Source organism: Oligoflexus sp. (genome assembly GCF_035638955.1).
Lineage (GTDB): Bacteria > Bdellovibrionota_B > Oligoflexia > Oligoflexales > Oligoflexaceae > Oligoflexus.
Genome location: NZ_DASQYZ010000105.1, coordinates 1 through 56,020, shown reverse-complemented (window position 1 = coordinate 56,020; position 56,020 = coordinate 1). Strand labels below are relative to the sequence as shown.

At 52.3% G+C, this 56,020-nt stretch carries 50 protein-coding genes, 1 tRNA gene and 1 pseudogene; 26 read left to right on the top strand and 26 right to left on the bottom strand.

What is annotated here, in order from left to right; genetic code table 11:
* The 4 genes and pseudogenes from VE954_RS10200 to VE954_RS10185 all read left to right on the top strand — a co-directional run.
* Positions 1 to 242: pseudogene (locus VE954_RS10200) on the top strand (flotillin family protein); the annotation flags it as partial.
* Between the two features lie 118 nt (positions 243 to 360).
* Positions 361 to 3,069, top strand: a complete 2,709-nt coding sequence (locus tag VE954_RS10195; protein ID WP_324952297.1) for an ATP-binding protein — start codon at positions 361 to 363, stop codon at positions 3,067 to 3,069.
* 120 nt (positions 3,070 to 3,189) lie between these two features.
* Complete coding sequence (locus VE954_RS10190) at positions 3,190 to 4,761, top strand: DUF6345 domain-containing protein (RefSeq protein ID WP_324952295.1); 1,572 nt, start codon at positions 3,190 to 3,192, stop codon at positions 4,759 to 4,761.
* Between the two features lie 152 nt (positions 4,762 to 4,913).
* Positions 4,914 to 6,755 (top strand): serine/threonine protein kinase, encoded by a 1,842-nt coding sequence (locus tag VE954_RS10185; protein WP_324952293.1) that lies wholly within the window; start codon positions 4,914 to 4,916, stop codon positions 6,753 to 6,755.
* Here the strand turns inward: VE954_RS10185 and VE954_RS10180 are convergent.
* Positions 6,730 to 7,491: a class I SAM-dependent methyltransferase gene (locus tag VE954_RS10180; protein WP_324952291.1), complete on the bottom strand. Its 762-nt coding sequence runs from the start codon at positions 7,489 to 7,491 to the stop codon at positions 6,730 to 6,732. The two genes, VE954_RS10185 and VE954_RS10180, sit on opposite strands and share 26 nt — an antisense overlap.
* Before the next feature lie 290 nt (positions 7,492 to 7,781).
* Here VE954_RS10180 and VE954_RS10175 point away from each other — a divergent pair, with 290 nt between their 5' ends.
* Positions 7,782 to 8,819 carry an alkaline phosphatase D family protein gene (locus tag VE954_RS10175; protein WP_324952289.1) on the top strand — a complete coding sequence of 346 codons (1,038 nt, stop codon included), beginning with the start codon at positions 7,782 to 7,784 and terminating at the stop codon, positions 8,817 to 8,819.
* Positions 8,820 to 8,837: 18 nt separating this feature from the next.
* Here VE954_RS10175 and VE954_RS10170 read toward each other — a convergent pair whose 3' ends face one another.
* Positions 8,838 to 10,577, bottom strand: a complete 1,740-nt coding sequence (locus tag VE954_RS10170) for a phosphatidylserine/phosphatidylglycerophosphate/cardiolipin synthase family protein (protein ID WP_324952287.1) — start codon at positions 10,575 to 10,577, stop codon at positions 8,838 to 8,840.
* Positions 10,578 to 10,703: 126 nt separating this feature from the next.
* Here VE954_RS10170 and VE954_RS10165 point away from each other — a divergent pair, with 126 nt between their 5' ends.
* On the top strand, positions 10,704 to 11,267 hold the full coding sequence (locus VE954_RS10165) for a DUF4142 domain-containing protein (RefSeq protein WP_324952285.1): 564 nt from the start codon (positions 10,704 to 10,706) through the stop codon (positions 11,265 to 11,267).
* Positions 11,268 to 11,460: 193 nt separating this feature from the next.
* A complete protein-coding gene (locus VE954_RS10160) occupies positions 11,461 to 13,188 on the top strand; it encodes a hypothetical protein (RefSeq protein WP_324952282.1) in 1,728 nt (575 codons plus the stop codon).
* Here VE954_RS10160 and VE954_RS10155 read toward each other — a convergent pair.
* Positions 13,177 to 14,043, bottom strand: coding sequence for a hypothetical protein (locus VE954_RS10155; protein ID WP_324952280.1), 867 nt, complete (start codon positions 14,041 to 14,043; stop codon positions 13,177 to 13,179). The two genes, VE954_RS10160 and VE954_RS10155, sit on opposite strands and share 12 nt — an antisense overlap.
* Before the next feature lie 72 nt (positions 14,044 to 14,115).
* Here VE954_RS10155 and VE954_RS10150 point away from each other — a divergent pair, with 72 nt between their 5' ends.
* Together VE954_RS10150 and VE954_RS10145 are read left to right on the top strand one after the other, a co-directional pair.
* Positions 14,116 to 14,817: a hypothetical protein gene (locus tag VE954_RS10150; RefSeq protein WP_324952279.1), complete on the top strand. Its 702-nt coding sequence runs from the start codon at positions 14,116 to 14,118 to the stop codon at positions 14,815 to 14,817.
* Entirely contained in the window at positions 14,804 to 15,535 is a 732-nt protein-coding gene (locus VE954_RS10145) for a prepilin-type N-terminal cleavage/methylation domain-containing protein (protein WP_324952277.1), read from the top strand. The genes VE954_RS10150 and VE954_RS10145 overlap by 14 nt, the downstream gene beginning before the upstream one ends.
* A gap of 208 nt (positions 15,536 to 15,743) precedes the next feature.
* Here VE954_RS10145 and VE954_RS10140 read toward each other — a convergent pair whose 3' ends face one another.
* Positions 15,744 to 17,375 carry a hypothetical protein gene (locus tag VE954_RS10140; protein WP_324952275.1) on the bottom strand — a complete coding sequence of 544 codons (1,632 nt, stop codon included), beginning with the start codon at positions 17,373 to 17,375 and terminating at the stop codon, positions 15,744 to 15,746.
* A gap of 377 nt (positions 17,376 to 17,752) precedes the next feature.
* On the opposite strand from VE954_RS10140, the gene VE954_RS10135 reads away from it, so the two are divergent.
* A complete protein-coding gene (locus tag VE954_RS10135; protein WP_324952273.1) occupies positions 17,753 to 19,546 on the top strand; it encodes a serine protease in 1,794 nt (597 codons plus the stop codon).
* Between the two features lie 133 nt (positions 19,547 to 19,679).
* Complete coding sequence (locus VE954_RS10130; RefSeq protein WP_324952271.1) at positions 19,680 to 20,036, top strand: hypothetical protein; 357 nt, start codon at positions 19,680 to 19,682, stop codon at positions 20,034 to 20,036.
* 80 nt (positions 20,037 to 20,116) lie between these two features.
* Here VE954_RS10130 and VE954_RS10125 read toward each other — a convergent pair whose 3' ends face one another.
* Positions 20,117 to 20,506, bottom strand: a complete 390-nt coding sequence (locus VE954_RS10125; protein ID WP_324952270.1) for an Hsp20/alpha crystallin family protein — start codon at positions 20,504 to 20,506, stop codon at positions 20,117 to 20,119.
* Positions 20,507 to 20,953: 447 nt separating this feature from the next.
* Here VE954_RS10125 and VE954_RS10120 point away from each other — a divergent pair, with 447 nt between their 5' ends.
* Positions 20,954 to 21,436 carry a PAN domain-containing protein gene (locus VE954_RS10120; protein ID WP_324952269.1) on the top strand — a complete coding sequence of 161 codons (483 nt, stop codon included), beginning with the start codon at positions 20,954 to 20,956 and terminating at the stop codon, positions 21,434 to 21,436.
* Between the two features lie 16 nt (positions 21,437 to 21,452).
* On the opposite strand, the gene VE954_RS10115 is transcribed toward VE954_RS10120, so the two are convergent.
* The 4 genes from VE954_RS10115 to VE954_RS10100 all read right to left on the bottom strand — a co-directional run bounded on the left by VE954_RS10115 (position 21,453) and on the right by VE954_RS10100 (position 27,803).
* Positions 21,453 to 22,388 (bottom strand): MaoC/PaaZ C-terminal domain-containing protein, encoded by a 936-nt coding sequence (locus VE954_RS10115; protein WP_324952268.1) that lies wholly within the window; start codon positions 22,386 to 22,388, stop codon positions 21,453 to 21,455.
* A 224-nt stretch (positions 22,389 to 22,612) separates the two neighbouring features.
* On the bottom strand, positions 22,613 to 25,828 hold the full coding sequence (locus VE954_RS10110; RefSeq protein WP_324952267.1) for a WD40 repeat domain-containing protein: 3,216 nt from the start codon (positions 25,826 to 25,828) through the stop codon (positions 22,613 to 22,615).
* 330 nt (positions 25,829 to 26,158) lie between these two features.
* A complete protein-coding gene (locus tag VE954_RS10105; RefSeq protein ID WP_324952266.1) occupies positions 26,159 to 27,307 on the bottom strand; it encodes a hypothetical protein in 1,149 nt (382 codons plus the stop codon).
* A gap of 190 nt (positions 27,308 to 27,497) precedes the next feature.
* Positions 27,498 to 27,803: an RNA-binding protein gene (locus VE954_RS10100; RefSeq protein WP_324952265.1), complete on the bottom strand. Its 306-nt coding sequence runs from the start codon at positions 27,801 to 27,803 to the stop codon at positions 27,498 to 27,500.
* A gap of 445 nt (positions 27,804 to 28,248) precedes the next feature.
* On the opposite strand from VE954_RS10100, the gene VE954_RS10095 reads away from it, so the two are divergent.
* A complete protein-coding gene (locus VE954_RS10095; RefSeq protein ID WP_324952264.1) occupies positions 28,249 to 29,094 on the top strand; it encodes an SDR family NAD(P)-dependent oxidoreductase in 846 nt (281 codons plus the stop codon).
* A gap of 105 nt (positions 29,095 to 29,199) precedes the next feature.
* Here the strand turns inward: VE954_RS10095 and VE954_RS10090 are convergent, their stop codons facing one another.
* The 3 genes from VE954_RS10090 to VE954_RS10080 all read right to left on the bottom strand — a co-directional run bounded on the left by VE954_RS10090 (position 29,200) and on the right by VE954_RS10080 (position 31,831).
* Positions 29,200 to 29,832, bottom strand: a complete 633-nt coding sequence (locus VE954_RS10090) for a DUF4142 domain-containing protein (protein ID WP_349263811.1) — start codon at positions 29,830 to 29,832, stop codon at positions 29,200 to 29,202.
* Positions 29,717 to 30,907: a class II glutamine amidotransferase gene (locus VE954_RS43765; RefSeq protein WP_349263810.1), complete on the bottom strand. Its 1,191-nt coding sequence runs from the start codon at positions 30,905 to 30,907 to the stop codon at positions 29,717 to 29,719. Before VE954_RS43765 ends, VE954_RS10090 begins: the two co-directional genes overlap by 116 nt.
* A gap of 351 nt (positions 30,908 to 31,258) precedes the next feature.
* A complete protein-coding gene (locus tag VE954_RS10080; RefSeq protein ID WP_324952259.1) occupies positions 31,259 to 31,831 on the bottom strand; it encodes a hemerythrin domain-containing protein in 573 nt (190 codons plus the stop codon).
* 287 nt (positions 31,832 to 32,118) lie between these two features.
* Between VE954_RS10080 and VE954_RS10075 the strand changes: the two genes are divergently transcribed.
* On the top strand, positions 32,119 to 34,920 hold the full coding sequence (locus VE954_RS10075; protein ID WP_324952257.1) for an ATP-binding protein: 2,802 nt from the start codon (positions 32,119 to 32,121) through the stop codon (positions 34,918 to 34,920).
* A 25-nt stretch (positions 34,921 to 34,945) separates the two neighbouring features.
* On the opposite strand, the gene VE954_RS10070 is transcribed toward VE954_RS10075, so the two are convergent.
* Together VE954_RS10070 and VE954_RS10065 are read right to left on the bottom strand one after the other, a co-directional pair.
* Positions 34,946 to 35,071, bottom strand: a complete 126-nt coding sequence (locus tag VE954_RS10070) for a hypothetical protein (RefSeq protein WP_324952255.1) — start codon at positions 35,069 to 35,071, stop codon at positions 34,946 to 34,948.
* A gap of 20 nt (positions 35,072 to 35,091) precedes the next feature.
* Positions 35,092 to 35,682, bottom strand: a complete 591-nt coding sequence (locus tag VE954_RS10065) for a succinylglutamate desuccinylase/aspartoacylase family protein (RefSeq protein WP_324952253.1) — start codon at positions 35,680 to 35,682, stop codon at positions 35,092 to 35,094.
* Between the two features lie 400 nt (positions 35,683 to 36,082).
* Here VE954_RS10065 and VE954_RS44185 point away from each other — a divergent pair, with 400 nt between their 5' ends.
* A complete protein-coding gene (locus tag VE954_RS44185) occupies positions 36,083 to 36,334 on the top strand; it encodes a DUF3750 domain-containing protein (RefSeq protein WP_414698991.1) in 252 nt (83 codons plus the stop codon).
* On the opposite strand, the gene VE954_RS10060 is transcribed toward VE954_RS44185, so the two are convergent.
* The gene (locus tag VE954_RS10060; protein WP_324952251.1) at positions 36,293 to 36,934 is read right to left on the bottom strand and encodes a M12 family metallopeptidase; all 642 of its coding nucleotides are present in this window, start codon (positions 36,932 to 36,934) and stop codon (positions 36,293 to 36,295) included. The two genes, VE954_RS44185 and VE954_RS10060, sit on opposite strands and share 42 nt — an antisense overlap.
* Before the next feature lie 301 nt (positions 36,935 to 37,235).
* Between VE954_RS10060 and VE954_RS10055 the strand changes: the two genes are divergently transcribed.
* The 3 genes from VE954_RS10055 (at position 37,236) to VE954_RS10045 (ending at position 39,159) form a co-directional block, all read left to right on the top strand.
* A complete protein-coding gene (locus tag VE954_RS10055) occupies positions 37,236 to 37,682 on the top strand; it encodes a hypothetical protein (protein WP_324952249.1) in 447 nt (148 codons plus the stop codon).
* 189 nt (positions 37,683 to 37,871) lie between these two features.
* Complete coding sequence (locus VE954_RS10050) at positions 37,872 to 38,126, top strand: hypothetical protein (protein WP_324952247.1); 255 nt, start codon at positions 37,872 to 37,874, stop codon at positions 38,124 to 38,126.
* A gap of 124 nt (positions 38,127 to 38,250) precedes the next feature.
* The gene (locus tag VE954_RS10045) at positions 38,251 to 39,159 is read left to right on the top strand and encodes an alpha/beta hydrolase (RefSeq protein WP_324952245.1); all 909 of its coding nucleotides are present in this window, start codon (positions 38,251 to 38,253) and stop codon (positions 39,157 to 39,159) included.
* Between the two features lie 170 nt (positions 39,160 to 39,329).
* Here the strand turns inward: VE954_RS10045 and VE954_RS10040 are convergent.
* Positions 39,330 to 39,404, bottom strand: a tRNA-Arg gene (locus VE954_RS10040).
* 139 nt (positions 39,405 to 39,543) lie between these two features.
* On the opposite strand from VE954_RS10040, the gene VE954_RS10035 reads away from it, so the two are divergent.
* The 4 genes from VE954_RS10035 to VE954_RS10020 all read left to right on the top strand — a co-directional run bounded on the left by VE954_RS10035 (position 39,544) and on the right by VE954_RS10020 (position 42,716).
* Positions 39,544 to 40,212, top strand: coding sequence for a TetR/AcrR family transcriptional regulator (locus VE954_RS10035; RefSeq protein WP_324952243.1), 669 nt, complete (start codon positions 39,544 to 39,546; stop codon positions 40,210 to 40,212).
* A 71-nt stretch (positions 40,213 to 40,283) separates the two neighbouring features.
* Positions 40,284 to 41,078, top strand: coding sequence for a thymidylate synthase (locus VE954_RS10030; RefSeq protein ID WP_324952241.1), 795 nt, complete (start codon positions 40,284 to 40,286; stop codon positions 41,076 to 41,078).
* Complete coding sequence (locus tag VE954_RS10025) at positions 41,075 to 41,575, top strand: dihydrofolate reductase (protein WP_324952239.1); 501 nt, start codon at positions 41,075 to 41,077, stop codon at positions 41,573 to 41,575. Before VE954_RS10030 ends, VE954_RS10025 begins: the two co-directional genes overlap by 4 nt.
* Positions 41,520 to 42,716 (top strand): endonuclease/exonuclease/phosphatase family protein, encoded by a 1,197-nt coding sequence (locus tag VE954_RS10020; RefSeq protein WP_324952237.1) that lies wholly within the window; start codon positions 41,520 to 41,522, stop codon positions 42,714 to 42,716. The genes VE954_RS10025 and VE954_RS10020 overlap by 56 nt, the downstream gene beginning before the upstream one ends.
* Here VE954_RS10020 and VE954_RS10015 read toward each other — a convergent pair whose 3' ends face one another.
* The 3 genes from VE954_RS10015 to VE954_RS10005 form a co-directional block, all read right to left on the bottom strand.
* Positions 42,717 to 42,965 (bottom strand): hypothetical protein, encoded by a 249-nt coding sequence (locus VE954_RS10015; protein WP_324952236.1) that lies wholly within the window; start codon positions 42,963 to 42,965, stop codon positions 42,717 to 42,719.
* A gap of 167 nt (positions 42,966 to 43,132) precedes the next feature.
* Positions 43,133 to 43,900 (bottom strand): hypothetical protein, encoded by a 768-nt coding sequence (locus VE954_RS10010; RefSeq protein ID WP_324952235.1) that lies wholly within the window; start codon positions 43,898 to 43,900, stop codon positions 43,133 to 43,135.
* The gene (locus VE954_RS10005) at positions 43,897 to 44,925 is read right to left on the bottom strand and encodes a hypothetical protein (protein WP_324952233.1); all 1,029 of its coding nucleotides are present in this window, start codon (positions 44,923 to 44,925) and stop codon (positions 43,897 to 43,899) included. The genes VE954_RS10010 and VE954_RS10005 overlap by 4 nt, the downstream gene beginning before the upstream one ends.
* A gap of 267 nt (positions 44,926 to 45,192) precedes the next feature.
* On the opposite strand from VE954_RS10005, the gene msrP reads away from it, so the two are divergent.
* Positions 45,193 to 46,176, top strand: a complete 984-nt coding sequence (msrP, locus tag VE954_RS10000; RefSeq protein WP_324952231.1) for a protein-methionine-sulfoxide reductase catalytic subunit MsrP — start codon at positions 45,193 to 45,195, stop codon at positions 46,174 to 46,176.
* Between the two features lie 12 nt (positions 46,177 to 46,188).
* Positions 46,189 to 47,208 carry an FAD:protein FMN transferase gene (locus VE954_RS09995; protein WP_324952229.1) on the top strand — a complete coding sequence of 340 codons (1,020 nt, stop codon included), beginning with the start codon at positions 46,189 to 46,191 and terminating at the stop codon, positions 47,206 to 47,208.
* Here the strand turns inward: VE954_RS09995 and VE954_RS09990 are convergent.
* On the bottom strand, positions 47,186 to 48,214 hold the full coding sequence (locus VE954_RS09990) for an endonuclease/exonuclease/phosphatase family protein (RefSeq protein ID WP_324952227.1): 1,029 nt from the start codon (positions 48,212 to 48,214) through the stop codon (positions 47,186 to 47,188). The two genes, VE954_RS09995 and VE954_RS09990, sit on opposite strands and share 23 nt — an antisense overlap.
* A 105-nt stretch (positions 48,215 to 48,319) precedes the next feature.
* Between VE954_RS09990 and VE954_RS09985 the strand changes: the two genes are divergently transcribed.
* On the top strand, positions 48,320 to 48,985 hold the full coding sequence (locus VE954_RS09985; RefSeq protein WP_324952225.1) for a type II CAAX prenyl endopeptidase Rce1 family protein: 666 nt from the start codon (positions 48,320 to 48,322) through the stop codon (positions 48,983 to 48,985).
* Here the strand turns inward: VE954_RS09985 and VE954_RS09980 are convergent.
* From VE954_RS09980 to VE954_RS09960, 5 genes are all read right to left on the bottom strand, one after another.
* Positions 48,947 to 49,819: a lysophospholipid acyltransferase family protein gene (locus VE954_RS09980; RefSeq protein ID WP_324952223.1), complete on the bottom strand. Its 873-nt coding sequence runs from the start codon at positions 49,817 to 49,819 to the stop codon at positions 48,947 to 48,949. The genes VE954_RS09985 and VE954_RS09980 overlap by 39 nt on opposite strands.
* A gap of 101 nt (positions 49,820 to 49,920) precedes the next feature.
* Positions 49,921 to 50,616: a hypothetical protein gene (locus VE954_RS09975; RefSeq protein WP_324952221.1), complete on the bottom strand. Its 696-nt coding sequence runs from the start codon at positions 50,614 to 50,616 to the stop codon at positions 49,921 to 49,923.
* A 191-nt stretch (positions 50,617 to 50,807) separates the two neighbouring features.
* Complete coding sequence (locus tag VE954_RS09970) at positions 50,808 to 51,554, bottom strand: NYN domain-containing protein (RefSeq protein WP_324952219.1); 747 nt, start codon at positions 51,552 to 51,554, stop codon at positions 50,808 to 50,810.
* 242 nt (positions 51,555 to 51,796) lie between these two features.
* Positions 51,797 to 53,527 carry a cation:proton antiporter gene (locus tag VE954_RS09965; protein ID WP_324952217.1) on the bottom strand — a complete coding sequence of 577 codons (1,731 nt, stop codon included), beginning with the start codon at positions 53,525 to 53,527 and terminating at the stop codon, positions 51,797 to 51,799.
* Positions 53,528 to 53,533: 6 nt separating this feature from the next.
* On the bottom strand, positions 53,534 to 54,583 hold the full coding sequence (locus VE954_RS09960; RefSeq protein WP_324952215.1) for a DUF3089 domain-containing protein: 1,050 nt from the start codon (positions 54,581 to 54,583) through the stop codon (positions 53,534 to 53,536).
* Between the two features lie 254 nt (positions 54,584 to 54,837).
* Here VE954_RS09960 and VE954_RS09955 point away from each other — a divergent pair, with 254 nt between their 5' ends.
* Positions 54,838 to 55,704 (top strand): S1 family peptidase, encoded by an 867-nt coding sequence (locus tag VE954_RS09955; RefSeq protein WP_324952213.1) that lies wholly within the window; start codon positions 54,838 to 54,840, stop codon positions 55,702 to 55,704.
* A gap of 57 nt (positions 55,705 to 55,761) precedes the next feature.
* Here the strand turns inward: VE954_RS09955 and VE954_RS09950 are convergent.
* Positions 55,762 to 56,020 (bottom strand): hypothetical protein (locus VE954_RS09950; protein ID WP_324952211.1); only part of this gene is annotated, 259 nt, incomplete at its 5' end.

The window sequence follows — 56,020 nt, the reverse complement described above, 5'->3', positions numbered from 1 at the left end:
TGATCGAGAAGATCGAGCAGATCGTAGCGACCCAGGTCGAGGCCATCAAGAATGTGAAGATTGATAAGGTGACCGTTTGGGACTCCGGCAGCGGTGACTCGTCATCGACAGCAAATTTTCTGTCGAACATGATCAAGAGCCTGCCGCCGCTGCATGAAGTGGCGAAGATGGCTGGCGTTCAGTTGCCTGAGTACCTGGGACGTATGCAGGACAGCACCGATTCAGCCCCTCATAAGCACTAAAATCCTAGGCCGCAGCGCTAACATCCCGCTCTGTCAGGCATAAACTCCTGGTTTTGTGATTTGCCAAGATATCCACGCAAGGTATAATAGGCGAAACATTCCCAGGAGCACATTCAGGATGCCTAGAATCACTGCATGGATCCTTGCTCTATTCATAACCACGACAGCGTGGTCGGGTCCCAAGGACCACGACCTCAGTCTTTCCTATGAACAATTTTTTGTCAAAATCATGGATGATCCGACGGGCATTTCCCAGTGGTCACGCGGTCTCCTTGAAAACCCTCAGGCGAGCCTCAGCGCCTTTGAAAAAGCCAAATTGGTCGGTATTTACGGCGGAACATGTTATGAGCTTCGCTGCATCAACGATCCCTGGTTTAACGAGAAAGCTGTGCGCAATGCGATCTCTCTTGCCGAGGGTGGATCCGATAAAGCACTCATCATGCGTCTCCACTTGATGCTGGATTATATCACCAGTGGGGATCTTGACTTGGCCGAATCTCTGCGAAATCTCGACAAGTTGAAACTCAAGGCCGAGTCCATGGGCGGCGGGCGCATTCTCGGTGACGTCTATCGGGAATACTCAGGCGTATTCGATTCTTTCGATGACAAACCAAAGGCACTGCTTTATCTCCAAAAAGCTTTGGAAGAGGTGAAAAAGGATACATTTCCAGGCGATCTCATGCCTTTTATGCTGCAATACGATGCCGGGGTTTTAACGGCCGGCTCGGGCGATCCGAACAAGGCCCAGAATTTTTATCGGGAACCCTTGGAGTTCTGTCGTCGCGAAAACATACGGCACTATGGGGCTCTTATGCTGACCAGCCTGGGGAGGAGCTTTGTCAAAAACGAAGAGTCCCGCAACATAACCCAGGGTTTGGCCCATCTGGACGAGGCGGAAGCCATGATTCGCGGCATGGAAGAAACCATGGTGCGCTCTTATATAGCCATCGTGCGGGGCGAGGCCTTTTTTCGCCGGGATGACTTCGAGACAGCTTCCCAACACTATAAGACCGCTCATAAGCTCTTCACGCAGGCACAGTCGGACAAATGGATCGGTGAGTCCGCATTCTGGGTGGCGCAGTCTGAGACGAAGCGCAAGCGTTACAAAGAAGCCATGGAATGGTTGACGATCGCGGAAAAGCATTTCCGTGCCACCAACAATTCAGACATCGTGCTCTACGAAAATTTGCGAGCGGCTATTTATAAAGGCATGGAACGCTATCCCGAAGCGTTGGAGGCGCTGGAAAAATCCCTCAAGGCACGTGATCAGATCGATAAGGATACGCAAAAGGGGGAAATCAGTAAGCTGCGTTCGCAGCTGGAATTTACAGTCCAGGAAAATCAAAATGAGCTCCTGAAGAAGGACAATGCCTTAAAGAGCCAGCAGCTTCAGGAAGCTGCCTTGATTCAAAAGATCGCGGTCCTGCTGGCTGGAGCCAGCCTCCTCATCCTGATTCTCTTTGCACTGTCGGTTCGTCAGACGAAAAAACTCAAATCGGCCCAGGCGAGAATTCACGACATCCTGCACTATATCGAGGAAGGGATCATCACGATCGGTCGAGGATTTCGAGTGGAAGCCAGTCTATCGCCTTATATCGATCACTTGATAGGGAGGCAGCCCAATCCCGACAATCATGATGATGTGTTTCATACCCTGATGCAGAAAGTGGATCTGAGCGCCCATGAAAAACAACTCATCCACGACACGCTGGAAGCCTGTATGGACGCAACATTCCTGACCTGGGAGCTCAATCATTCGCATCTGCCTATGGAAATGACCATGGACCAGGGCCAAAAAATTCTGACTCTGGATTGGCAGCCCATTATCGGCCGAGGCCAGTCTATCGATCGCATTCTGCTCGTCCTGCGGGATCATACCGTCAGGCGCCAGCTGGAACGGCAGCTGTCGATCGAGCAGACGCGGGTATCGCAAACCACGTCCCAGATCCATGAAATCATTCATGCCGGTTCCCAGAAAGTCCGACGTTTCCTGGACCGCTTTCTGCGGCAGCAAAATGAAGTCACCTCGTTCCGTGAAGCCGGCAATGCCGCTGCATTAGCCCGAATCCTGCATACTTTAAAAGGCGATGCTCGCACGCTGGGCCTGGATTCACTGGTCGCGCGGACCCACGCTTTGGAATCCGAGCTGGGTTCCAACATGAAAAATGATTTTGTTTGGCAGCAATGGCATCAGCATCTTCTGCAGTATCAGTCCTTGCTTCAAAATTTTGACGAGCAGACGCAAGGCCAACGCCCGTTAGGCGGTAGTTCTTTGCATGAAATCACAGTGGAAATCTGCGAGGGCTTGCGCAGCTATATGGATCAGCAGGGTTTGATCTTGCAGCGGCTGTGTGTGGATGATGGCTGGGGACTCAGCATGCCGGGGGACCATGACAGCGTACGACTCATGCTTTTACATAGCCTCACCAATGCCGTTGACCACGGCTTCGTCATCCCTCTTAAGTCACGCAGGTCTTCGCGGGTTCATATGGATCTCACGGTCAAGACCGCACTGACTCCTACTGATTTTCACCTTACAATTATTGATAACGGAGCGGGAATTGATCGCGAAGCTCTAGCGGAAAAATACGGGAGAGCCTCGCCCTTAAGCGATCAAGACGTCAATGAACTCATCCTGAAAGCAGGCGTGACGTCGGCTCCAAACCTTACCGAGACCAGTGGCCGCGGCATTGGATTGAACGCCATTCACAGCCTTTTACAAAGTTGGAATGGTACAGTGCGCCTAGGTTCTGAAGCATCCGGAGGCACGCAGCTGGACATTCAGTGGCCGCGTTCGGCTTGGGCCAAAACCGTTTCCGCCTCATAAACCTGCCGCTGGTGTCAGCGGCTGACCCTCCTGCCAGTTCAAAAAATTTAAACCTGCAGCAATATGATCCTGCTTCCGTTTTCCTAAGTAGGGAAACTCAAACAACATGAGGAAGCGATCATGCAAAGGACTGCATTCATAGCCTTCCAGACGTCAACTCTTGGCCTGGCTGGTCTAGGCCTGGCATCTATCGTCCACGCCGCGGAAATCGGCGCGCACGCCATTCAGAATTTCGGAACCTGTGCTTCGAATCTTTCTCACACGCTGGGGGATGCGGCTGGGTTCCGCGACCATCGTCCTGGCGACCTGGTAGCCAACTTTTTCTTCGCTGACGACAACGTCTGGCAACAGGACTGGACCACGGCCGATTTCTCCAGCAGCGGCGACACTGCCAATGGTTTTGCCGGTGCCGACTCCAGCATGCTCACCTACCTTTCTTCACACGGCGACAGCAGCGGTGGGGTCTTCTACGGATCACTTTCTGAGGCCCAGGGTTGCAGCTTCGGCAACAATAGTATGCAGCTGGGCGATGCCAGGAACCGTTATCTCTTCCTTTCCACATGCTATGGCCTGATGCTGGGCACGGGCAAGTACCTACCCGAACATCCCGATCACTCAGCCGAGGATTTGCAACAAGTCTGGAGCAAGGGTCTCGCCGGGACGCGTTGCATCTACAGCTATGGCACCGTCTCCGTTGACAATCCGAATTATGGAAAATTCTTTTGGGAACGTTGGAAACAGTCCGGAGTCACGAATGCCAATGCTTTCCTGGACGCCAGCTGGGCCATTTCCATAAGGCAACAGCCCGTCGTGATGTGCTTTGGACGCGACAACCAGGATGCCAATGCCAAACTTGACGAGACCGTGTTCAGTTACGATGCCAGTGCCTATGGCTACAGCGCATGGACCTGGTATGATCCTGTGAATGTTCGCACCATGCCGAACCCTTCACAGCGTGCAGCAGCCGTACCGCGACGCATTGTTTTCTCACGATCCACAGGACCTGATCAGAGCACGGCCCTGCCGGCTGCCAACCTTCGTGGGACCTGGAAGATTTCATCCGTGGCTTTGGAGCGAAGCCCGGCCGGCCTCACCCAAGAGAATTTGGTCACGACATCCAAGGGCTGGCGTTATAGTAAGCCTGGGTATGGCTCCGCTGTTCTCCGCACGCGGACGGCTCGGCAAACCGACCAGGACGCCATACGTCTGGCCCGACAAAGTCTGACCAACCTTCGATTGAAAGCGCCGGACGAGAACCTCACGGTTGCCTATGTCCGCCAGCAAAAAACAGCCAGTACCGATCAGCCAGAGCCCATTGTTGTCAATCGGATGGTTGCTTTCCAGCAGGCTGTGATCGGCGGCTATGGGATGCTGGGTGAAGATGGAAAACTCTTTGTATCTGTGGATGCTACGGGTGACGTGAGAATGATTGAAGACACGCGCGTCAAGGCCGTAGCAACCGCTGAATTACCTCGAGATGTCGGTGCTGCCGTGAGCATGGACGATGCCGCCGAGGCTCTTCTGGCCATGGCTCAAAAGCGCTGGCCGCAGTCTCAGATTCAAACAGCGCCAATCGAAATAGGCTACGTCGCCGATGGGAAAAATACAGCGCGCCTCATGGCTCGCATGTCCTTCACAGCAACTCAAGGCGACTTCGCCAAAGCTGACGAAGTGTCCGTGTCCCTGCAGTGATGATCAAACCGTGCTCCCGTTCGGGCCTGGAAAAAACCACCAATGCCCGTTCGGGACAGCATCAACCGGAATTCCAGAGATAGCTTTCACTGTGAAAATTGACTACACTTCACACAACCTGGCTGCGAAGCGAACTCACCCGGTAAAGCCCTATGACCCTGGATCCGGAATCCTACGCAAAAGCCAAGACTGTCTTTCACGAAGCGCTTCGTTTGGATCCCAAGCAGCGAAGTATTTTTCTCAGTAAAAAATGTGAAGGATGTGAAGAGATACGCGCCGAAGTCGAGTCTCTGCTCATGCATCACGAAAGCGCTTACTCCTTCGTCGGCTCGACACCAAAAGCAGTCGATATCGCTTTTGAACCAACTCGATCCACCTCAATCCAACACAATATAAAGCGGGTTGTTCAAAATCGAGGTTTTCGCTGGGTTATTCTGCTCGCAGTGGTCATGCTGCTCGCTTTCCTTGCAAAATTGGCCCGGGATAAGTTGGATGCGGCCCTTCGTGCTGACGTCTCCGCACACTTGGAAAATATTTTGAGCCCAAACTGCTTGACCATGGATCTATGGGCCGGTCAGCTCTTTGACGAGTCGGAAAAGTGGGCTAAAGCGCTGGCCGATGATGCTGCCCTGAGAGAACTGATTCAGATCTCAAGAAACAGCGGGAATCCTGAAGAAGCCCTCAAGAACGCACAAGCGCAGCGGCATATTCAACGCCTGATGGAACCCACCTTACAATCCGGTCCTTTCACACACTATGTCATCATCGATGATACTTATCGGAATATCAGCACGGACACACGCTATTCCCTGGGAAGGAAACTCGATGTGTCGACCGATGTCATGCTCGTAGTCGATAGGCAGCTGAACGGTGAGCAGGTGTTTGTACCTCGATGGCAGATGGGGACAGCATTCAGGGACCCCGAACTGATGAAGCGTCCGGAATTAGTGTCCTGGTTCGGGTCCCCGATTCGAGACGCATCAGGGCGCGTCATTGCAGTTCTGGGCCTTGCCGTCGATGTCACCCGAACATTCGACGTTATCTTCAGAATTGGGCGCTGGGGCAACTCGGGGGAGACTTATGGTTTCAACAAACGGGGGCAGATGCTGTCTGAAAGTCGCTTCTCCAGGCAACTGGTTGACATCGGCCTCTTAAAAGAAGGTCAATCCTCAGGGTTGAATGTCTATTTGAAAGACCCGGGCGGTGATATGACAAAGGGTTTTCGGCCCGAGAGGCCGGGAGAGGAATTGCCTTTTACGCGACTCGTCTCAAAGGCGTTAACAAGTCTGCGTCTTAACCCGCAAGTGACACATGGCTATGTGCTGGAGCCTTATCGGGACTATCGAGGCGTCGAGGTTATCGGAGCATGGCAATGGCATCCGAAACTTGAGCTCGGCATGATCACCGAAGTGAACGCCGATGAGGCTCTTTTAACCAAACGCTTTATCGATCGAGCCTACCTGACTCTTATTATCCTCTTTATCAGCGTGACAGCATTAGCTTCGATCGCCTATTTCAATCTGATCCGCATCCGACCTGCCGCTCTTTTAGGATCCCGCATGGGACAATACAGGCTGCTTCGCAAGATTAGTGAGGGGGGAATAGGCGAAATTTATCTCGCCAAACATGAATTCCTCAAAAGACCGACCGCGATTAAAATCCTGAAGTGTGACAGCAGCGATCCTGACTCCCTCAAACGCTTTGAGGCTGAAGTGCGAGCGACGAGTCAGCTGACTCACCACAATACCGTGGCTATTTATGATTTCGGCATGCTGAAGACTAGACGCTTTTACTATGCGATGGAGTATCTGCCTGGAATCAGCCTTGCCAAACTTATTGAACTTGAGCAGTGGCTACCTTATTCCAGGGTGATTTATCTCCTCTTGCAGGTCTGCGGATCACTTCAGGAAGCTCACCGTCTGGGTCTGATTCATCGTGACATCAAGCCGCTGAATTTTCGAGCCCGGATCACGACAAACCCTTCCGGGCTATAAACGTGAACACATCGGTGTCGGATGATAAGGACTCATCGGCACTGTAATCGCCGAAGATTTTGATGTCGCAGAAGCCAATTTTTTCCAGCAAGCTCCGAAACTCTTCAATGCCGTACCAGCGCAAGGCAAACCTTTGCAGCTCGGTCGCAAGCAGCCGTCCATCGTTCCACTTTTCATACTTGAGATAGGTCACAGCCTTTTGCTGAAGAAAGTCCACATTCACCAGCTTGGATTCCATGGTGATAATATGAGAGTCCTCTGTTTGCCATGTCTTGGTGGACACGCGCCCCAGGTCAAATTCCGTCTGAAGGAAGATGTCCACGATGAAGCGCCCGCCAGGTTTGAGGCACTCGTGAAATCGTTGCAGCGCCTGTATGGATTCCGCCCGTTCATCCACAAGAAGGAAAGATCCAGTCGGCAGGATCACGGCGTCGTATGGCCTATCGAACTTAAAATTCGCCATGCTGTCGAGCCAGACTTGCGAGGCCAGCCCAGCCTCGTGCAGACGCTTTTTGCAGGAATCCAGCATCTCGGGTGAAATATCGAATCCTTCGACCTGATAACCGGCTTTCAGCAACGGAATCAGGACACGCCCTGAACCCACCGCAGGTTCAAGTATGGGTCCACTCAGTCCCGTGAGATGACGGCTATAAAACTCAATTTCACCGAACGATCGACCCACCGGTTTATCAATGTCATAGACCTGGGTTGAAAGTTCACCATAGCAGCTGAACATGCCTGGGCTCCTTGATGTCAAGAGAAAGCTGCAAAACAGCTGCTGGAGCCTACGCGATCTCAGGAGACTTGAATACGGCTGATTCCGGCCCGCCTCGCGGAAAGCGTCCTCATTTAGAAATCTTCACATGCCTTCCTCGCATTCCTGATTGTACGCCCTTTGCACCAAAGTCCTTCTGACCTTCACATTTTCTTCATTTTCCTGGCGAACGGCTGTGCTTTAATGGCGAAAATTTCCAGCGGAATTTTAGGAAGCAACTCATATTTATGTGATCAGCTAAAGGATCGTGCATGGATCGTCGAGAATTCTTGCGTTGTGGCCTCTCAGCCGCAGCGACCACCCCCTTTTTTTCAAAAAATCTATGGGCCCAAACGTCACCGATTCCGGGCAACGTGGAAAAACTTCAGGCTCTGGAAGCCGAGCCCTTGCGTCGTTTGGCCTTTGGGTCCTGTAACAAGCAGACCCACGATCAAAGCTATTGGCAATGGATCGCACGCGAACAACCGCAGCTGTGGATCTGGCTTGGCGACTGCATCTACGCAGATCGAGCCAGCCTGGACACGAGGCGTCAATGGTATGATGCTTTGAAGACAAACAGTTTCTATAAAGCTTTCACTGACCAGGTGCCCATCATTGGCACCTGGGATGATCATGATTATTTTAATGGCAATGCGGATGGCCGTTATGAGGACAAGGATGCCAGCAAACTCCTGATGCTCGACTTTATGGGTGTCTCTCCGGAAGATCCCGTGCATGCGAGGCTAGGCGTTTTCCAGAAATACACGTTTGGTCCTGCAGGTCAGCGCACCGAAATCATACTCCTGGATCTACGCTATTTCATGGATCGTAAGAAGAACGAAAAATCCCTCCTGGGTGAATTGCAGTGGGCCTTCCTTGAGGAGGCGATACGGAACAGCACAGCCGACCTTCTCATCATCGGTTCGAGTTTGAATGTGAGCTCCCGAATCACATTCTTTGGCCTCGAAGGCTGGAATGCCTTCGGCGGCGAGCGCCAGAGGCTCTATGATCTCCTGGCTTCCACCCCAACCCCGACGGTCCTGTTAAGCGGGGACAGGCATATGGGCGAAATCTACCGCATTGTGTTAGGCAACGGAAAACCCATTTATGAGCTGATGTCCAGCGGTCTCACGCATGCCTTGGGGGTAAAACTCCCGAGCAAGGAACGCCAGGGAGAAACGGTGGGCAAGAGGCACTATGGCTGCCTTGACATCGATTGGGGAGCCACGGGCCCACAGGTGCAGCTGCAGCTTCGTTCCAACGAGCAGTCCAGGATTTACCAGAATCATCTCGCTCAATTCTCTTACTAGCAGGCGACTCGAACGCATTCAGTTGTCACCGCCCAGCTTGCTGCAGATCGGGCGGGCCAGATAACCTTTGATGCCACGGCTGTTCGCATCCTTCTGGAGTGTGTCCGGGGTCATTTTCCTCGTCATGGGATTTTCCATGTCGAGGTCCCAGACCCGCTTCATGGAGTCCATCGCGGTTGCGCCACGAATAACCGCCAAGGATTCCATGTTGCTTTTGAAACTGGCATTGTCAAAATTAAACGAACTCACGATCGCGATGGTGTCATCGAAGAGTGCTGACTTTGCATGCAGCATCCCTGCTTGACTCATCCACTCGTAAATCTCCGCACCAAGGTCCAGAAAATTCTTGAAATCGGGAACCGAGCAATCCCATAGGATGGCCTCATCATTGGATTGATACGAATTGGTGAAAATCTCCAATTTCACGCCACGTTCAACCGCCTCACGAAGGGCTTTTCTCATGGGTTGGCTTAAAGCAAAGTAGGAATTGGTCAAGCGGATGCTTTTCTGAGCGTTATGAATCAAGGTCAAATAAACCCGTTCGCCATTCGTAAGTCCCCGGTAGGGATCGAGCTCAGCATCGGATACACGCGGCCTATGCAAAGCATTCTCCTGCAACTTCCGGAGGTACGGGCGATCGGGTATGTGACCGGCACGGACAGCGTCCGAGTCCAGGTAACGAACCAGGCTCCCCCCCGTGGTGGGCAACGCCGGGAAAAGCTCAGCATCGGCTGCAATCTCATCAGGTGTATGAATATCGCGCAAGCGCTGGTCATTTTTCTTGCAGTAGTAGCGGACTCCGTAATAGACCTGTTGAAGGCAATCCCCTTTGTTCACCCAGGTTCCAGGATTCAGGCTGGGCCAAACTCCAGCACTGTCCGTGATCGTCTGTTCCCAATCACCAAATTCCAGCCAGTTTTTCATAAAGCTTCGTTGCATGGTACCTACGGCAGGGCCTGTCACCAAAATATCCGTATCGCGGTACTTGTAATCCGAGGACAGACCATAAACCCGAGGCCCCCAATCGGGCGGCGGATGGTCGGGAGCCGGTTTCATATAATTGCGACCGATATTCCTTCCGCCTGTCAGCGCCGACCGACCATCGACGATGAGAACTTTGCTATGCAGGCGATTCTGGGGCCATAACCATACGCCGTAGGGCTCCCACAGCGAATCCCGGGCCAGATTATAGGCCATAACCGGGTTGTAATTCATGATATCGATCTTCGGATGCCTGGCGAGCTGCTGCAGGATCGTAGCGCCACCTACGATGACATCGGTATTGCCCAGGCTGTCCGCCATAAACCTGATATGAACCCCACGTTCCGCAGCCTGCCACAGCATGCATGCAATGTAGTTCCGCTCCAGGACTTCGGGGCCCTGCTCGCAGGGAACCGGATCTTCGTCATGGTACTCGACATCATCCACGATGAAGTAGGTCTGGATGTGAATATGGTGCTGGGCCTCGCGAATCAGGCTGACCCAAAGTTCACTGGCTCGCTCGGCCGTGTCTACAATTTCCACGGCGTTGCCATGGATTTCAGGTGCGCTTTCAGCCACCGGCGTAAGCGGATGAGAACGGGTGATTTGACTCAGAAAATCCTGCAAGCGCGCATCATCATAAGACATCCGTCCTTCAGCTAGAAAAAATCTGTCGATCTCGCTGTCAGGCAGGTAGGGTTCGGCAGCTTCAAGATGGAAAGCGCAAAAAATCAGCAGAGCAAGACCTGGGATTTTTGAGCAAGAAAAGATGGTCATGATCACCGCCTCCCGGAAAAAGATGCGCATGAGAATTCAAGCCGATTTATTTTTTCGAAAAATACTTTTAAACAGGAGCAGAGAGCAAAGCTCTCATGAACCTTCTTTATCAGGGAGAATGAATCTATGTCCATATACCTAAAAATTTGCACAGGCCTCATCGTCTCGCTCTTAAGCCTGGGGGCCCAGGCGGACGACAACAACCTGCAAACTCGGGATCAACCGCCTGCGACAGAATCCTTGGATGTAAAAAACACCACAGAGGTCATTCAGGCTTTGTATGTGAGCAGCTTAACCCAAATGAAAGTCGCCGACCTCGTCCGTGAAAAAAGTCCCGATGAGTCGCTCAGGGATTATGCTGATAAGCTCACTCGCGACCACCGCTGGATCAATCGGTCTTTGGATTGGCTCGCCAACATAAAAAGTGTCAGCCTCGAACCGGAAGATTTGGGAGAAAGCGCGCAGCTGGTCAACACGCAAACGAATTCGGAGCTGCAAACCCTGGCCCAAACTTCACCGGATGAATTCCGCAGCGCCTTCATTACGGCAAGCATCCGCTCCCATCAGGAGACTTTGCAGTTCTACAACCGGATAGACCAAAACAATACCGACGACGCCCTGAAAGTTTTGATCCGAGTGTTCCGTCAAGTCGAAGAAATGCATCTTGTGAATGCGCAAAAGCTGCAGTAACCCCCCCCGGTCCTATCCAGCCCCATCTCACGAAGATGGGACTGGCAGGCATACCGACTGCTAGAAATCACCGCTCAAGGGTTCTTTAAGTGGATCCAACTGCTCAATAAAAACAAGCTATTATACCACCATTTCAAGCTCAATCCTGACCCAGGCCGATAGGACCATAAGGCTTCTGCAGGAGAAAAATGCAATGAAATGGAATCAGAATGGAAATGCTACGCTGACTGTGGTCATTGGCGTCGTTGGCGTCCTGGCGGCAGCGACTCAATTCAAAGGTGTTTCCAATTCCGTTCGCGAAGCTGATCGTCATCGCCTGAGCACGGAAATGGAATCCCAGGCTTTGTCGAGTTTGAACCTCTATAAAGGCCTCTTGAGTGCCACGGGACCAAACGCCTATGGTCTTTATCCGGAGCCCTATCTGAGCGCCAACCCCAAACTCAACAAGTTTGCTCCTCAGATTCCATCCAACACAAGCTTTCAGGCGCAAGCCCAGACCGTGTCTGTGGCCCAACCTCAAACGCGTAATCTCGACGAAGCCAAGCTTACTCGCATCATGACCGGAGCCGCCCGAACCGCGGACTTCTGTCAAGGTCAGCCTTGTGCACGGCAGGATATAAAGCTTCTCGGCTTCAATCGTGACGTTGGAGGTGCCATACCCGAACGGATCGTTTCCGCTGATGTTGAGATCACAACTCAGGTCCGTGACGACAAGACCGGCATGGATATCAATAAAAAAATTCTCGCTCAAGTTCCCATTGAGCCACCCAAAGTAACGTCAGCAGTTCTGCGTTTGACTGAGGTCTCGACCAGCACTGGGACCGAGAAATTTGTGGCTTCGGCTGACACGACTTCCACACGCACATCCGTGACCGTCGGTGCGCCTGATCTGGCTGTTGAGCTTATTGTTGGTGGTGTGGCGGTTGCCGGTGAAATCACGATCGTGGAATTGAATCAGACCTTCAGCAGCGATGATGCAGGCCAGTGGGGATTGAACGCAGATGGCTATCCCAAGCATCCGGCCATTTCCATCAAGAACACAGGGGCCCGACTGGTCAAGACACCGGTTTTCACAGTCGAGAACGGCAAGAGTTATACCGTGGTGGGCCAGATTCAAGGCGTCGATGAGTCCATCCCGGCTCCGGTCCTTAAACTCGTCATTGAAGCCGCTCTGCCGCAACCTCCGGATGCTTCCATGTGTGCATCCAAATGCTCGAATACCTCCATATGGTACGACGGCCCCTACAAAGGTGGAGCCAAAGGCACTTATGCGTCGATGGTGCCAGGCAAGTGGTCGTGCATGAAGCACGAAGGCAAGTCTGATCCGATCGGAGCCCCCATCTTTTCTTTCGATCCTGCGAATAACTGTGAGCAGGAAGGACCCGTCGGCTTTCGGGACAAGGCCAAAGGCTGCTTTGCCGCGGACACTCTGATCAGGATGGGCGATGGCCGGCTGCAAAAGATTCAGGACATCATGCCGGGTGATCGCATCTGGAATCCTCTTTTGCAAAAGGCTTTCCGCGTGAAGCAAGTCAAGGCTGGTCCGGAAACTCAGGAGCTCTTGCGCCTCAGTTTTGCAGGTCGTCGCCAGATGATTGTGACACCGGATCATCCGTTTCTGGATCAGTGGGGAACGGTCGTCCAGGCGAAAGATCTCGCGAGTATGCTGACACCGGAAGGCATGCATTCTGTTGTTTCCGCAGAGGTGCTGACAAGTGGCAGCCCCGTGCCCGTGTTTAATCTTGAGATAGACGCTCCGGCTGACAACCCTCGCGCGCACTTTCTGGAAGCGAATGGAGCCGTGGCTGGTGATCTGTTCCTGCAGAATTCATTGAAGGGCCAGCATGCCTTGACACTCTTTGATGAGCCTGGTGACTTGAGCTCCGAGGCCATCTTTTTCGCAAGGGCCTCAGAATTTTAATTGAGGCAAGGGGCAGGCTGGGTCGTTCTGAGGCAAATCGATAATTAGTTTTTTGCTTTCCCTTTCCACTCGCGCGGCCATGGACCCGATTTCAAGATGGGTCCTGGCTACGTTTTCAGCCAACTTTGAAGCGGCCTGAGTCCCCATACCTTCATCCTTAAAAACCTGGCCGAGAGTCTTGGGATTTTTAGACTGCGAACGGGACGCGTCCAGAAGCGAGATTTGCGATGCTTCCTGCAGAAACTGGAAATAGTAGACCTTATCGTTGTTTTGTGGAGGTTTCGCTCTCTCCAAAGGACGATTGACGTCCGTGACGGATGCCGTGACGCATGATCGGGAATCTTTGACATCACTGCAGATGTAAAGGCCAATGGGCCGTGGTTCGTCGCTGGCCTTCCAGCGCACTGTGAGCGAGAGATTGGCCAAGCTTGCAGGATCCAGCTTCTTATAAAAAATATTCTTCTGGCTCGTCATGTCATCGAGCACAAGGATAAGACTGTTGATATCGCGTCGCTTCTGGTCAATGCGGATGAGGTCCAGATCGCCCATTTCGCAGTGCTTAAGGGTGGACACAAACTGCAAGGGCAGCTCCCAATAGCCGTCCACCTTCTTGAAGGGCAGACTTCGGAAACCCGACTGTCGGGCAAGTCCGGAGGTTTTCACCGACTCGATGGCTTCCTGCTGGGAGACACGCGGGGGTGGGGCCACAGCCTGGAGTGTCGGCTCCTGTGAGGCGCGCGCTGCAAGTTTCTTCGGTTGCTGGGATGCCGGCACGAACGTCACCAGTTTCTTCGGCTTCAGAAAAAGCACATAGACGAGGGCGACGCCGGCTAGAATGATGAGGATATGCTTCATGGTAACCTATTTGGGTCTCAGTATTGGTTTCATGTTAACGTATCCTTAGGATTTTAACCACACGGGTCTGGCATGAAAAAGACGCATCTTGAACAGAAAATCTCCGGCGAGAGCGGCTTTAATCTGATAGGCGTCCTGATCGGGGTGGCCTTGACGTCCTTGGTCGTCATGTTCGCCAGCAAGGCTTTTGTGGCTTCAAAGCAGGCCAAGCTTTCAGTGAAGGCTGGCGAAGGCTATCAACAAGTCACTGCCGTCCTTAACGATTCCTTGAAGACTTTCGTAAAAACCCAAATTTTAAATCCAACCGTTCCCTGCGGTGATCCCGCTGCGTTTTTCGCGACGCAAGGTTTTCTTAGGCTTTATAATGGCAATCACAGCACGGCCCGTTCCCAAGTGCCTGCGGAAATCAATGGTGCAGCCTGGGCTGCTCTCTTCAATGCAGATCTGGCCGCCAACAGTTTCGCTGGATCCTCGCTCAACCGCTGCTCTCGATTGGAAGTCGGGAACAACGGCCGCTTTCACTTCTGCGTAAACATCGCGAGGGACCTGAATCAATCCAAGGAAAGCCTCCTGCGCTCGCCTCTGGTCTTCGCCGAAGTCGTCGTCCAATTGAGCGACCTGCAGACCGGCAATACCATGTCCTGCGCCAACTACCTCGATCCTAACCGCAGTTCAGCGGGAGCGAACGTGGATTACGTCCTCTTCTGGGTCTATGAAAATGGCAGCCAATTGAATCTGAAAAAGAGGAGTGGGTCGCTGTATGTTAATAAATAATAAAAGTAAGCGGCACCATGAAGCCGGATTCAGTCTGATTGAAGTGATGATTGCTGCTGTTCTGGTCGTAGTCATCGCCGTGATGGTCAGCAGCTTTATGTCCAAGGGGCAAAAGCAGGCCGCCCAGCAGGCAACCCAGGATCAGTCGATCAAGATCCGTCAGTCGCTGGCTGATCTCCTGAAGCGTGATTTGGCCTATGTCGTCAACCCTGCCGATGTTGTGATTATTTCCCTGCATGAGATGACGATTAAGCGCCCCAAACTCCAGCCCGGCAATAACCGCCCCGACCTTACGCAAACGTATCAGGTGCGTTATCGGGGTGTATGCACGCCGATTCCAGCAACGCTGCAAACACCTCTGTCCAGCTTCAACTTTGCAACCCTGCCTGTGGCTCTGCAGAAACGTTCGAGCTGTACAACGACGGCGACGCTGAAATGCGGAGCAGGCACCTATCCTCAGGTGCGTATCGAACCGGATGCTGGCGCCAATATCCCAACCTATCCAGGGACCCCTTTGCCTAACCTCACGATGCAATCCAAAGCCTTTCACGGGTCGATTGGCCTTTTGCCTTGCTTTCAACGCACAGGCAATCAGATTGCAGTGGGATTGGATGCCTTCATGGCGAAAAATTTGACCAGCCCGAGCCTGGACCTGATGGGCGAGCGATTTTTTCTCGTGATTGGGAATGTTACGGATATGATCATTCTGCAAAAATAATGAGGACGCCTCACCGGGAACCAGCGATGGAAGCTGGAGCGGTAACTCCAGCTCACTAGGGTGGCAGCTTTTGGAAAAACATTCGATCGACTGCATGACAACAACCAATACCAACGCTATTTGATCACAACCATCTTCAGGCAAAAGAACCAATCAACCCAACTTCGAAAAAACCACCCCCCGTAAGTTTAGAAACTACAGATGAACTCTAAGCAGCTGCATTTGCACCTTCGGCCGGGACTTCAGGCACTGTTTGATCTGGGGAGTCTGTAGCAGTGCCGGTGTCAGTACCCGTGCCTGCTTCGGAACCAGCATCGGTGGTTCCTCCTGTTTCCGTTCCTTTCCCTGGATCGGTGCCGGTATCAGCAGGTGTATCGGCGCCGGTATCAGCAGGCGTATCAGCACCGGTTCCTGTATCGGTTCCGGTATCAGCAGGCGTATCAGCGCCGGTTCCTGTATCGGTGACGGTGCCGGTATCAGCAGGCGTATCAGTGCCCGTTCCTGTATCGGTGCCAGTATCAGCAGGCGTATCAGTGCCCGTTCCTGTATCGGTGCCCGTTCCTGTATCGGTGCCGATATCGGTAGGAGTGTCCGTGCCGGTTCCTGTATCAGTTCCAGTCCCTGTGTCTTCTCCCGTTGCTGTGGTTGTCATACCAGGAAATTTCTGAGCGAAGAACGCTTCCAAGCGGCTAATATTAGCAATATCAACCACATTTTGATTCATGCTCAGACGCCAGGTTTGATACTCCACCTGCAGGGCATCGAACGCCTGGGTGGCAGTCGTCACCGCCTGAATTTGAGCCGGGATATCCACGTTAGCAATCGTATTGATGCCAGACATCACCGACCCGATCGAGTTCTGCAAATCCTGTACGTTCTGCTGTCCTGCAGCAATTTGCGTATTGGCGGTTTGGATCTCATGCTGATGCTCATGAATGGAAAGGTCGGCATCGACCCATTTCTCCTGAACGTCTTCAATCTGCTTCAGAAGTTCCTTGCGAGCTTGAAAGTTTTCAGGCGAAAGCGTCAGCAGCTGACGAGCCAGTTGCGACCTTTTTGCAGTCAGTTCAACTTTTTGCCTTTGAGCTTTGGACAAAGCGATTTGGTGAACCTGAACAGACGATTGATGTTGCGCCAGGTTAGACTGGGCCGTGCTGAGGTTTCTTGAAGCCTCCAGGTAAGAGTTAATGGACGTCAACTGGGCTTGATCATCACCAGCCAAATTCTCGCTCTGGCTGAGCGTATTGGCTCTTTCCTGAAGCATGCGTTCCGTATTCTTCAGCGCGTTCTTGGCTGTGGACATCTGCTCGACCGTAGCATCAACCCGGCCTAGGAATGCTTGCTCCTGACCCTTGATTTGATTTCCCTGCTGTTCAAGACGGGTCCTGGCTTGCTGGAAAATCTGAGGCAGTTGGTCCAAAGACTTGACTTGATTTTCCATGACGAATCTCAGGAGCATCTCATAGCCTTCGGCATCCGAAAGTTCCTGTTGGGTTTGAGCATACTGGTCCTTCAAGTCACTGAGCTGCGCATTCAGTTCATAAAGTTTGGATTGCTGGTCAGTTGTTTCGCCCGATTCCTCCATTGCAGCCTCGGTGGCTTCGATCTCAGCCTCAGTCCGAACGATCTGCTCTCGGATCTTATGGGCTGTGCTTTCCAGGACTGCCTTCTCTGCGTCCGACAGGTTCTTTAACTCGGAGAGCTGATCCACTGAAGGGCTTTCCTGGACGATTTTTGCTTCGTCGGCTCGAGCGTTATCATCTTTGTTAGAGCCTTGACCACAACCTACCAAACCTAGGCAGAGCGCGAACCCTACCACAATATGCTTTGATGTTTTCATTTTTTGATTACCCTCATTTTGGAAAAAAACCATACCTTAATTTTTGATAAGCCTGTCTCATCAGGATGTAAATAGATAAGAATCCCAAGGCATGCTGTCTTTATCCAAAGAAAAAAGCTAACGCTTGAGCTTATTTTGTAGGGTAATGGTAATTCGATCCGCGACGGGCGACGCATTCGATTTCCAGACGAGCCGTGCAACCGACGTAAACCATTGGCCCCAAAAATGTCGACCTTACGCAACAAATCCTCCCCGCCTTCGTCTTCTCAACAGTTTCTCTTGCCTTGCACCCAGGTTGGCAAAGCAAGACAAGCTGACCGTTCCGCACGAATCCAGTATGCGTCATAATTATCAACATTTAGGACAGGTTATCCTCCATGAAGTCAATGAAAAGCTTGATTTTTCTTGCCTGCGCTGCTGCTTCCGCCTGCACCCAGCAACAGGATTCAGAGACAAAAATCATAGGTGGTCGCGCGCCGACACAGAACTATGGTTTTTTCGTGGGCCTCTATGGGGAAGGGTATTCGGGCAGCAGCTTTTGCGGTGGATCCTTGATTGAAACGGATGTCGTGCTGACGGCAGCTCATTGCGTGGAAGGAGCTGGGCAGGTCATGAACGTGGCCATTGGTATACAGAACAACAATATTACGGACCCGACTCAATTGCGTCGGGTTCAGGCTGTATCGGTCCATCCTGATTACAGGGGGCCGGAACAAGGCAACGATATCGCCCTTCTGTTCCTTGAGCCCGGGGCTGGCGATGAAATCCCGATCACAACCATCGCCCTGAACGACCGCAGCGATAGGCCGGCCATCGACAGCTCCGTACGCGTGATCGGCAACGGCAACACCACTTCGGTGGGCTCGCGTTTCAGTGCGAATCTGCGTGAAACGGACGTTTCTGTCATCAGTTCGGCGACCTGCTCAACAATGGGCGGTTCGTATGGCTCGGTGAATGACACGATGCTGTGTGCCGGCTCTCTTTATGATGGCGGCAGTGACAGTTGCCAGGGTGATTCGGGCGGTCCTCTGTTCAGCTCCGGCCCTCAGCCTCAACTCGTCGGCATCGTCAGCTACGGCGACAGCTGCGGTCAACGGAAAAAGCCTGGCGTCTACACCCGGGTGTCAAGCTTCGTTCCATGGATTCGTGATGCTATCCAGGACCACAGAAATCCTCCGGCTGTCCTGGATGCGTCGACCATCCCATCCACCCTTCGCAAATACTGTTACTACAGCGCCTCTGACTATAAACCTTCGGATGAGAAGCTGGCTTACTTCGACTACCAGGCTTCCATCCATCTTAACTATGACTTTACAGAACTGGCGGACGGCATCGACCCTATCGCTGAACGGCAGAAATATGACTCGGTCTCTCTCTGCGGATTTACCATGCCCACCGGCATCCAGGTCGAGCTTCACTATTTGAAAACGAAGGAATCCGACCTGGCAAAGGTGAACTATCCTTTGTTGCTCAAAATCAATGACCAATGGTACCAGGGTACATCCCGTTCCGATAAGACCACGAGCTTCCATTGCCGCAAGTCGGAGAGTGATTCCAACTATCTTTCTTTCACCTATGACTTCCAATACAACTCGGTGTACTACACATCGCTCTACGAAAATGGTTACGGCAGTTCGCTTGATCAGCCGGAATATGGTTACGGTAACGCTGTTGAGCGTCCCACAGGACTCCTCAGAGAGCAGCTGCGCTGTAAGTCCGGCAACGGCGACCTTCGTATCGTCACGGCCAAAGATCGGGTCTATGCCAGCGTTCGCAATATGGCCAACGTCGAGCCGCAATGGTTTGTCATCCAAAAAAGTCCGTCCTGGGAAACCAGCGCTGGCCTCCATACCAAACTCGTGCCGATGGGAACCCATAAAGCCATCATGGAAATCATCAATGACACGGGCGACGACCTTTATACCTGGGACCTGAGCTGCCCCTTCAGGTTCAGCCTGAAGGACCGTAACCAGACGACCTACCAGGCGGCAGGCACAGCAGCCAGAAGCTCCGTGAGCTTTGAATATCCTACAGACCGCAATGGATCCATCCCAGCGGGCCTGTCACGCACGTTCACCCTTGAGGTGCAAGGTGCGACGGTCGACGACATCCTGGGCCAGACCTGTTCCATCAACGGCTGGAATCAAGCCTTCGAATACGAACTGCCTTGAACAGTGGAGGGCCGGCCCGCGGGCCGGCGTCTCATTCCAACAGCACCTGCCTGTCCTGGAATGGCGACTAACTTGTGCAAAATTATGGATGAGGGTACAAATCGTATTTTTTTATGAAATGAGGAGTTTACTCTTGAGAAAAATCGGCCTTCTTGCGGGTATCAGCATCGCGGCATTGGAAGTACTTTCGGCATGTACAACGACTTCAAGTTACATTCCACTTCATCCAAAGAGTCCCAGAGGGAAAAACTGTGAACTCGACATTGTCATGCCGGGTGAATCCCCGAAAAAGACCACTCAAGTAATAGGAAGTTTCTCGGTTCAGGAAATGGGCTTGTCCGTAAACTGCGCCTGGCCGGAAACCTTGCAGAAAAACAAGGATCATGCCTGCGAAGCTGGGGCCCAGGGGATACAGTTTTTGACCGTTGATGCCCCATTCATCCACAGCACCTGTTACCGTACCAAGGCTAATTTCTTTATCTATGAATGAAGGCGGGAAAGCAGCCAGGCTGAAACACCTGGCTGTCTGATCAGGAACATGCCGCTGCGGAACCAGCGGCCTAATTTTTTTTAAAGCCCAGCCGAAAGGTCGACGCGCTCCTTCTTGAAACTAATTTCCAGGTAAGCACTTTTCAGCTCGGCCTTGATCGAATCCTCATCCACCAGGCCTGGCAAATCGATGCAACTAAAAAACGAAGATTTCGCGCGGGGTTGCTTCTGGTCCTGCGAAAAAAGTTGGGGCCTTTGATCAGCAATCAGGGTGAGTTGATGATCCTCAACCCAAAGATCAAGGCTGGCCACATCGACTTCAGTGAGCTCGACGGAAACCAAAAACTGGCTGGGATTCTCGTGAACATAGAATCGACATGAATGCGGACCCTGACTGGGTCCATCAAGCATTTGTGCAGACAATCGACTGAAATTACGATGAGATGAGTCTTGTGTTGCTGGGCGAAACATAATCATTCCCCTGTTGCAAGAGATCCTGGCAACTCACTGAATGTAAAAATAGGCAGTCACGTTTCACTTTCTACTGACTGCATAAATTTAGCATACAAGCCATAAAAACAAGAGAAAAAATTACAAATATTCGCGAGAGAAAAATTCCCAATTATTTTGTGGACTCATCCATCTCTCATGTGTCGACAGGCTTGGAGTACGCCGAACGAAAATCTTCCGATAACCGTCAGATCGTTTGAAATACGGCAACGGTCTCTCTCAGAATTTTTATGCAATACGTTCTCTTGAACGAAGAAATTATTGTCCGACTTTATTCATAAATTACGAAACCGTGTGCAACTGCATTCCATTGTTGATACACACGAGTCCAAGTGGAAAGAAAGGCATCGGCCCTCGCGGTCGCTACCATTCGAAACAAGAGCGGTATCCGCTCGGAGGTAAAATATCATGAAACTATGCAGCCTGCTTTATGTGACCATGGTCGCGAGCGCTATCAGCTCAAGCAGTTTTGCGACCATCACTTACTTCGAGTACCCTGGCTGGGACTGTCCCAACCATGGCGACTACAAATCATTCCCAACAACGAGCAAAGAGGACTGCTTCCAGGAATGCCTGAACGATCAAGGCTGTTCCGCAGCCACCCTCAACTATGACCAATCCCGCTGCTGGATGAAAAACAGCACGACCACGTTTGAACCGAATAATTCGGTTATAGCCCTTAAGGCCATCGCGATTGAAGATGGAGTGGACTATACCGGTGGAGACTACGGGTCGTTACCGACTGCGAATGCGCAGGACTGCTCCCGGATATGCTTCCTCGATGAAGAATGTCGTGCCTTTACTTACAGGACAAGCACCCAGACCTGCTGGCTGAAGAACACTATCATCAGCCGAAACACCTATCCGGATGCCCAAGGAGGGATTCGATAATCATGCGTTGACCGGTTTAAAACGCTTTCAAGATACCAAAAGCTAGAACTTTCTGTTTTTGATCCAGAAATTCAAACCGGTCCTCGGTATGGGCGAATACGATAGGAACGCCAGTATAGATGGGATTGCAAAGCTTAAGCTCGAATTCACGGATGGCCCGACCCGATTCGTTGATCAGGGTATGTAACGCAAAGTTTGCCGTGTAGAGCCCCTGCACGAAGGATCTTCGATGGCCAGCCATGCGCGAGAAGATGTCCTGTGTGTGAATCGGATTCAGATCCCCTGATATGAGGCCATATCTGTAGCCCATATTCCTTGGTAACACGAAAGTCTTTTGTAGGGCGTCCGACCGGTTGGCAAGCTGGGTCGTCTGCTTGGACAGACCGCGGAACTCTGAATATTGATCAGCCTGGCTGACCTTGAGTTTTTCTGTATCAACCTTGTTCAAATTGTTGATAAAGATCTTGTCGCTCTGGACAAGCAGAAGTTCACCTGCAGAGTTCCGTATCTCACCCTTGAGATCGAGGATAGCGCGATTGTGATTGAGCAGCGCGATATCGGAAACTTGGGCGTTGAAAATATAATTTTCACCCGCGTGAAAGACAACGTTCGATGCCATATATTTGATATTGACGCCAAGGTACATGACGTTGAGAAAATTAGCCCCCAGGGCACTTAGAACATGAAAAAGGTAATCCCGACCAATCTTCACGTGATAGGTGAAAGCGGCGGCCGATTGCTCTTCACCCACCTGAAAGACACCCTTCCAATCCTGCACCAGCTTATCGGAAAGAGAAAAAGGCAGGTTTTCCCAATGGACGATTTTATGGGGTGACAGGCTCTGCTTTCTTGTAACGCCTCGGATCACATTGAAATAGTAGTGGGCGAATTCCATACCGCTGACAGTTTTCAAGGAACCAGATTGAGCCGCAGATTCAGCAAGAGACGACATTGAAAATTCCTTTGTTTGCAATCCATCCGCCGAGGCATAGGAGAGTGGACTTCCCAGGTGCAGCAAGCGCACCAGGAACTATGACCTGGATTCCATTCCTGCACAGGGACGATGCCTCGATAACATGGCGTTTTTTATAACTATTTTACCAGCATGCAATGTCCCGGCTCCAGCGGAGCCAGGTCTTGGCTGTTATGGGTTTCGGCACCTGTCATGATAAATCCTTAACGCGCCACAGATGGGCACACGGACATCGCAGCCAGGTAAGTGCAAAACTTTTCATAAAGAGTGGCCGAGGCATTCGGTATCAAAAGAACCTCACCACGAATAGCGGTGAGGATCTCCCGGCCGTCGCCACTGAGGCTCAACGCACGCACCTCCTGCACGCCGCGTTTAAGGACGATGCGATGCCGCAGCTGCGCCTCCCGGAAGTTGAAGGTGAAAAGATCACCCGCAAACGTAATGGCCGTAATGAGATTCTCTCTCACATTGAGATTCACCATCGCTGGAGGTGATGCATCCAAAAGAAATTCCGAGACCTGGCCCGTGGCAAACTCATAGGCCACCAAACCGTTCAAACGCGGCGCCACCGCAACATGCGTTTCATCCACATCGATATGCAGGATAATGTCCGGAAATTGCAGCAGAAGGCTCGAAACATAGGATTCCGATCCTTCCGCGGTTAACATCATCAGCTGACCATCCTGACCTGATGAAACCACATCGTAGCTGTTGCCCCGAAAACCAAGACTCGACACAGCCTTGCTGAAGAAATCGGCGTTCACGAGGAAGGACGAAGCCTTATGCAATTCGGCCAGGAACAGCGTTTTTTGTGCTTTGAGATCGAAGATTTCAACAAAACCTTGGGCGTAGCCCAAAGCCAGGCGGTGACCATCGCGGGACACGGCAAAAGCAATGATGGGTCCCCGTTTTTCAGACAAGGTGATGTCCGAGCGATCGATGATAATATGGCTCTCACCGGTTTTAATATCCAGGCTTTGAAGGCGATATTGATCCAGGGGCATGATCAGTTCGTCGGCAGTGAGAAAAACACTGCACATCAGAGTATTCACAAAAGCTGCGGTTGTCTTTACCTGACGTAGTTCCTGGAGTGTGGACCGATCCCACACCCGCAGCAGCTTCTCCTGTTCGCCATGCTCCTCAATCGTCAAAAAGCGGGACGAATCTCGGGCCATGCGTGCCACCTGAATTCTCTGCGGCAGCACCATGCGATCGATCGGGGCCCGATCGAGATTCCAAAATTCCAAACGACCGTCCGTGGTATAGATTAAAAGCCGGTTCCCCTGGTCGGACATAAAGTTGATGCTCGCACCCGGCCCCAGTTCCAGATGACGACCACCATCGGCATCCTGCACGCGAACCATATTATCGGCGGAATCTTCCCCTGAACTCGTGGCAATTTTTTGTGAATCGTTGGACCAGTAGGCGCCTTCCGTGGAAGCGTCACCATTCAGGCGCTCATAGGTAATGTCGGTCAGCAGCGGAGTTTCCAGATGCTCGCGCCAGTTGGGAAAAAACGGAGCCCCCAGGCTGCCTGCACCGATGGCGAGAAAATGCTTGCGGTCCGGCGAAGGCAGGATTTTGTCGATACCGCCGGTGAAACTTGCCAAACGGCGCATTTCCTGACCCAAGCGGGCATAGAAAAACCCTCCCTGGAGCTTCTTTCGATTTTCCCGGTCGGTTTTTTCCACCGCAGCCAACACAACTTCATCATCACTCATCATGACGGCCGAAGTAATATGCACGCTGTCCGCCCGCGTCACGGTTTGAATCAGCGTTCCATCACGGGTATAGACATGTGCATTCTTGCCTTCACTCGTCACAAAACGTTCGCCGCTCGGGGACCATGCGAACGACAGCAGCCAGTTATCGTAGGCAAGAGACGTGATGGGTTGCGCAGTCGTTTGCTCCAAATCGTAAATAAGGAGGGTATCATCAAACCCTGGTGCCCCAAGATAGCGATCGTTTCCGGCCAGAAAGACTTCAAAAACCTTGTTTTCAAATCCGGGTCGATCAGGCCGCGGCAATCGGCGCAAAAGTTCCCCGGTTGCCGTGGACCAGATAAGGATTTCTCCCGACAAAGGCCCGCTCGTAATCATGCGCTTCGAGTCAGCCGTAAAAGTCAGACGCTCGGCGCGACCATTGGGGTGTTCGCTGCGCCAGAGCTCACGACCGGTGGCCGCGTCCATGCCGATCAAATGGCTCTGGGCATCCAGCTGATTGAGGATCGCCATGGTCCCATCAGGGGTCAGCGTACCCAGTCGCAGATTGGCCATTTTTTTCTCAAGATAGGGAATCTTTTTGACACTCATCTGGTAAAGGTTGGGATCCACCACCGGCACCATCTCATCCCGTTCCAAAGCCGTGGGCAAACGCCGGCGTCCCGTCTCGGCCGCAAGAGTCTTTTGCACCGCACGCAGATTTTGATTATTCGCGTATAGGATTTGAGCCAGTTCCATTTCCAGGGAAATTTCCCGGATGGCGCCGCCTTGATAAACCAGAAAACCATGCTGCATGACCGGCGATCGTTGGCCAGCCTCATCCACAGCCTGATAGGCTAGAATCCAATAGCCTTCCGCGGGCGGCGCGACTTCATCACCCAGAGCTTTAAGGGAGCAGGAGATTTCATTCATAGGAGTCAACATCGACTCCTTCTGCAGCATCCAGCAGGACTGGATTTCCGTGCGCGTGTCGTCCTGGGTTTTAAAACGAATTTTAGCCGTGGGTTCGATCAGGGTAAAGCCCTGCGATAGCCGGGGTAGAAAGGATCCTGCATCGATGCTGAGCTGCGGCACTGTGCTATCAATGCGAAGCTCACAGCGAAAGGAACGCGGGCGCAAATTCTTCAACAGGTTTTGCACACGGAATTCCACCGTGTAGGCTCCGTCAGCCAGCTGATGAAAGGGGCGCATCCCATAATCCTGGCGTGACACGAGCGCAGCCTGTTGCATAAGCGGCTGATGACCGCTTGCGCCGATCCGCAGGTCCAAGGAAAAACCATCCATGTCGCCAGGATTACTAAGGCTGGCCGCCAGATCAAAATCCTTGGAGATAGCCTGGGTGGGACAATTGATGAGCAGATCACTGGTCTGCACATCACGCAGGGTGACAAGCCGCAGATCCTGTCCCCGGGTCACGACAAGGGCCTGATTCTCGGGACCACTGACCACAAAGTCCGATTCCGGGTCGTAGACAAAACAGCCTTTGGCTGTAGGAGCTACGCGGGAGAAGGATTCCCCGGCACGCCTATGGATGGACAGACTATCAGCCAGCAGCTCATGTCCATTGGCACTGAGGACTTTAACAAGGTTCGTGTCCGAGGAAGGACCACATTGTATTTCCAAAGAGTTGGCTTGATTGGAAACGCGGCTGCAGGAAACCACGATCAGCAGGCATCCCAAAAGCTGAAGCAAACGCATAGATTCCCCAAAATAAATGAGCGCAATCTGTCTATATAACTCTGGCTCATAACGCAAGATCTCATTGCTTTCCAGCTTTCCAAATGTCGCCGAGGATGTGCAAATGCATTGAAATCCCAGATGATCTTGGGATACGGAGTCAACACGAAAGCAAAGGGTCTGATGCAGGTACCAGCAGAGACGCTGATGGACAGGTACCGGTATCAGCAGGGACGCTGATGAGAGGCCCAGGAGTCGACGTCTGCTGTCGAGTTACAACTGATGCGGGGTTTAAAACCGGGGCTATGGGTTGGGATGCATGGGCCCCGGTCATCATTCGTAGATCCTGGATTATGGCATGACTTCCAGTCGAAGAATCCGGTTTTGACTCAGATCAGTGACATAAAGTCGACCTACAGCATCAAACTCAAGCCCCGCCAAGCCCGCATTTGCCGCCACATTCAGGACGTCACCAAGCTTGAGTTTATCGACCAACTTGCCCGCCCGGTCGAATGCATAGAGGGTGTTTTGCGCGTGATCACTCACATAGAGAATTCCATCGTGCAGCGCCAGACCAGTGGGGGTTTCCATGCCCACGCTGCTGCCTTCAACAAGCGTCATCAACTCGGCACCGTCCACATACCTTTGCACGCTGCCGTCATAATTCGGCTGAATGGCGCGGGTCGCTTTGTAGTCCTGGTTCGCGAGGCTGATGGAATCAAACCCATCGGCCGTGGTCTTGTAGGCAAGGCCAAGGTCGATACTGACGATACGATTGTGACCCGAATCAACCGCATAGGCCACGCCACTGGCCTTATCAAACACCACGTGAGCGGGCAGCTTCTCGCTCCGCTTCAGGAGCCCATCCGCATAGCGCAAGGCAACACCATCGGAGTGGTCGTGCATGCCCGGCCCGTGATCGCGACGAAAGTCATAGACGGTCAAGGAACCATGGTACCCATCGTTGACGACGTAGGCGTTGCCATGAATCCATGCGATCCCAAGGCCCGACGGCGAATTGTGAAGCATATCCATATGGCTTGGATGACCGCCATCGAAGGCCGTCACTGTCCAGAGCGTAGGACCCATAAAATCACCGGGTGTCGTCGGCAGTGTCGGAACCTCGATGTCATGAATGGTGGCAAAGAATCCATTGTCCGCGAAAGCCAGAGCCGAGGGGTAAGGCATGAAATGCTGACTGCCCGGCGCGATCTTCAGTTTATTGGCTTTCACGATAGGACGGGGCGCCTTGGCGTTATCGAAGGTCAACAGCACCGCGCTCGTGGCGTCGAAGTTGGTGACATAGAGTTCGTTGGGATTGATGGGGTTGAAAGCCAAATCAGAGGGGCTGACAAGATTGGCGCTTTGATCGACAACGACCGAAAGTTTAAGTTTTTGCAGCGCTGTGCCGCCTTGACCAAGAACACTGACGCCTTGGGCCGAGGCGCTCAAGCTGATGGCGACGCCCAGGAGAGCGGGCCCTACGTTTCTGATGAGCATGATGGAACTCCTTACATTGATGAAGGTGTTTTCCATCGTAAGGAACCATGCTGTCAATTCCGTCTGGACGGCTACAGAAGAGCGTCCCAAGGCATGCGTGGTTATACCTTGATGAGCATGTCGTACAAAAAAAAAGACGCTTATGAAGCGTCTTCTTTTTGGTTTTATTCACCAGCATGAAAGCTGAGGATTAATAACCCTGGCCATGACGGCTAGATCCGTAGCCGCCGCCATTATTATTGCGTGGCACGGAAGGCCTCGCTTCATTGACAGTCATGGGGCGACCATCACAGTTTTTACCATTCAGCTTTTCGATCGCCAGGGTTGCGTCTTGCGAATCAAGCATTTCAACAAAGCCGAAGCCTTTGCTGCGACCAGTTTCGCGGTCCATGATGACTTTTGCGGATCCTACTTCACCATATTGATTGAACGCATCCATCAGCGTTTGATCAGTTACGGAATAAGCGAGATTACCAACATACAACTTGTTGCCCATAAGGGACTCCAGAAAACATAGGCGGCTAAAGAGAAAGAAGCAAGATTACTCAAAGGCTCGATAGAAGCGCCTGAAAACGATGAACGGACCATAACACGTCCACTCACGAATAAATAGCTAATACTTCAATGATTTAAAACCATGAGTGCGAATCGTGCGCTTAACCTGATGATTCCAGGGACTTCCATCACAACCTTCGCGTTGGCTTCGAACTCTTCAGTGTTGATTGGCAACCAGGTCTTAGGTCCAAGGTCGGTAAAAACCGCAAAATCAATGGAGCAAGTCCAGGTCTTGATAACCTTAGGATCATGGTTCAGGCTTGGATGGACAATGGTTTCAAGTGAGTCAGTCGACCGTTTCCCTTGCGAGAGATTTACTTTTCCAACATTGCTACAGAATGTATGCTCGGCCCTCCCAGCTGATTGACTGTATGGAGCAGGCCTGCATGTATTCCTTTTTCTCTGGCAAACGGATTGTTATCACCGGCGTGACGTCAGGTATTGGCCGCGATTTATCCCTACTCCTCCACGAATCGAGAGCCCGCCTGGCTCTCATCGGCCTCGAGTTCAAGGAGCTCGAAGCCTTGCGCTCCTCTATGCAGGGCGACCTGGCCGACCTTATTCTCTTTCAAGCGGATGTCACTGATGAGAAGCGTTTGGAGGCCGTGGGCCGGGACATTCTCGCACGCTGGGGTGGGATTGATTGTGTCATCGCCAATGCGGGGATCGGCAGTCTCAATCCCGGTTATGAATTTTCCGTCTCCTTGGATCGACGCGTGATGTCGGTGAACTACTTCGGGATGCTGCATACCTTTATGCCCTTCGTGGAAACCATGAAGTCCCAAGGTCATGGCAGCCTCGTGGCCGTTTCGAGTCTGGCCGCTTTTCGCGGCGTCCCCTGCGGGGCATCCTACTGCGCTTCCAAAGCTGCACAAATGCGAGCCTTGGAAAGTTTACGAGTTGATCTTAGGCCTTTTGGCATTCAAGTGCTGTCCGTCCATCCCGGATTTGTGGCCACAAAGATGGCTGAACATCAGGAATTTCACATGCCCTTTGTTGTCACGGTCCGCCGAGCCAGCCACGAAATTCTCCGCGCGATACGCAGCGGCAAAACCCGGCATCTCTTTCCATGGCCGATGGCGATGCTCATCCATCTCAATCGCCTTTTGCCTGGACCGGTTTATGACCATCTGCATAGTTGGATCGCCCGACGCCAAGGCCGCAAGCGACCTATGTCTATCGGCCATAAAACGCCCGATCACGCGGCTTCCCATAGTTTGCTTGATCCATAAGCACCAGCATCGGGGCCGCCCCCTGCGGAAGGGGGCTGGTGTGAAGCGGAAGATGCAGACGAAGAGGAGGGTCTTCATCTGCAAGAAGCGTCTAAAAATGACCCATTATTCGGCTGGCTGCGAAGGTTGCGAAGGTTGGGTGGGTACCGAAGGCTCGGTAGTTTGGGTTTGGAGCTGTTGAGCGGCTTCCAGGTGTTTTTGAGCCAAAGGACGAATCTCCACCACGGCTGCTTTCACAGCTTCGTCGGGACTGCCCTGCTCCACTTGATTGTACAGAACAATCGCTTTTTCATGTCGGCTGATGATGGCTTTGATCACAGCCACACGGAATTCTGCATCGGCTGCCTGTGTGAGAGTCTGTACTTCCTGAGCGAATTCAGCTTCGATCGTTTTCGCGTATTCCGTCAGCTGCTCGGGAGCGAGACCTACGCTTTTGCTCGCGGCCAGTTCTTCCAGCTTTTGATCCACGGCGTCAAGATCCTGGGAAAGGGCTTCAATAAACTGCTGCAGAGAGGCATCAGGATTTCTCGCCTGCACGAGTTCAATGATTTTCTTTTCCGATTCCGTACCCACGTGCAGCACCTGGATCACCTCGGTTGCATTCTCAATCTCGACAGTGCCCTTACTTGGCTCCTGAATGGGAGTTTGTCCTTCCGTTCCAGGCTGGGAAGGCTGGGCAGCTTGTGCTGTCAAACTCAGAGTGGAAATCAAAAGGCCGGCCGAGATTTTGGTTAACATGGACATGAGGGATCTCCTTGGTTAAGAAAAAATTTAGGAATCGATATTGAAACCTACCTTTCCTTTTTAAAAGGAGATGCCGAGAAAAAATATCCGATGTAACACTCATCGAGAAAATTATCTCTCGAAAATGTCTCTTTTTCCGACGAGTGGGAAGTCGTTCGCAGCATGCAGGAGAGGCTACACTTTTAAGGCCACGGGAGTGTAAAGAACTGTGGAGAGGATTTCTGAATCGTGGAAATTGGTGCAAGCGCATGCTTTCATCAACGCCGATCAGTTCACCAAATCCGAGTGGATACCAGATATTTTCCCCTTGCAGAGGCTCACTCGCGATGATGACATGATTCACCCGACCATTCAGGCTAGGATTTTCGCAAACTGGCGACAGATAGGGGCAATCCACACGTTGGGAGCATCGTTTTTTATAGGTGCTGATGTGGAGTTCCTTGCCGCCCTGATGAGCAAGCATGTTGAACCCATCGGTTAAAATGAAAGTGAGAAAGGTCGGGCCTTCGTCGCTGGAGGGGCACCAGCTCATGCCTCCGGTAAGCTCCCCGATTTCATCAATGGCCTCCTGAGCGGCGGCCGCGATATCATGCAGATGAGCTGCTTTATGATGCAGATTCATGCGACGCGACATGTGTGTGAGAATAAGAAAAAAGATATGCTCTGAGTCGGTTTCACCCAATATGTTGGCCCTAAGAGACGGATCAATCCGCGCCATAATCTGGGATTTTATGGCATCAAAGCGCCCGATCTTGCCGTTGTGGGCAAAGACCCATTGACCATATTGAAAAGGATGTGAATTCACAAACGAGGGCTCGCCGGTCGTGGCCTTCCGGATATGGGCAAGGACGGTCCGCGAGGTCACCAAGGATGAAACGCGACGATAGAGACCATCCTTGGACGCGGTGTTACCTGATTTAACAATTTGCGGTACATCCGCCTGGTAATAGGCGACACCCCAGCCGTCAGGATGCTTTTCACTTTGCCGGAGCAGAGCGTTCTCCGCATGCACCAGACTTTGATGAACCTGACTTTGGACAACGGACCTAAAACCAAACAATCGGCACATCGCTCGATCCTCTAGGAGACTGGCATGGAGAGTATTCACGTCGAGAGAGGGTCAGGCAGAGCACCAACATAGGCAGGCCAAGGCACAGGCTTGAAACCAGTCAGCCTTATGAAAAGAGTATGGAGATAAGGGAGCCGTCGTTTTCATGCTGGTCCAATAGTCCGATTGTGACGGGAGATCCGGAGGGCACTCCAAATCCTTCAAGACTATACTTATCGAAGCCGGCGGTTCCCGTCGTCGACTTTATTTCCATATCGTTATGCAAAATCATTATAAGCTGGGGTGCTATGCGGGCATGGACGATTCTTGACATAGGCCGCAGGTTGTGAAACCTGGGCCATGCTGGTGCCGTCAGTGAGTTTTCGAGGCGTTCTTCTGAGCCTTGGACTCTTTGAGACTGCTATCTTCCCGGAGTGTCTGGGCATGCATAGTCTCGCCGATCTCTTTCAGCTTCTCTTCGGACATTTTGCTTTTGCATTCGGGGAAAAGCTCACGCTCCTCTTCACGGACATGGTGCTCAATAAGCTCCCTCAGGACTGTGACCTTGGCATCGAAGGTCGAATCTTCGGCTGCCAGCTCATCGATCTTGGCCAGCAATTCTTTAACCACCTGGTGCTCTTCTTCCGCTTCGCGGACCAGAGCAATTTCAAGACGTGCTGCGGCAGGATAGAAGTGTTTTTCTTCAAGTTCTGCGTGCAAGCGAATCTTTTCTGCTACCTTTTCGTAGATTTTCTCTTTGGTACGGTACGCTTTGTCGCCCGCCTCTTCGTACGCCGCGAACAGCGCGTCCACTTCGCGGTGCTGCGCGATCAAAAGTTCGAGAGCATTGAGGTCTCCAACCTCAGCAGTTTCCAAAACATTTTTGTTACTGAGGGCTCTTTGAATCGATTCTATGGCACTTTTGGCGCTATCAATAATATCCATGGAGTGTTCCTTTGTGCTGATACGATAAGCAGCTTTAACGGGGTTTGATTCTGGAACGTCTTGGTCCCGTCAGACTTATGCATAGGCTGTGCCATGGACTCGCTGGGCGAGCTGTCGTGATCATTTCTTCTTAGCAATTCGCAGAAAAGTTTCATCGTTCTTCAGGGTCGATAGGGCAAACGGCATAGGCTGCAGCTTTTTCTCTGACTCTTTCCCAAACCCACCAAACGCTCAAGCTTGTCCAATTGAGGTTTGCTGCCGAAAAGCCCCTTGGAAAGAGGAATGCCATGAACCGATTGCGCCTTGCTCTCTTTTTTATATTTATTTCGCTGTACGAAATTCCCGCCTTTGGGCTGGATCTGGGGCGTAGCTATTGGCCGCTTGATACAAGCCGCGTGGAATTCTACCTGGACAAAGGCTGCCATCAAGCAAACGGAGCCTCCTCCCGTCTTGCCGACCTTCCCTTTGCCAAACGCGACAGCCTCACCCTGGGATTCGTCGACGGCGACTGCTATATACTCCGCACCCGCATTCAAGCCGCACCATCGCGCGCCTATGTGAGCTCCCCCCTCAAGTTTCCTTTTTCCGTTTATAACGCGAGCAATGGGGCTGAAGGCGTCCGCAGCAGCTTTAAAGTGCTTCACGTGAACACGATCCAACTTCAGGACGGGCTCAACGAGCTCTATCTGATCTATAGGCCCTATGCGCAGCAGTATTTCTACATTCTTACTTTCATTTTCGAAGAGCAGGATTTCTTTGCCTTCTATCCGGCCTTCATAGCCCTTCTGTCCTTTGCCTACGGCGCCATCATCCTCCCCCTGACGTTCTTTCTCATCCTGGGTTTGGGTAGCCGTAATTTCATCTATGTCCTGTATGCCTGCTTCACGATCTCTTTCCTGGCTTACGTGGAAAGCTATAACCAGTTTGCCCTCAGCTTGCTGGGACTTTCCGACGTCATTCTCCATGACTATTTTCAAGACATAACAACCTGCATCGGCTCCTTTACCCTGCTCTTTGCCACTCTTTATATCTATGGAATGGTCGGAAAAAAAGTTGGTGGTCGATGGATCGACTCCATCGTGGTGCTGATATCCGCATCCTGCGCGGTCCAGGCCTTATGCTCCTTTATCAACGTGCAGTGGGCCTTTCACCTCCAAAACATGACCATCCTCGTCGGTGGCGTGGTGGGTGGTCTCGTCATTGCGCTTGCTATCAAAAAACGCCTGCGTGGATCCGTGATCATGCTGTTCGGCTACAGTTGGCTCCTCTATTTTGAAATTCATTTCATTGCCTTTATCGATGGTCTTATCACGCCAAGCCCCTTCTCTCAGATTGGTCAAATCATTGGTGGCGCGGGAGAAATCTGTTGTTTCTCGATTGCTGCGGGAGTTGCGTATCTGTCGGAGCTGCAGAAGCGGGCGCGCACGGAGCGTGCGATGGCTGGCCGCATCAACACGCTCAACAAGGAACTTGAACATCATCTGGAAAATGTTCAAAAGACCGTTGCTGAAAAAGTCCAGGACATCAAGATCATCATGGAGCACATCCAGCAGGGTATTTTCACAATCCTGCCTCAGGGCCTCCACATCCATGAAGAATACTCCCAGCACCTTGAACTGATCTTCGAAAGGAAAGCCCTCAAGGATGTCGAGGCCTGCGCTTTACTCTTTACCCATGCCTGCCTGGGAGCTGATGAGAAGGAGCAGGCACGCTCCTGTCTCCTGCTGTCCGTTGGTGAAGTCGACGTTGCCTATCAACTCAACCATCATTGTCTCCCTACTGAAATGCGGATCAAGCTCCCGTCGGGGCGCAGTAAAATACTTGAACTGGATTGGATTCCTATCACCACCCATGGGATCACGGAAAAGATTCTGGTGACGGTCCGGGATGTGACCCAACTCCGAGCCCTTTATCGGGAGACTGAAGTGGTTAAACGCGAGCTTCGCATGATCGGTGAGATGCTTGCGACGCCTTTCGAACACTTCGACCGTGTGATGGAAAAAGGCATGAGGCTGATCAACGACAATCGAGCCGAGATTGTTCGCAGTCCTCAACCTAGCCGTGAAGTTCTGCATACCGTTTTTATCCGCATGCACACCCTGAAAGGTCTGGCCCGATCCATTGGAGCACGGGATCTGGCAACAGCCATCCATGAGGCCGAACGCTATTACAGCGATCTTCAACAACAGCCCGAGACGAAATGGAGCCTTGAACGGTTCGAAGCTGACTTTGCTGCAGTGGAGTCCGTGCTCCACGAATATTTGGCTCTCTATAGAAACAAATTAAGCCGTAGCAACGATTCGACTCAAGGCCATAAGCTCGACTCCAAAATGCTCGAGAGCTATCTTGAAAATCTCTACGCCTTGCGTCGTGACGACCTCGGTCCCAGGGGCCGTGGTCTGCTGGTTCCCCTCGTCAAAGGACTCAGTGATCTTTACTTTGTAAGCGCCGTGGACGCCTTTGCAGGAATTTCGAAAGATGCCAGGGAGCTGGCCATGGAATTTGACAAACCCGAGCCTCATGTTCAGCTCAATATAGCCCCCTGCTACCTCACGCGTGCGGCTTATGAGACCCTGAACAACGTCTTGATCCATCTGGTTCGCAATTCCGTGGACCACGGCCTTGAGCCCGCGGAGATCAGGCTAGCCCAAGGCAAGCCCGCAGCTGGCACCATATCCGCGAGTCTGGAACGGATCGGTAGCGAGTTGTGTATCCGCTACAAGGACGACGGCCAAGGCCTGGATCTTAACTTGATTCGTCAGAAGGCTCTGACGCGATCCAGGCTTGCATCAACGCAAGACCACAGGCCTGAGGATTTGGCTTTGATGATTTTTGAGGCTGGCTTCAGCACGCGGGATGCGGTGACTGAGATTTCCGGACGCGGGATCGGCATGAGCGCCGTCAAGGATTTTATCACGGATCTGGGCGGCAGGATTGATATGGCCATCCCCTCTCAGACTCAGCAAAACAATGGGCCCATCCCTTTTGAATGCATCATCCACCTTCCTCAAACCTGCGGCCGTGACCAACATTGGCTGACACAGGAAAACGAATCAGGGCTTCTCATGCATTCCAAGGCTGCAAGCTGAATAAAGACCGGCGGGATGTCAGCGCTTAGGCATCCCAAACATCAACAAGACTTGCCAAACTCTTCTCGACTTCTGCCGACTCCTCAAAGGTTGCGATATGGAAAATAGGATCTCCTTCATGCACCAGAGGCAGCATGTTCCTGGCTATCACGATACCTTCCTCCACGGCGCTCATTGTCGCTCGATCGCCGCCATAGGATCCGCAATGCGGGCCACGACTTCATCCTTATGAACATGCGCCCCGGTTTTGCGGAGCATATGCACAATTCCGCCTTGCGATGCCCTGACCCAATAGCTTCCTTTGGCCAAGAAAGGACTGGATAGAGGACGGCCTTTAGGTTTGCGTTGTGAGGCGTTGGACAGCATCCCAATCGCATGCATCATATTTAAAGTGCCATGGACAGCAAGCTGAATGACGTTCTCATCGAATCGTAGGGCCTCGCCCCCTTCAAAAAGCAACATGGGAATGCCTCGGTCCTTCACCGCCTCCCGCAAGGAGCCATCGGGGCTGTTGGTCCGCAGAATCACAGGCATGCCGAAGGCCTGGGCCAACCGCAATGTTTCCGGATCCTCCGTGTCCGCCCGAATTTGCGGCAGATTGTAGCGATGAATAGCCGCGGTATGCCCCTCCTTTGCCCCACAGATAATCTCAAGCGGAATCGTAATGTCCGTGTGGTCGTAAAGCTTGCCTATTTCAAGCGCCAGCTTTTTACGTGTGCCGGGCTCGATCGACTGACCTGCGATGTGGAATCTTTGCGACATAAGTATGGGCTCAACTGGGGCTAGCGAAACGGCTCCGTGCAAGAGGATTATTTTCCTGCATGCTGTTCTTCGTCTACTGGGGAGAATGAGGAGTCCCGAAGAAGGACCATGGCCCAGGATCCGCTGGTTATTTTGACCAGGATAGGTGGCGCGATCCTGCACTTTTCAGCGGAATTCCGTAAGACTTCAGATCGCGTGAAGACTTGAACCTGGTGAAGACCCTGATATGATGTTGCGACATAAACAATCAGGGATCTTCATGAATTCACAATCCAAACGGGCCATCCGTTCATTCCTGGCATTTTCAAAAAACTCTTTGTCGACACAGTGGTGGAGCGCCGACCGAAGCAGCATGGGCATTGCCCCATTGCCATCCCAGGAGCCCGAAGCCCTGGTGTAAATCTATGCTGCACGTGCCTATAGGTGGAAAGGCTATTTCGCTGTTCACACATGGATAGCGATCAAGGACAAACATGCTGCCTCGTACGTGACTTATCATGTCATGGGGTACGGACGCGGGAGCACGATCATGGCCCGCGAGGATATTCCCGATCGCCGATCTGGGGCGAATTCAAAGAGGGGCCCCAAGGCCCCTCACGCGTCAAAAATATTAGGGATACAGTTGATTCAGACCATCGATATCAGTGGCTGAAAGTTCAGAAGCGTTGTTGCAATAACCCATAACAGAGTCATAGTCATAATCCTCGCTCAGGTAGACGACATTCCCACCATTACGCGCGAGTTCCCTGGTTTGACATCTTGCAGGGGCATCTGATCTGGCATGCTCATGGCGAAGACCCAGGGCATGACCAAACTCGTGGACAACAGTGCCCTGATCAAGGGGAAAGATGTACATGTTGAAGCCGGAGCCACTGTAATCACTCAGCAAGGATTCGCAAGCTGAGAACGAGGATGGACCAGGTCCGATGTGACTGCAGCCCATGACGGAGCCCTCAGAAAACGAAATCGGATTGCCCATTTTTATTCTAATGGTCGACTTTTTCGATGTTGAACCGCAGATCCCCCAACCCGTGAAACGCACGCTCTCGGTTTGGTTGTAGTTGCTCGTAATGGTCTGCTTGACTGAATCGCGGTACTTCTGCCAGTTCGCATTGCCATCCACAAAACATACTGGAATCGCACTCGGATTACTCCATGTTGCCGAAGCGTCAGCGACGCTATGCAAGTCGGATTGGCTTGATCCACAGCTTGCCATAAGAAGAGTAAGTCCAATAAGCATGAGTTGTTTCATAAGTTTGCCCTTGTGTGTGTTCTTGAACTGGCCAGCCAGCTAACAATTGCTACCATAGGTAAATCCATGTTGGAACAATTTTGTGAGGTCCGTTGGCTTAGAAAAACTAAACTCCTTGGGTCGTGTAGGTGTTGCTGGTCCAGGTATGCATGGCTAGGGGGCAGCAAACCCCTTGGGGAACACGGGAGGTAGCGTTATATGGCTTGGTATCCCAACGGGGACGGACATCTCCTCGTATGCATTGTTCTCTACGGAAAAGACCATCCCTCTATAGTTTTCCATATCGACCCCGGAGTTATCGATGTGCAAAGAAGCATTGGCACCCTTCTCAGCGGTGCAGGTTACCATGGAAAAACATGTCAGGCAGGTGGAGGCCCTGGTGGAAAAGATAGGGACTTTGTTCATCATGGGTGAAGCACCCGTGATAGGTGCCTCCGGGCGCCTACGGCATACAGCTGCGGCGTTGGCCGGCACTGAGCTGAATAAAGTCGGCAAGCCCGCAGATGAGATGTCGGTGCTGAATGTTTTGCGCGTGGATCATAGAAAAGCTCAAACACTCTTTCAGGAAATTGAGCAAGCGGATGATCCGCTGAGCCGCCATGATCTTTTTTACCAGCTGCGCGTGGACCTTCTTTCTCATATTGTGCAGGCCAAGGCCCGTATCCAGGCGCACCTGAGTCCGCATATGACGTCGATTCTTGTAGGACAAACCATGAGTTCGGATGGTCTGATATCCATTGCTCCTTAATTCGCGGAAGGCCCTGGCCTTCCATCCTTTTCCAACACCGGTCGAGGTGAAAACTCCCAAGAGCTTTTACTACTTAAAACCGCAGCCCGAGTTTTGGTTTCAATTTACGAAAATCAATATATTCTCGAACTGTGATGCCTGCACTTTCGGGAGGATTCTGTCGGTCATTCCTCCAATAAAGGAGCTAACATGACAAATCCCAGTAAAAATACTGAAATCATTCACGCGGAAAACCTCTTCTATATGAATAGTATTATTCCAGAAGACCTTGAATTTGAGTTCGCTTATGAAGACCACCAGCAAGGGACGATCACCTATGAACGCGTCCTGGTTGTGCCCATGAGCAGGAATTCACGACTGACAATTCTGAAGTATCTTGTGAATGCTGCAGACGATGAAACACTCATGCGGATCAGGCAGCGTGCAATAGGAACAGACGCCTAGGTCAGGCCATGCTCGAGCCGGGGGATGAAGAGGTCGCTTATCCCCGACCCGAGCTGGCAGCAATCAATGCGGTCTGTTGCGTAGGGACGAGAGAATCTGGTTTTTCTTCGCAAACAGGATACCCATGCCTGCAAAGATCATATTCAATAATAAATTCCGCGCGGTACATACAATACAGAAAGTCAATATAACAGGCACCACGCTTTTGATAGGTCTCAACCAAAGTGCGTATCAGCGCTTCACCGACGCCACTGATATTGCAATATTTGCTCACAGCCAGACCCCAAAGGCTGGTGCCTTTTTCTGGATCTTTAAAGATGCGGCTATATCGGGCCGTTTTATGATTCCCCTCGCCAATCGTCTGGCTGAAGAAATGCAGGTTTATATTCCCGATTACCCTGAATGCGGCTGGAGCGATAAGCCGGCCGATCCTCCTAACGTTTCGGAACTGACGGACATCATGTGCAAGTGGATGGACTCCTTGCATACCAAGCAGGCTATGTTTGTTGGGAACTCCTTGGAAAGCCAGGTTGCCATTGACCTGGCCTATCGTTATCCCGACCGTGTCGCGAGGCTGGTCCTGACCGGTGTTTCTCCAGAACCCGGCTTTCGCTTGCTACTCGGGCAGTATGGAAGGCAGCTTCTGAGCATGCAATTGGAGCCGATATCCATGAAGATGATCTACTTCATGGAATTTATGCAGACGGGGCTCCTGCGAATGATCCGTATGATACAGCGTACCTCTAACAATCCCATTGAAGAGAAGCTGCCCTACTTGACGATGCCGGTTTTAGTCATGCGAGGTAAGCGGGATATGGTGGTGTCACAAAACTGGTCTGAAAAAGTTACCGAGCTTCTGCCTCATGCCCGCCTTCAGGTCATCACAGGCAAAGCACACTCGATTGTTTATTCAGCTTACGATCAAGTGGCTGACATGACGCTTAGCTTCATGAGAGAAGAGACCACGCTTGAAGCGTCGACCGGATCGGATCAGCAGACTGAAATGTCAGGAACAGCTTCGGCGACATTGTAGCGGTAGAAAAGCGCGTGAGCGAATCGTCAGTTTGCGCGCTACCTTCCTCCTTAATTCCATCCGTTGGTTCCAGAGACTCGACCAAAAATGAGACTTAAAGTCTCAACCAAGCTCTCTGTAGGACTGATCGTATTTGCATCACGAATGTTGAATGAAAGGCAAGTGTGAAGTGGCGGACTCGACAGGAATCGAACCTGTATCACCGGCTTCGGAGGCCAGCATTCTATCCATTAAACTACGAGTCCACTTCGGGGGATCGAAGAGCACCCAAATTAAAAGATTGGAGATTTTTGTCAATAAGTTAATACCGGGGCTTCATTTCTGTCGACTCGTAAAACTCCAAGGTGGCGTGATAAGATGTCAAAAACCCCAGGGAGTTAATATATGCCAAATCCGCGCATCGAAAAACTCGATACCGGCCGGATTGCTCTGATCATGTCCGTTGCGCTGGAAGAGTTTGCCCGGCACCGCTATCGGGATGCCTCGTTCAATAGGATCATCAAAGCGAGTCAGATGGCCAAGGGCACGATGTATTACTACTTCACGTCGAAAGAGGATCTCTTTATGACCCTCTATAAAGCCACGGTGCGGGAATTCAACCGCCTTCTCCCCCTGACACGACAACTGCCGCGACAGAAACAGCATTACTGGCAGACCACACAGGAACTGCTGGAGGGATTGGAACAGACGCTTTTGCAGAAACCCGGGATCAGTCAATTTGTTTTAAACTTTCTTGTCGGTGGGGAACAGCAGGATGATCATCCGGCCCGGGCAACCGCCCTGTCAGTGGACGCCTGGCTCCAGCAATGGATCAATCAGGGCCAGCTGCTGGGGGTCCTGCGTTCGGATCTGACCGCCACCCGCCTCACGGCCATCACCTGGGGACTATGGCAGGCCATCCATCCTCTACGGACACCGGCTTCGGGTGCCGGCGATCAGTCGACTGTCATTATCGACCTTCTGCAACGTTTGCTGCGGCCTGACATGGTCAATAGCCAGAGACCGGTCCCCAGTCTCGACACCGGCGACGTGCCTGGTGACCTCAATTTTTGACGGATGTTGCCCTGCCCGCTGCGAGTGATTATAGTGGTCGGTGACCATGACACTGCGATGGAAAGAGCTGCATGCAAGCCTATCTGGATCTATTAAAAACCGTTCTCGAAAAAGGCTCCACCCGACCGGACCGCACGGGCACAGGAACACGCAGCATATTTGGCTATCAATTACGCTGCGACCTGAGTCAGGGCTTTCCTCTGCTGACCACCAAAAAAGTTCATCTGAAATCCGTCGTTCACGAACTGCTTTGGTTTTTGAGCGGCGACACCAACGTGAACTATCTGCGGGAAAATGGTGTTTCCATCTGGAATGAATGGGCCGATGAAGCGGGTGACCTAGGCCGGGTTTACGGAGCGCAGTGGCGGTCATGGCAGGCGCCGGATGGACGAACGATCGATCAGATCAGCCAGGTCATGGAAAATTTGCGGCGCGATCCCTATTCCCGTCGGCACCTGGTAGTGGCCTATAATCCTGGTGAAGTCGAAACCATGGCTTTGCCTCCCTGCCACGCCTTTTTTCAATTCTATGTGGCCGACGGTCGCCTGTCCTGCCAACTCTATCAACGCAGTGCGGATGTGTTTTTAGGTGTGCCTTTCAATATCGCCAGCTATGCGCTGCTCACCATGATGATGGCTCAGGTTCTCGACCTGGCGCCGGGTGATTTTGTTCATAGCTTTGGGGATGTGCACCTTTATAATAATCATGTGGAGCAGGCTCAGCTGCAGCTCAGCCGCAGCCCACGACCTTTGCCTGTTATGCAGATCAACCCGGCTGTGCGCGATCTCTTCCAATTCCGTTATGAAGATTTCACGCTCCAAAATTACGATCCCTATCCGGCGATCAAAGCTCCGGTGGCTATATGAAGTTTTCCCATGTCGTGGCCTGCTCCCGAAACCGTGTGATTGGCCGGGAAGGCAAACTGCCCTGGCACCTGCCCGAAGATTTGAAACTCTTTAAAAAATTAACCAGTGGCCATGTGGTGATCATGGGGCGCAAGACCTATGAATCCATCGGCCGTCCCTTGCCGCAAAGACTCTGCATTGTCGTGTCGCAGCAGAATTTGGATCTGCCGGCAGAAATCCGTCGCGCCTCAAGCCTTGAAGAAGCCCTGGACCTCTGCCAGGCGCTGGACGGTCCCTGGGGTCATGAGGCCTTTATTATTGGTGGCGGCCAGATCTATACTCAATCTCTGCCCATTGTTGATCACATCTATATGAGTGAGGTGCCTCTGGACGTCGAAGGGGACACTTGGTATCCGGAAATTGATCCGGAACGATTTGTGGTCAAAAGCCAGGAGAAGATTGATGGAGCCACGCCCTTTACCTTCACCGTCTATGAGCGCAAGTCAACGGCCGGCTGATAGCCTGCGTCTTGTGCATTGGAATATCAAGGAACTGGATACCTTGAAACTGAGCCAGCCCGAACACCTCCAGGTGCAGGCGGCGGCCGATATTCTCCAGGCCCTAGGCGCCGATCTTTTTTCCATCAACGAAGTGCACCACGATCCGACCCGTGATAATCTCGGGGCTTTTTTGGGTCACTGTGATCCGCAAAAGACCCTCCCCTACTATCGACTGTCTCCCAGCAATACTGGATTGCGCAGTGACCCTACCCGCCAAATTTTGGATCGCAGCAACTTCGGCTTTTTTCCAGGGCAATACGCAACTGGCTTTGCCAGTCGTTTCCCTTTGGAAAAAACCCTGGAGATTCAGAAACTCCGCTGGAAGGAATGGGAACCCAATATTGATCTGACGTCGTTCAATCTGGGCGGTGTCCACCCGGATGAGATTGAACTCTTCGATAAAAGTTTCACCGTGCATTGGCTGACCATCGAAGGGCGATCGCTGGCTGTCGTCTGCCTGCATACCGTACCCGCCTTTAATTTTGGTCAGGATAAAAGTCCGAATGCGCAGCGCAATCGGGCCCAGCTGGAATTTCTACGCTGGTTTCTGACGGGCGAACCACGGCCGCATCTCACGGCGCAAGGCATTGAGCCGTTGCCCCAGGATCAAGCCTTTCTCGCGATGGGTGATTTTAACTGCCCGCTGCGGGATAAGAATTGTCCGGGTGGCCCGGTTCTGCAGAGTCTACTGGCGGATCCGCGCGTTGATCCGCAACTGGCTCGGATTGCACCGACCATTCTATGGGATCTGCCGCGCCTGGATCCGACCATCACGTTTTTTGCGGATGGTTGGGATTATAATCGACTGCCGACTGAGCTGGATTATGTTCTGGTGTCGCGGGAACTCAAAATCCATAACCTGGAAGTGATCTTTGCCAACCCCGACCGCCGCATTCATGGCCTTTATGATCCGGATTCCGATCTGACTCCCCTGTTGGAAGCTCTGGCCGAACCGGGACGCAAGGTCGGACTGCAGCGCGGCATTTCGTTTGGTCGCGCCGATCAGGTGGCTGTCGTTTCGGTTGGTAAGGATTTTGCGCGTTTGCGGCTGGCAAGCGATCACCTGCCCCTGCTTCTGGATTTTTCCTGGCAGTATTAATCAGCGCTCGCAGAAAACCGGCTTATAGATGACCTGCCCATGCGCGTTGTGCTGAGCATCGAATGTAACTGTCAAAAGATCACCAAGGCGCAGAATGCGAGTAGTGACGATATCATCGCGCTTCAGCCAGGTCATGCCTCCATAGAGGTCCGGCCGACCGTCCTTGTCGATGAAAATACAACACACTGTTGAACCCTTGATTTCCAGAATCTTTGCTGTCGTACCCAACTCTGGAGATATGTCTTGCATCGGGTTCCTCCTCTGGCTCACCTTTTCGGACAATTGCGCCCCGGGCTCAAGTCGCGCGGCTAAGCCTGGAACATCCAAGCCCTTGATCGGGATCATTGTTTTAAGCTCCTAACCTAGATTCTTACATTCCCGCAAAATTCAGGGCATCCTGCTGCAAGTCACAAATTTTAAAAGAATTTGCCAAAACTGATGCCAAACATGGGCAGCGCCAGGCTCTCAAATTTTTTCAGTTCCTCGATGAGCTTCTGGTGGATGACCTGGCCCTGTTGCGCTTCCGCTTCGCTCAGATTCTGCGCATCCACATCCTCGGGACGCGTGGCTCCTGGGTTGCGCACGCGCACGGACGTTTGTACGGATGAATGGGCTTGATAGGGCTGGGACCAGCCCGAGTAAATGGAAAAAAACGTGTCGGTGGCACCGAGATCCCAACGGTAGCCAAGACTCGGTCGCCAAAGACTTTGCTCGGTGCGTGTGGAAGCCTCCCCCTGAAAAAGGGTATGAGTCAACGTGCGTGATTGCGAATCAATGATCTCCAGATGACTCTGCACCAGACTGTCAACCGTGACCAGGCGTGATTCCCAGGCCAACTTCAAAAAGAACGCCGCACCAAAGGGTCGATAGCTGGCGCCTGCACCGTGATGCGGGCCCAACTGCACGTGAAACGGCAAATCGATATCAGGACTGCGAATGATGAATCCATCGCGATCGACCAGCTTGCGGCTTTTAATACTTGCCTTGACACGGATGGGTGTGGGCCGATGAGCAAAGAGAAAAAGCGAGAACCTGGGGCTGCTCATGTACTGGAGTTCAGCTCCCAAACCTTCGGGAAATCCCAGAGGCAGTTCCAGACTCCACCTCGGTACAAAGTCTTCGGCAGGTTCCGCATAGGCGAGACCTGAGAGTCCAAGGCTCGCAATGAAAACCTGTTTGATCATGAGCCGCTCAAGTCAGAGCAGAGACTCCGGGCATCCATGTCAATGCGAAATTTTTTCAAGATAGCGCCAGGCTTTTTCCACTGTTCCGTGGCCGCAATATAAAGAATGCGGCCCTGGTTAATATCCTGACTGACCACAATCCTTCGGCTGAGCTGGAGCTTCTGCCACAGGCCGGACGTCTCGCGCCAGCCGCTTTGAATCACTATTTCCTGATAACTCTGGCCTTCGGCTTCTATGGTTTTGTGATAATCCATGACCAGGGTCGGTAGGCTGCCGCCGCCCCCGTCCACCAGCTCGGGACCAACCCGGGCCTCAAGGCGAAATGTGGTGTGATCGGGCTGCTCATGCCGGCGATAAAAGTGAAAGGCGACCAGACGCTGATCCGACTCAATCCACGACTCGGGTTCGTTCTGCTCGTGAATGACTTTCCACTGCAGATCGGACCCCAGGATTTCCTGATTCGGAATGGTTCTATAATAGGACGCTCCATCCATCGCGATACCGAGCTCAAAAAATCCCAGTTTCGTGATCTCATCCACCGCACCTGGAATGGTGGGATTGGGAACCGATGCAGCCGGTTGGATGCGGCTCAGAAAAACTGTTTCGAGAATCGCCCGCAGATCCCCATAAACTTCAAGATCAAAAATATCACGAGCACTGATAGGCACGCAGGCCCCTGCTTCGAGTTCACCCAGATAAGGCACATCCTGAGCAACATCGCGGGACGCTTGATCTTCGACAGCATCGCGGAACTGCCGGAATGCCTGGCGGATCGTCTGTCGACCATCTTCATGATAGCGTTTGATCAGGGCATCACGTCCGAGTTTTTTGATCGTATCCAGCTGCTGCAGAAAGTCTTCAACCGAGTTCCAACTCGTCATCGCACTCGTATCGATTTCACTGGTGTAGGGAAGTTGGGGCCCATCCCCCGTACTCTGAGTTCGCTCGCCAACCCGCACAACAATCGGGTGGCAAGCGTTCAGAAGGAGGGTCGCGAGAATGGGTATGGACTTGCGTCGGCTCATACCGGACCCCAGCACAATCATTATAAGGCACAGTAATGCAAGAATTTAGCCATGTTTTACGGCATGTTGCAGCGCATTTACCTCGTGGAAATAACTGACATAAAGCACGCCCTGCACATCGGGTAGGCAGTGTGGAAGAGACCAGGGATGCGACAGTGTCCAAATCCCGTCCGACACCGCTGGCGAATGCAACCCTTGATGCCAGACGCGTAACTTCGTTAAGATAGGCGCTGATTCCTGAGCGTTTTATGCAAGAGGAGGCTTTCCATGCTTATTCGCCGTCGCAGTGGTCACGATATCAAATCCTCTGAGATCACGTCAGAAGCCGTTTATCAGAATCGTCGTCACTTTTTGCAGACTGCCAGTGGAATTGCTTTGGGTTCTCTCTTGCTCCCGCTGGGTGAGGTCCTGGCCGCACCCGAAAAATACGCTTATGCCGATATTCGAGGCGTGAAACCCAATCCTAAATACCAGGACAAGGACCTGCGCAAAGCCATCACCAGGCCTGAGGATTTCAGCGCCTACAATAACTTCTATGAGTTTGGAACAGACAAGGAAGATCCCAAGCAAAATTCCAAAAGCTTTAAAACCAAACCCTGGACCGTCAAGGTCCATGGCCTTGTCAATAAACCGGCTGACTACCAGCTCGAAGATTTTCTGAAACCCTTTGACCTTGAAGATCGTATCTATCGGTTTCGCTGCGTCGAGGCCTGGTCCATGGTGGTGCCGTGGGTCGGCATTCCCTTGCACAAGATCCTCGCCCGTGCACAACCCACCAGCGCAGCGAAATATGTTCTCTTTAAAACTCTGCAGGATCCGACTCAGTTTCCCATGCAGAAGACTTCCATTTTGGAATGGCCCTATGTCGAGGGACTGCGGCTTGACGAAGCCATGCATGACCTTTCGCTTCTCACCGTTGGCGCGTATGGCAAGGTTCTGCCGAATCAGAATGGTGCCCCCTTGCGTTTGATCGTGCCTTGGAAATATGGCTATAAAAGCATAAAATCAATTGTCTCCATCGAACTCGTTAGCGCTCAACCGAAAACTTCCTGGGAAATCCGGGCGCCGGACGAATATCCTTTCTATTCGAATGTCATCCCCGAGGTCCCTCATCCACGCTGGTCGCAGAAAACGGAGCGCGTGCTAGGATCAGGTTTTTTCAGTTCCAAACAGAAAACGCTTATGTTTAACGGCTACGCTGATGCTGTGGCCTCGATTTACAGTAAGTTCGACAACAAAAAGCTCTATTAAGGACTAAGTTGCATGGGTCTTTGGTTTTTGCCGCTCTTGCTGATCAGCCTGCCCCTCTCTGCCGAAGGCCTGGGTAAAATCGAACCCAATGTCCTCGAAGGTGCCGCACAAGGCAGCACCTGGCGCGTGCTCTTTAATGGCAAGGAACAGACCGAGCTGCAGAGTGCGATTGAAAAGGAACTCGCCACCTTCGATAAGGTTTTTTCCAATTATAGGCCGGACTCGGATATCAGTCGGTTCAATCGACAAAGCAGCACGGAATGGTTTTCGGTTGATGCGGATCTGCTGAAACTCGTCGAATTCTGCCATAAGGTCAGTCTGAAGTCGCGCGGAGCCTTTGATATCACCATTGGTCCTCTGCTGCGGATCTGGGGCTTTGGTCCCTTTAAAACCAAGGATCGCAGCATCCCGACCGAGGCTGCCATTGCGGAAGCGAAAAAAGATGTCGACTTTAAAAAACTGCTGAGCCGACGTCAGCCCGCAGCTCTGAAGAAATTAAACCCCAATATCCATGTGGATCTTTCGGGCGTGGCTCAGGGATATAGCGTCGATCGTGTGGCTGCATTGCTCGATAGGAAAGGGATCATGAGCTACATGGTGGAAATCGGTGGCGAGATTAAAACCAAAGGCAAAAAGCTGAACGGCCAGCTCTGGACGCTCGGCATCGACACGCCTGACGCCACGGGTGACGTCGCAGCGGTTTTGAATCTTGAAGGCAAGGGTTTAACGACTGCCGGCGATTACCGCGAATATTTTGAAATGGATGGCAAGCGCTACAGCCATACGATTGATCCGCGCACCGGCCGCCCGGTTCAGCATGAGCTGGCGTCGGTGACAGTGATCGCCCCCATGACCTGGGAAGCCGATGCCTGGGATACCGCCTTCATGGTGCTGGGCCCCGAAGCCACGCGCAAGCAATCGGCTGACATGAAACAGCTCGCCGTTTACATGATTTTGCATCAGGGTCAGGGATTTCGCACCGAGAGCCTCGGCGGATTTACCCGATACCTTACCGAGAGCAGCAAGCGTTAGCCACGCGCTTGCGACTGCTGCCAAACTCCGCGTAACAGTAACCGCGAGGTGTGAAGGTTGGCCTCACCCCGCATTGGGCAACGCTACCTTGCGAAGGGACAGGATCAGGAATGATCACGACAGGCGGTTCGTTGTCAGGTGGTTCTGTGGAATCCCGCAAATCACTGAGCGTCCCTTCCACGGGATAATGGTCGGAGACGACCTGGGCATCGGCCAGGGGCATACTATAAGCAGTCTGGAAATTAAAGGGTTTGGCTGTACTGCTGGCACGCGGCAGATTCCCGAAGGCCAACACGCGATCATAGGTGCAGGATGTGTTCGCCACAGTGGTATCGGATCCTTCCGGGACCAGAGCCGTGGATTTATCGCCGAAAAAGTCAAAGCCCTTGTTCGGATTGTAATAACTGCAGTCCGCATTGAGATCTCCGACGATGAAGATATTGCGGCTGCCCAATTTCTGTTTCGCTTCATTGTAAACAGGCGGCAGCGCGTTGAGTTCGGTCGTAACATCCGATGGGGAGGTGTGAATGCCGATCATGGTGAAGGAATCGCCGCCAAAGCGGAATCGGGCGACATAAGGTTCGCGCTCAAACAGGTCACGCGTATCATTCCATACATAAGCCTGATCCGGCATCACCTTATCGGGATTGTAAAGGTAGGCGTACTGTTCCTTGGAGTTCGTCCGGCCCAGGCGTTCGCTGACAATGATTTGATAATTTTTGGAACTTTGTTGATTGAGTCGGTTGAGCAGTTCGTAGATGGCAGTGTCGTCGGAGTCGCGGATTTCCATGATAAAGACGAGGTCATAGCGGTCGAGGATGCGAAGCAGGGTCGAGACGGCGGCGGCTTTCTTCATCTTGGACTGGCCGAAGATTTGGATATTGAAAGACGCCATGCGAAGGGGCGAGTCGGCCGCTCTTGCTCCTCCGCCGGGACTCCAGCACAGGAAGAGGAGGCATAAACTCAAAAATAAAGGGACTGGCCCTGCTCGCAACACGGGTCTCATCTGGACTCCTGCTTCGAATTTTTCGATGGGTGACATCTACTCATAATCCTGTATCTGGTCAATAGTTTCTACAAGGATCACCTACGTCATTTTGGGGTATAGCATATGCTGGAGTCTCGCCTTGTCACAGGATTGGTCCTTTGGATCTTTCTTTGGATGATCGGATTTTCTTTGAATGCTTTGATGTTACGTGGGGGCATGGCCTTGCACGGCAGCTATCAAACCAGCGTTATGCTGGGTCTTCGCGACTTGCTTTTGCTGGGGATAAGCCTCGTGGTGTGGCGCCGCTGGTTCCCGACCCGTTGGGCGGAACAAAACTGGCGGCTATCTCATTTGGATAAGATCTTCGCTCTGATTGCGCTGCTCGTCACGGTTCTTTACTATCAGCGCCTTGGGGTTATAGGGGAACAGAATTCACCCAGCGTTATGATCCTGCAACAGCTGCAGTACCGGACGCCGCCGAGGATTGTGACATTGATTTCGTTTCAGCAAATCCTGACGACCTATTTTTTGCTGGACCTGGTCCGTGAGCGTTGGGGCGATCGGCAAGGAATCGTGATAGCCGCGCTCATCTTTGCGTTCAGTCATGTCTTCGGTGTGTTGATCGACAATCCGCCGATATTTGCGCTGACTGTGACTCTGGGAAGTTTCGTGGGCCTCATGTTTTGGGGCACCGCGCGCGTGCGCTGGCGATCCCCGTGGACACCTTTTTTTACCCACTATCTTTTTTATTTAGGCGCGTTGCTGGGCAAGGCTTGGGGTTGGCTTTAATTGAGCCATCAGTGTCTCCAGACGCTTGTCCTTATCCTGATAAAGTTTGAGCAGCCAGGCGGAGCGCCCTTCGGCATCAGCTGGCAGCGATTCAATCGGATAGCGTTTCACTTCGACTGTCACTTGTGTGCCTTGACCCGAGAGCACATTCCACAGCGTGGGTGCCCGATGGGGATAGGCAATGGTGAGATCATAGACGGCGTGCAGGTGACCTTCCAGTCCCTCAAGCGTCGCAAGGAAACCACGTACACGAGGAATCAGCACATGGTGGGGAATGGGCTGTTGATTCTTGCGCGCAAATTCCTGGGCTGCAGCCAGCTTGCCAGGTTTTATCCGGGTGCCTTCGGGATAGATGTTCACCCAAACTGGAACGCGGTCCTTCCGAAACCGGCGGAGCTGTTCCAGAACGCGCGTCCGATCTTCGGACCAGTTCCGTTTCATAAAGATACACTCCAAAAACACCATGCCCCAGCCAGGCCCAGGCACCCATTTCAGAGCGTCCTTCACAAAAAATTTCATGTCCCCGAGTCGATTGCAGGTGCGTCCCACAATCAACTGCACGACGATATCCACCGCACTTTGATGATTGGCCAGCACCAGCGCATTTTCATGATGCGGCAATCGATCACCGATAATATCAACCGATAGGCCACCGAACGTTTGGGCCATAAAGCCGACATAGGACCAATAATAATTGGCCCAAAAATTGTTATAGCGTCGAAACAATTTCAGACTGAATGGCTTCCACAGGATGCTTAATGTTTGGAAAGCATTGATGATGAGCAGGGGGACGAATATAAAAACACTAAATAAGACAGCTCGAATGAAGCTCATATAGGACGCCTCCGGCGTGAACCCAGGAAAGCGTCCATCCTACCACACGGATGGGAACTGACGAAGACAGGCAGTTGTGCGGAGTGCCCCCTGCCCTGGTTTTACAGCGTAGTCCCGCGTAATCCGAACAGATAGAACTGCGTGTCGATCTTCCACTTCGGGGTGTTGTAGGTTTCCCAGGTATCGCTGGTGCCGAACTTATCCGTTGTAAAGACTTGATACGAAGGGGTACCGGTCACCTGACGGCTGCCTGCCCCTACAAATAATTGGAGGCCGGGGCGAAATGTATAATTCACCTGAGCGGTCAGCTCTTTAACGCTCAAACGCGATCGTTCCATTTTTGTATCGAGGCATTTCTGCTCCCCTGCACACGCCACAGGAAAGGCTGTGGAATTATCGCCTTTCGTGAAACTAAAGCCTTCGCCTTGAAAGCCTGCCACCGAGAAACCAAACATGGCATCGGGAAAGAGATGCAGTTCAGCCACGGGACCGCGATAGTCGAAATTGGTTTTGCTGGCACCAGCCTTGGTCCAATTTTTTTCTGCGGTGTAAAAACCGACCTTTTGATAACCCACGGTCAAACCCACGAAACCGATGCGCACAAGCTGAAAGCCAGCCTTGATCCGCAAGGCGCTGTAAGATTCTTTATTCCGCCATTCGCCTTTATCGACCATCAGGTCCCCATGCACTGCCGCGTTCACGCCATTGACAAAGAGGGTTTTGTTATTGGCCAGGACGGGCGCGCTGCACATCAGCAACACGGTGAGCGCGAGCAAATTCTTACCTAAGGTCATCATCTTACATTCTCCCTTCAGCAGTGTCCGGTCGGCATGTTGTTGCAAAGAGCGAGCCTCACCTTGGACGCACAAGTCATTGGAATTGCATGCCGCCGGTAATCCAGGGCTGATACCCTGGATTACACTGTCGACGGTTGCGACATTGTTACTTGGAAATTCGTGACTTAAGCAAGAAGAGAAACCGTTACCGACTATTTCAATCCGGTGAATTTTTTCAGCCGGTCGCCCCAGGTGGACTTGCCATCCGAGTCCAAAGTTACGCCAGGGTCTTTCATCGCACCGTCATCGTTGGTGCCTTCGGGCCGCCCACCGCCGCGACCGCGACCGCCGCGTCGGCGCCGCTTCTTGAATTTTTTCTGGGCATGATGGTTTGGATTGGACGACTCTTCACTCAATTTTGGGAAGTCGGACCATTCAAACGTATAGACTTCATCCGCGAGAGAAATCAGGTCGCGATGCACGGTATTGGCATGTCCGCACCAGAGCGATACGGTCACACCATGTTCCTTGGCAGCTTCCACCGCGGGCACAAAATCACTATCGCCTGCCACCAGCACAGCATGCTGAATATGGCCAGCGGCGGCGTGTCGAACAAGGTCGACAGACAAAAGGACGTCCACGCGTTTTTGTTCATAATACTCGCGTTGGCCTTCCCAGCGTTTCTGCAACTTGCCTAGACGAATGGCCCAACGACCTAAACTCAAAAGATTTTCGACAAAGGTCTTATGGACCTCCATACGCTTCAATTCATCTTCTGTGGGTTCAGGTGACATGTAGGGGGCACAGTCATAGTAATAGCAACGAAGCAGATCGAGCGGAAAGGATGTGCGCAGGGGATTTAGAAAATAATCAGCCATGTCAGCATAGTCAGGTTCGATCTTATGCATTTTGAACTGAGTTCTCACATAGGCCCCATCGATAAAGATAGCGGCTCTCAAAAGTACCTCCTTGGTTCCGTACCACGTTGATCCATGCGGGTACGCGTCATACAGGCTGTATGGTATCAGCCTCAATCCCAGCATTCATACACGAAAGTGCCAGGACCTTCAAACCCGCCTCGCGATCATAGCACGATTCCGAAGAATCGGGAGCGAAGGCTTAAGGAAGCTCAAGGCAGCACTCGTGCCCGGAGTCGATCGTTATCTTAAGGCAGCTCTCGTGCCCGAAGCCGATCGTCATCTTAAGGCAGTGTCTCCTGCCATTTGGAAATAAACTTCTCGGCCCCCTGCTTGATCGCATCCAGGCGGTTGGACTGAATCCGTTCGATCACATCCACCAGATAATGAGCCGCGACGATGCGCGGGATAAACACATAGGACGCGCCCTGCGCATACATTTGCCGAGCGGCGTCGATCGTTTCGGCCGTTACGATATGCATGGCCTGGGGAGCGAGGTCCTGCAGGGTGCGTAGCAGTTTCAGGTTACTCGTGCCTTTGAACAGGTGATCCGGCACCGTGGAAATAATGATCGCAGCCTTATCCAGGTGCAGGTGCCGCAGCGTTTCACTGTGAGCCACATCACCATAAACCGCCTGAACATTCCGTTCATGCAGCTTAGCCAGAGTTTCCGGGTTATAATCCACGACCAGCACATCCTGTAGAAACGTTTGGGTATGACGCCGGGTCAATTCTTCCAGAAAGGAACTGGCCTCGCGATAAAAGCCAAGGAGCACGATCCGCGGCACCTTACGTTCCGCCTCATCAGTTTGTTCTTTCACCGGCTCAGGCTCCCGGATCCGCAGCTTTTCAAACCAGGGGCTCAGAAAGTTATGGATCACATGAACCTTGGGCATCAGCACCGACGAGATCAGAAAGCTGGCCACCAGAGTTAAAATACAAGCCGAAAGAAAATCACGCGGCACATGCCCGAGACTCACGCCCAGCGTGGCCAGGACCAGGGAAAATTCCGACATCTGCCCGAGGTTGATCGCCGGCACAAGACTGCCTCGTGAACCATAACCAAGAATAAACAAAACCGGTGACACGGTCAGCAGGCGGCTGAAGATCACAAAGAATGTCAGCCAACCGGCAAGCGTGATGACACCCATACTGGGACTTGGGATTTGCATCCCTAAAGCCACAAAAAACAGGGTGATAAAAAAATCCCGGAGGCTGGTGATCTTGGCCGCGATATCGGTGTGATAAGGAAACGCCGCAATACTGATACCTGCGACCAGCGCTCCCATCTCCCGGGACAGTTGCATCCAACCGGCCAGGCCACTGATTCCAAAACACCAGCCCATGGCCGCCACGAGCACCAGCTCCGGCTGCTTGCCAATCCTCTGAAAAACATGAGGCAGGACATAGCGCGCCGCGAGCCAGCTGGCACTGATCAAAAACACGGCTTTCGCCAGCGAGAGAAAAATCGTGTCCGCAGCTAGCTGATCGAGGTTAGGCTGCAAGGCCAGAAAACTGATCGCCCAAAGGTCCTGCAAAACCAAAATACCCAGGGTGATGCGCGAGGTCATCAGATCGAGTTCCAGGCGATCGCTCAGAACCTTGACCACGACCAACGTGGAGGAAAGGGACCCGGCGATCGCCAGATAAGTAAGCGTATAATCGTTGCCGCGGTTCTGATAACCAAGGAGATAGAACATACCTAGAGCCAGACCCGTACAACCTGCAAATTGAGTGACCCCGTTGATCAGCACGGCCCGGCCCGCCCGCATGAGTTTCCGCAGGTCGATCTCAAGTCCGAGGATGAACATCAGCAGCACGAGGCCGATTTCTGACAGCGTGGCAATACTTTGGGGGTCGCGCACCAGCCCTAAACCCAGGCTCGGGCCGAGGATCAGACCGGCGGCGAGATAAGCCAAAACCAAGGGCAATCGCAGCAGATAAGCCGGCAGCCCGAGCGCGGCCGCACCCAGGATCGATAAAGCAACATCAGTGACCAGCGAATGATTATCCATAGAGGTCTAAGGCCTTTTGTTCGCGTCGCGGTACGCGGCTTCGCGCGTCCTGACATTTTTCTGAATATCGTAGTAGAACAGAGCGTAATCATCGAGGTGATAGTTGCCGTTCTGGGCAATCATGAGATTCGCATCCACATCATCCACCAAAAGAGCGCCCCGTTCGCAACGTGCTTTGATTTTCAGCCCTTCATGTTTACGTAAATGGGCGCCTTGGTGCTGATCCGTGCTGGTTCCAACACCATCAGCCTTCCAGGACACTGGATTCACGCAAACAAAATCGCCAGCCACACTATGATAGCCTGATTCGGATGGCCAGACAGCATGCTTCCGGTAGTTTTCGGGATTCAGCGTCTCTTTGAGCGTGGACCAGCCGACCAGGCAACCTGTGGCTTCAGGACGGTCACAGATCGGAATCTGCGGCATGAACGTGTCCAGGCTTTCCCGATGCAGAGGCATACCAACCAGGTACGCGACCAGGAGCTGATTTTGAATCGGGGTCCCGGCGATCCGTTCATGGAGCAAGCGCAATCCATGTTCCGTTCCCTGGCTGTGAGCTGCAATCACAAAGGGCTCCCCTGGGTTGACATCCAAAAGAAATTGATCAAACGCCCGCCGGACATCGGAGTAAGCCAAGGATCGCGCCTGATACCCACTTTTGGTTTGCCAGAATGAAGCCAGCGTTGCCTGACGGTAATGAGGAGCAAACACACGGCAGCACGTGAGGAAAAGCGAAGCCTGTTCCCGTCGGGTCCACTCAAACCGTTCCGTGGCAGCGATATCACCAGGTGCCTCATTCCACCGAATGGGACTGCGGAGCGTCGTGGGATGTATCCAAAAAACCTGTAGACCTTGAGCCGGATCACTCAGGTTTTCCTTGGCTGGATGCATGGCCCAAAATTTTAGATCCTGATAGTCTGGCGCCGGCGGCAGGTGATCGGGATCAAAATCCACAATCGGCGTGATGAGTAAATAGAAAAGCTGAAACCGATAACTGTATCCGAATGCAATCAATAGAAGCATAACAGCAGGAAGAATCCATTTGCGCCAATTCAAGAGCAGCCCCTCACTTCGATTCAATCACCTATTTTACGGCACTTTCACCCAAATGCCCAACGCTCTTCCCGGATCTTGCCGAGGCTGCGATGCTCGCGTGTCTTTTCGTTTTCATTTAGCATTTCGAAACAAATACACGAAAACCTCTATTCTTTCAGGTTTATGCAACACGGAAAAACAAGTTGACCATTGGGATGCGACTTGAATACTGTGTGTGAAGACGCTACGCACAATTTGCAATTGGGAGAGACGTGATGAGTGTTTCAATCACTAGATGGACGCTACTTTCCGGCTTCATTGTCAGCATATCATGGGGCTGTGGGCAACCAGCCACGGATACATCGGATTTGATGATACGTGGTGGACAGGAGGTGAAAGCCGATGACCAGAGCATAGTTCGTCGATCCACTGTGGCTTTGACCACCGACTTTGTGAAAGACAAGGCGACCACGCCTTCCCTTTTGGACGAAGGACACTCATTCTGCAGCGGGACCATTGTCGGTCCGCGCTTGATCGTCACCGCAGCCCACTGCGTTCAGGAGCTGATCAACAATAAGGATAAAGGCGGCACGCTCCTGCCCAAAGCTGAAAACTTCGTGGTGCACTTTGATGCGAAAATATCGGCCAACGGCACTTATATCCGAGCCGAGAAGGTCATTCCGCATCCTGATTGGAACCCATCACAGACTTTGTCGCCATTTCCTTTCAGCAAACCCAATGACATCGGGGTTGTGATTCTATCTGAGGATATCCCGGACAGCATGCTGCCTGTGAAAATTGCCGATCCCGGCATCGCCGTCAATGGCAAGACCGCTGTGCTTGCAGGTTTTGGGATCACCAAGGATCGCAATACCAACGACACCGGCATACTCAGGACGATTGCTTCAACCTTTTCTGCCGAAAACGGGAAGATTGCGCGCGTCACGCATGGCACCTGGTTCAAAGGTATCTGCGCCGGTGACTCCGGTGGCCCCGCCTACTTTGAAGTGGATGGCGAGCTGCAGCTGGTCGGTGCTGCCTCCACCGGCGCAGAAATTCCCTTCCTGGGTTGCGCAGGCACCAACAGCAACTCGACCGACATTCGCTATTATAAGGATTGGATTCAGAGTGTGAGTCCCTAGGGAAATCTCAGCGTAGCCTGCATGCCCCGTTTGGGGCATGCGGCACTTTTCCAAGCTTTACGGCGTAATCAAATCGATCGTCAGCTGATAAACATGCTCGTGGGGGACCGTAAGAGACTCGCGATAGATATCCTGCAGAAGATGCAGATACTTGATTTTAAGCTCTTTCTTGCGCTCCGGATGCGAAATAAACCACCAGTTATACATAAATTCATCGATATGACGCTGCTTGAGTTTATTGTGGGAAACCTTCAGCCGTCCCTGAATGTTGCGAATACGCTCCGCCGGTGAATTCTCCGGCGGAAACACCGACGAC

What these genes read in the sequence shown, in the direction of transcription:
- VE954_RS10195 (WP_324952297.1), top strand. Translation starts at nt 361, where the DNA reads ATGCCTAGAATCACTGCATGGATCCTTGCTCTATTCATAACCACGACA.
- VE954_RS10190 (WP_324952295.1), top strand. Translation starts at nt 3,190, where the DNA reads ATGCAAAGGACTGCATTCATAGCCTTCCAGACGTCAACTCTTGGCCTG.
- VE954_RS10185 (WP_324952293.1), top strand. Translation starts at nt 4,914, where the DNA reads ATGACCCTGGATCCGGAATCCTACGCAAAAGCCAAGACTGTCTTTCAC.
- VE954_RS10180 (WP_324952291.1), bottom strand. Translation starts at nt 7,491, where the DNA reads ATGTTCAGCTGCTATGGTGAACTTTCAACCCAGGTCTATGACATTGAT.
- VE954_RS10175 (WP_324952289.1), top strand. Translation starts at nt 7,782, where the DNA reads ATGGATCGTCGAGAATTCTTGCGTTGTGGCCTCTCAGCCGCAGCGACC.
- VE954_RS10170 (WP_324952287.1), bottom strand. Translation starts at nt 10,577, where the DNA reads ATGACCATCTTTTCTTGCTCAAAAATCCCAGGTCTTGCTCTGCTGATT.
- VE954_RS10165 (WP_324952285.1), top strand. Translation starts at nt 10,704, where the DNA reads ATGTCCATATACCTAAAAATTTGCACAGGCCTCATCGTCTCGCTCTTA.
- VE954_RS10160 (WP_324952282.1), top strand. Translation starts at nt 11,461, where the DNA reads ATGAAATGGAATCAGAATGGAAATGCTACGCTGACTGTGGTCATTGGC.
- VE954_RS10155 (WP_324952280.1), bottom strand. Translation starts at nt 14,043, where the DNA reads ATGAAGCATATCCTCATCATTCTAGCCGGCGTCGCCCTCGTCTATGTG.
- VE954_RS10150 (WP_324952279.1), top strand. Translation starts at nt 14,116, where the DNA reads ATGAAAAAGACGCATCTTGAACAGAAAATCTCCGGCGAGAGCGGCTTT.
- VE954_RS10145 (WP_324952277.1), top strand. Translation starts at nt 14,804, where the DNA reads ATGTTAATAAATAATAAAAGTAAGCGGCACCATGAAGCCGGATTCAGT.
- VE954_RS10140 (WP_324952275.1), bottom strand. Translation starts at nt 17,375, where the DNA reads ATGAAAACATCAAAGCATATTGTGGTAGGGTTCGCGCTCTGCCTAGGT.
- VE954_RS10135 (WP_324952273.1), top strand. Translation starts at nt 17,753, where the DNA reads ATGAAGTCAATGAAAAGCTTGATTTTTCTTGCCTGCGCTGCTGCTTCC.
- VE954_RS10125 (WP_324952270.1), bottom strand. Translation starts at nt 20,506, where the DNA reads ATGTTTCGCCCAGCAACACAAGACTCATCTCATCGTAATTTCAGTCGA.
- VE954_RS10120 (WP_324952269.1), top strand. Translation starts at nt 20,954, where the DNA reads ATGAAACTATGCAGCCTGCTTTATGTGACCATGGTCGCGAGCGCTATC.
- VE954_RS10115 (WP_324952268.1), bottom strand. Translation starts at nt 22,388, where the DNA reads ATGTCGTCTCTTGCTGAATCTGCGGCTCAATCTGGTTCCTTGAAAACT.
- VE954_RS10110 (WP_324952267.1), bottom strand. Translation starts at nt 25,828, where the DNA reads ATGCGTTTGCTTCAGCTTTTGGGATGCCTGCTGATCGTGGTTTCCTGC.
- VE954_RS10105 (WP_324952266.1), bottom strand. Translation starts at nt 27,307, where the DNA reads ATGCTCATCAGAAACGTAGGGCCCGCTCTCCTGGGCGTCGCCATCAGC.
- VE954_RS10100 (WP_324952265.1), bottom strand. Translation starts at nt 27,803, where the DNA reads ATGGGCAACAAGTTGTATGTTGGTAATCTCGCTTATTCCGTAACTGAT.
- VE954_RS10095 (WP_324952264.1), top strand. Translation starts at nt 28,249, where the DNA reads ATGTATTCCTTTTTCTCTGGCAAACGGATTGTTATCACCGGCGTGACG.
- VE954_RS10090 (WP_349263811.1), bottom strand. Translation starts at nt 29,832, where the DNA reads ATGTTAACCAAAATCTCGGCCGGCCTTTTGATTTCCACTCTGAGTTTG.
- VE954_RS43765 (WP_349263810.1), bottom strand. Translation starts at nt 30,907, where the DNA reads ATGTGCCGATTGTTTGGTTTTAGGTCCGTTGTCCAAAGTCAGGTTCAT.
- VE954_RS10080 (WP_324952259.1), bottom strand. Translation starts at nt 31,831, where the DNA reads ATGGATATTATTGATAGCGCCAAAAGTGCCATAGAATCGATTCAAAGA.
- VE954_RS10075 (WP_324952257.1), top strand. Translation starts at nt 32,119, where the DNA reads ATGAACCGATTGCGCCTTGCTCTCTTTTTTATATTTATTTCGCTGTAC.
- VE954_RS10065 (WP_324952253.1), bottom strand. Translation starts at nt 35,682, where the DNA reads ATGTCGCAAAGATTCCACATCGCAGGTCAGTCGATCGAGCCCGGCACA.
- VE954_RS10060 (WP_324952251.1), bottom strand. Translation starts at nt 36,934, where the DNA reads ATGAAACAACTCATGCTTATTGGACTTACTCTTCTTATGGCAAGCTGT.
- VE954_RS10055 (WP_324952249.1), top strand. Translation starts at nt 37,236, where the DNA reads ATGTGCAAAGAAGCATTGGCACCCTTCTCAGCGGTGCAGGTTACCATG.
- VE954_RS10050 (WP_324952247.1), top strand. Translation starts at nt 37,872, where the DNA reads ATGACAAATCCCAGTAAAAATACTGAAATCATTCACGCGGAAAACCTC.
- VE954_RS10045 (WP_324952245.1), top strand. Translation starts at nt 38,251, where the DNA reads ATGCCTGCAAAGATCATATTCAATAATAAATTCCGCGCGGTACATACA.
- VE954_RS10035 (WP_324952243.1), top strand. Translation starts at nt 39,544, where the DNA reads ATGCCAAATCCGCGCATCGAAAAACTCGATACCGGCCGGATTGCTCTG.
- VE954_RS10030 (WP_324952241.1), top strand. Translation starts at nt 40,284, where the DNA reads ATGCAAGCCTATCTGGATCTATTAAAAACCGTTCTCGAAAAAGGCTCC.
- VE954_RS10025 (WP_324952239.1), top strand. Translation starts at nt 41,075, where the DNA reads ATGAAGTTTTCCCATGTCGTGGCCTGCTCCCGAAACCGTGTGATTGGC.
- VE954_RS10020 (WP_324952237.1), top strand. Translation starts at nt 41,520, where the DNA reads ATGGAGCCACGCCCTTTACCTTCACCGTCTATGAGCGCAAGTCAACGG.
- VE954_RS10015 (WP_324952236.1), bottom strand. Translation starts at nt 42,965, where the DNA reads ATGCAAGACATATCTCCAGAGTTGGGTACGACAGCAAAGATTCTGGAA.
- VE954_RS10010 (WP_324952235.1), bottom strand. Translation starts at nt 43,900, where the DNA reads ATGATCAAACAGGTTTTCATTGCGAGCCTTGGACTCTCAGGTCTCGCC.
- VE954_RS10005 (WP_324952233.1), bottom strand. Translation starts at nt 44,925, where the DNA reads ATGAGCCGACGCAAGTCCATACCCATTCTCGCGACCCTCCTTCTGAAC.
- msrP (WP_324952231.1), top strand. Translation starts at nt 45,193, where the DNA reads ATGCTTATTCGCCGTCGCAGTGGTCACGATATCAAATCCTCTGAGATC.
- VE954_RS09995 (WP_324952229.1), top strand. Translation starts at nt 46,189, where the DNA reads ATGGGTCTTTGGTTTTTGCCGCTCTTGCTGATCAGCCTGCCCCTCTCT.
- VE954_RS09990 (WP_324952227.1), bottom strand. Translation starts at nt 48,214, where the DNA reads ATGAGACCCGTGTTGCGAGCAGGGCCAGTCCCTTTATTTTTGAGTTTA.
- VE954_RS09985 (WP_324952225.1), top strand. Translation starts at nt 48,320, where the DNA reads ATGCTGGAGTCTCGCCTTGTCACAGGATTGGTCCTTTGGATCTTTCTT.
- VE954_RS09980 (WP_324952223.1), bottom strand. Translation starts at nt 49,819, where the DNA reads ATGAGCTTCATTCGAGCTGTCTTATTTAGTGTTTTTATATTCGTCCCC.
- VE954_RS09975 (WP_324952221.1), bottom strand. Translation starts at nt 50,616, where the DNA reads ATGATGACCTTAGGTAAGAATTTGCTCGCGCTCACCGTGTTGCTGATG.
- VE954_RS09965 (WP_324952217.1), bottom strand. Translation starts at nt 53,527, where the DNA reads ATGGATAATCATTCGCTGGTCACTGATGTTGCTTTATCGATCCTGGGT.
- VE954_RS09955 (WP_324952213.1), top strand. Translation starts at nt 54,838, where the DNA reads ATGAGTGTTTCAATCACTAGATGGACGCTACTTTCCGGCTTCATTGTC.